The sequence below is a fragment of the Streptomyces sp. NPDC093149 genome (assembly GCF_044754145.1).
GTDB lineage: Bacteria > Actinomycetota > Actinomycetes > Streptomycetales > Streptomycetaceae > Streptomyces.
In genome coordinates this window covers 9083-63757 of record NZ_JBIVON010000017.1, presented here as the reverse complement: position 1 = coordinate 63757, position 54675 = coordinate 9083, and the positions used below count along the sequence as shown (strand labels likewise).

54 protein-coding genes, 2 pseudogenes and 2 riboswitches (1 of these 58 running past the window's edge) are annotated in these 54675 nt (G+C 69.5%); of the genes and pseudogenes, 28 read left to right on the top strand and 28 right to left on the bottom strand.

Annotated features, from left to right (window positions below):
* The 3 genes from ACIQCZ_RS34875 to ACIQCZ_RS34865 all read right to left on the bottom strand — a co-directional run.
* A protein-coding gene (locus ACIQCZ_RS34875; RefSeq protein ID WP_402288694.1) for a sigma-70 family RNA polymerase sigma factor crosses the window boundary here: on the bottom strand, positions 1-200 show its 5' end (the start). Its footprint begins 370 nt before the window's first position; the window shows 200 of its 570 coding nt (coding positions 1-200); its start codon is at positions 198-200; its stop codon lies beyond the left edge, outside the window.
* A 278-nt stretch (positions 201-478) separates the two neighbouring features.
* Positions 479-1927, bottom strand: coding sequence for an amino acid permease (locus ACIQCZ_RS34870; RefSeq protein WP_402288692.1), 1449 nt, complete (start codon positions 1925-1927; stop codon positions 479-481).
* 109 nt (positions 1928-2036) lie between these two features.
* Positions 2037-2498: a universal stress protein gene (locus tag ACIQCZ_RS34865; RefSeq protein WP_402288689.1), complete on the bottom strand. Its 462-nt coding sequence runs from the start codon at positions 2496-2498 to the stop codon at positions 2037-2039.
* 165 nt (positions 2499-2663) lie between these two features.
* Between ACIQCZ_RS34865 and ACIQCZ_RS34860 the strand changes: the two genes are divergently transcribed.
* Positions 2664-3503, top strand: coding sequence for a polysaccharide deacetylase family protein (locus ACIQCZ_RS34860; RefSeq protein WP_402288687.1), 840 nt, complete (start codon positions 2664-2666; stop codon positions 3501-3503).
* 213 nt (positions 3504-3716) lie between these two features.
* Here the strand turns inward: ACIQCZ_RS34860 and ACIQCZ_RS34855 are convergent, their stop codons facing one another.
* From ACIQCZ_RS34855 to ACIQCZ_RS34845, 3 genes are all read right to left on the bottom strand, one after another.
* Positions 3717-4250 carry a hypothetical protein gene (locus ACIQCZ_RS34855; RefSeq protein WP_402288685.1) on the bottom strand — a complete coding sequence of 178 codons (534 nt, stop codon included), beginning with the start codon at positions 4248-4250 and terminating at the stop codon, positions 3717-3719.
* A gap of 181 nt (positions 4251-4431) precedes the next feature.
* Positions 4432-5199 carry a hypothetical protein gene (locus ACIQCZ_RS34850; protein ID WP_402288682.1) on the bottom strand — a complete coding sequence of 256 codons (768 nt, stop codon included), beginning with the start codon at positions 5197-5199 and terminating at the stop codon, positions 4432-4434.
* Positions 5200-5213: 14 nt separating this feature from the next.
* Positions 5214-5345, bottom strand: coding sequence for a hypothetical protein (locus ACIQCZ_RS34845; protein ID WP_351084420.1), 132 nt, complete (start codon positions 5343-5345; stop codon positions 5214-5216).
* A gap of 603 nt (positions 5346-5948) precedes the next feature.
* Here ACIQCZ_RS34845 and ACIQCZ_RS34840 point away from each other — a divergent pair.
* From ACIQCZ_RS34840 to ACIQCZ_RS34830, 3 genes are all read left to right on the top strand, one after another.
* Complete coding sequence (locus ACIQCZ_RS34840) at positions 5949-6137, top strand: hypothetical protein (RefSeq protein WP_402288680.1); 189 nt, start codon at positions 5949-5951, stop codon at positions 6135-6137.
* A 747-nt stretch (positions 6138-6884) separates the two neighbouring features.
* Complete coding sequence (locus ACIQCZ_RS34835) at positions 6885-7703, top strand: SAM-dependent methyltransferase (protein ID WP_402288679.1); 819 nt, start codon at positions 6885-6887, stop codon at positions 7701-7703.
* Positions 7700-9874, top strand: a complete 2175-nt coding sequence (locus tag ACIQCZ_RS34830; protein ID WP_402288677.1) for a putative bifunctional diguanylate cyclase/phosphodiesterase — start codon at positions 7700-7702, stop codon at positions 9872-9874. The genes ACIQCZ_RS34835 and ACIQCZ_RS34830 overlap by 4 nt, the downstream gene beginning before the upstream one ends.
* A gap of 49 nt (positions 9875-9923) precedes the next feature.
* Here the strand turns inward: ACIQCZ_RS34830 and ACIQCZ_RS34825 are convergent, their stop codons facing one another.
* Positions 9924-10814 carry a LysR family transcriptional regulator gene (locus ACIQCZ_RS34825; RefSeq protein ID WP_402288675.1) on the bottom strand — a complete coding sequence of 297 codons (891 nt, stop codon included), beginning with the start codon at positions 10812-10814 and terminating at the stop codon, positions 9924-9926.
* 95 nt (positions 10815-10909) lie between these two features.
* On the opposite strand from ACIQCZ_RS34825, the gene ACIQCZ_RS34820 reads away from it, so the two are divergent.
* The 3 genes from ACIQCZ_RS34820 to ACIQCZ_RS34810 are packed head-to-tail and all read left to right on the top strand — an operon-like array spanning position 10910 to position 14311.
* Positions 10910-11617 (top strand): succinate dehydrogenase, encoded by a 708-nt coding sequence (locus ACIQCZ_RS34820; RefSeq protein ID WP_402288673.1) that lies wholly within the window; start codon positions 10910-10912, stop codon positions 11615-11617.
* A 1-nt stretch (position 11618) separates the two neighbouring features.
* Complete coding sequence (locus tag ACIQCZ_RS34815; protein ID WP_402288671.1) at positions 11619-13568, top strand: fumarate reductase/succinate dehydrogenase flavoprotein subunit; 1950 nt, start codon at positions 11619-11621, stop codon at positions 13566-13568.
* Positions 13565-14311 (top strand): succinate dehydrogenase/fumarate reductase iron-sulfur subunit, encoded by a 747-nt coding sequence (locus ACIQCZ_RS34810; protein WP_072488934.1) that lies wholly within the window; start codon positions 13565-13567, stop codon positions 14309-14311. The genes ACIQCZ_RS34815 and ACIQCZ_RS34810 overlap by 4 nt, the downstream gene beginning before the upstream one ends.
* A 72-nt stretch (positions 14312-14383) precedes the next feature.
* On the opposite strand, the gene ACIQCZ_RS34805 is transcribed toward ACIQCZ_RS34810, so the two are convergent.
* The 3 genes from ACIQCZ_RS34805 to ACIQCZ_RS34795 form a co-directional block, all read right to left on the bottom strand.
* Positions 14384-16147: a glycosyl hydrolase family 18 protein gene (locus ACIQCZ_RS34805; protein ID WP_402288670.1), complete on the bottom strand. Its 1764-nt coding sequence runs from the start codon at positions 16145-16147 to the stop codon at positions 14384-14386.
* A 235-nt stretch (positions 16148-16382) separates the two neighbouring features.
* A complete protein-coding gene (gene uvrA, locus ACIQCZ_RS34800) occupies positions 16383-18809 on the bottom strand; it encodes an excinuclease ABC subunit UvrA (RefSeq protein WP_402288668.1) in 2427 nt (808 codons plus the stop codon).
* Positions 18810-19192: 383 nt separating this feature from the next.
* On the bottom strand, positions 19193-20563 hold the full coding sequence (locus ACIQCZ_RS34795; protein ID WP_402288665.1) for a polysaccharide pyruvyl transferase family protein: 1371 nt from the start codon (positions 20561-20563) through the stop codon (positions 19193-19195).
* 275 nt (positions 20564-20838) lie between these two features.
* On the opposite strand from ACIQCZ_RS34795, the gene ACIQCZ_RS34790 reads away from it, so the two are divergent.
* Positions 20839-21918: a hypothetical protein gene (locus ACIQCZ_RS34790; protein WP_402288663.1), complete on the top strand. Its 1080-nt coding sequence runs from the start codon at positions 20839-20841 to the stop codon at positions 21916-21918.
* Positions 21919-21930: 12 nt separating this feature from the next.
* Complete coding sequence (locus tag ACIQCZ_RS34785) at positions 21931-22419, top strand: hypothetical protein (RefSeq protein ID WP_402288660.1); 489 nt, start codon at positions 21931-21933, stop codon at positions 22417-22419.
* 235 nt (positions 22420-22654) lie between these two features.
* Here ACIQCZ_RS34785 and ACIQCZ_RS34780 read toward each other — a convergent pair whose 3' ends face one another.
* The gene (locus ACIQCZ_RS34780) at positions 22655-22870 is read right to left on the bottom strand and encodes a dodecin (RefSeq protein WP_351084395.1); all 216 of its coding nucleotides are present in this window, start codon (positions 22868-22870) and stop codon (positions 22655-22657) included.
* Positions 22871-23071: 201 nt separating this feature from the next.
* Here ACIQCZ_RS34780 and ACIQCZ_RS34775 point away from each other — a divergent pair, with 201 nt between their 5' ends.
* The 3 genes from ACIQCZ_RS34775 to ACIQCZ_RS34765 all read left to right on the top strand — a co-directional run bounded on the left by ACIQCZ_RS34775 (position 23072) and on the right by ACIQCZ_RS34765 (position 26239).
* Entirely contained in the window at positions 23072-24328 is a 1257-nt protein-coding gene (locus ACIQCZ_RS34775; RefSeq protein WP_402288658.1) for an extracellular solute-binding protein, read from the top strand.
* A gap of 211 nt (positions 24329-24539) precedes the next feature.
* The gene (locus ACIQCZ_RS34770; RefSeq protein WP_402288655.1) at positions 24540-25358 is read left to right on the top strand and encodes a GNAT family N-acetyltransferase; all 819 of its coding nucleotides are present in this window, start codon (positions 24540-24542) and stop codon (positions 25356-25358) included.
* Complete coding sequence (locus tag ACIQCZ_RS34765) at positions 25355-26239, top strand: lysophospholipid acyltransferase family protein (protein ID WP_402288652.1); 885 nt, start codon at positions 25355-25357, stop codon at positions 26237-26239. The genes ACIQCZ_RS34770 and ACIQCZ_RS34765 overlap by 4 nt, the downstream gene beginning before the upstream one ends.
* Here the strand turns inward: ACIQCZ_RS34765 and egtD are convergent.
* The 4 genes from egtD to egtA are packed head-to-tail and all read right to left on the bottom strand — an operon-like array spanning position 26182 to position 30561.
* Positions 26182-27144 carry an L-histidine N(alpha)-methyltransferase gene (gene egtD / locus ACIQCZ_RS34760; protein WP_402288650.1) on the bottom strand — a complete coding sequence of 321 codons (963 nt, stop codon included), beginning with the start codon at positions 27142-27144 and terminating at the stop codon, positions 26182-26184. The genes ACIQCZ_RS34765 and egtD overlap by 58 nt on opposite strands.
* On the bottom strand, positions 27141-27896 hold the full coding sequence (gene egtC, locus ACIQCZ_RS34755; protein WP_402288648.1) for an ergothioneine biosynthesis protein EgtC: 756 nt from the start codon (positions 27894-27896) through the stop codon (positions 27141-27143). Before egtC ends, egtD begins: the two co-directional genes overlap by 4 nt.
* Positions 27896-29248 carry an ergothioneine biosynthesis protein EgtB gene (gene egtB / locus ACIQCZ_RS34750; RefSeq protein ID WP_402288647.1) on the bottom strand — a complete coding sequence of 451 codons (1353 nt, stop codon included), beginning with the start codon at positions 29246-29248 and terminating at the stop codon, positions 27896-27898. The genes egtC and egtB overlap by 1 nt, the downstream gene beginning before the upstream one ends.
* Positions 29245-30561, bottom strand: a complete 1317-nt coding sequence (gene egtA / locus ACIQCZ_RS34745) for an ergothioneine biosynthesis glutamate--cysteine ligase EgtA (RefSeq protein WP_402288645.1) — start codon at positions 30559-30561, stop codon at positions 29245-29247. The genes egtB and egtA overlap by 4 nt, the downstream gene beginning before the upstream one ends.
* Before the next feature lie 150 nt (positions 30562-30711).
* Here egtA and ACIQCZ_RS34740 point away from each other — a divergent pair, with 150 nt between their 5' ends.
* Positions 30712-31548 carry a TIGR02452 family protein gene (locus ACIQCZ_RS34740; protein ID WP_402288644.1) on the top strand — a complete coding sequence of 279 codons (837 nt, stop codon included), beginning with the start codon at positions 30712-30714 and terminating at the stop codon, positions 31546-31548.
* On the opposite strand, the gene ACIQCZ_RS34735 is transcribed toward ACIQCZ_RS34740, so the two are convergent.
* Complete coding sequence (locus ACIQCZ_RS34735) at positions 31533-31991, bottom strand: type II toxin-antitoxin system PemK/MazF family toxin (RefSeq protein ID WP_402288642.1); 459 nt, start codon at positions 31989-31991, stop codon at positions 31533-31535. The two genes, ACIQCZ_RS34740 and ACIQCZ_RS34735, sit on opposite strands and share 16 nt — an antisense overlap.
* Positions 31992-32266: 275 nt before the next feature.
* On the opposite strand from ACIQCZ_RS34735, the gene ACIQCZ_RS34730 reads away from it, so the two are divergent.
* Together ACIQCZ_RS34730 and ACIQCZ_RS34725 are read left to right on the top strand one after the other, a co-directional pair.
* Complete coding sequence (locus tag ACIQCZ_RS34730; RefSeq protein WP_351084375.1) at positions 32267-33289, top strand: LacI family DNA-binding transcriptional regulator; 1023 nt, start codon at positions 32267-32269, stop codon at positions 33287-33289.
* A gap of 227 nt (positions 33290-33516) precedes the next feature.
* Complete coding sequence (locus ACIQCZ_RS34725) at positions 33517-33822, top strand: hypothetical protein (RefSeq protein ID WP_402288640.1); 306 nt, start codon at positions 33517-33519, stop codon at positions 33820-33822.
* 74 nt (positions 33823-33896) lie between these two features.
* Here ACIQCZ_RS34725 and trxA read toward each other — a convergent pair whose 3' ends face one another.
* Complete coding sequence (trxA, locus tag ACIQCZ_RS34720) at positions 33897-34268, bottom strand: thioredoxin (protein WP_402288637.1); 372 nt, start codon at positions 34266-34268, stop codon at positions 33897-33899.
* 115 nt (positions 34269-34383) lie between these two features.
* Here trxA and ACIQCZ_RS34715 point away from each other — a divergent pair, with 115 nt between their 5' ends.
* The gene (locus tag ACIQCZ_RS34715; protein WP_402288635.1) at positions 34384-35826 is read left to right on the top strand and encodes a dihydrolipoyl dehydrogenase family protein; all 1443 of its coding nucleotides are present in this window, start codon (positions 34384-34386) and stop codon (positions 35824-35826) included.
* Between the two features lie 136 nt (positions 35827-35962).
* Here ACIQCZ_RS34715 and ACIQCZ_RS34710 read toward each other — a convergent pair whose 3' ends face one another.
* The 3 genes and pseudogenes from ACIQCZ_RS34710 to ACIQCZ_RS34700 all read right to left on the bottom strand — a co-directional run bounded on the left by ACIQCZ_RS34710 (position 35963) and on the right by ACIQCZ_RS34700 (position 38050).
* Positions 35963-36841: a family 16 glycosylhydrolase gene (locus tag ACIQCZ_RS34710; protein WP_402288632.1), complete on the bottom strand. Its 879-nt coding sequence runs from the start codon at positions 36839-36841 to the stop codon at positions 35963-35965.
* 203 nt (positions 36842-37044) lie between these two features.
* Positions 37045-37279 (bottom strand): annotated as a pseudogene (locus tag ACIQCZ_RS34705) (hypothetical protein); the annotation flags it as partial.
* Positions 37269-37395: riboswitch (cobalamin riboswitch) on the bottom strand. Its footprint overlaps the pseudogene before it by 11 nt.
* Before the next feature lie 25 nt (positions 37396-37420).
* Positions 37421-38050, bottom strand: a complete 630-nt coding sequence (locus tag ACIQCZ_RS34700; protein ID WP_402288630.1) for a histidine phosphatase family protein — start codon at positions 38048-38050, stop codon at positions 37421-37423.
* Positions 38051-38172: 122 nt separating this feature from the next.
* Positions 38173-38266, top strand: a riboswitch (adenosylcobalamin (AdoCbl) riboswitch).
* 45 nt (positions 38267-38311) lie between these two features.
* Here ACIQCZ_RS34700 and ACIQCZ_RS34695 point away from each other — a divergent pair.
* Positions 38312-38527, top strand: coding sequence for a CbtB-domain containing protein (locus ACIQCZ_RS34695; RefSeq protein WP_391743742.1), 216 nt, complete (start codon positions 38312-38314; stop codon positions 38525-38527).
* A gap of 28 nt (positions 38528-38555) precedes the next feature.
* Entirely contained in the window at positions 38556-39329 is a 774-nt protein-coding gene (locus tag ACIQCZ_RS34690; RefSeq protein WP_402288627.1) for a CbtA family protein, read from the top strand.
* 117 nt (positions 39330-39446) lie between these two features.
* On the opposite strand, the gene ACIQCZ_RS34685 is transcribed toward ACIQCZ_RS34690, so the two are convergent.
* Positions 39447-39956, bottom strand: coding sequence for a GNAT family N-acetyltransferase (locus ACIQCZ_RS34685; protein ID WP_402288624.1), 510 nt, complete (start codon positions 39954-39956; stop codon positions 39447-39449).
* Positions 39957-40097: 141 nt separating this feature from the next.
* Here ACIQCZ_RS34685 and ACIQCZ_RS34680 point away from each other — a divergent pair, with 141 nt between their 5' ends.
* The gene (locus ACIQCZ_RS34680; RefSeq protein WP_402288623.1) at positions 40098-40268 is read left to right on the top strand and encodes a hypothetical protein; all 171 of its coding nucleotides are present in this window, start codon (positions 40098-40100) and stop codon (positions 40266-40268) included.
* 119 nt (positions 40269-40387) lie between these two features.
* Here the strand turns inward: ACIQCZ_RS34680 and ACIQCZ_RS34675 are convergent, their stop codons facing one another.
* Together ACIQCZ_RS34675 and ACIQCZ_RS34670 are read right to left on the bottom strand one after the other, a co-directional pair.
* On the bottom strand, positions 40388-40756 hold the full coding sequence (locus tag ACIQCZ_RS34675) for a tetratricopeptide repeat protein (RefSeq protein WP_351085660.1): 369 nt from the start codon (positions 40754-40756) through the stop codon (positions 40388-40390).
* 1341 nt (positions 40757-42097) lie between these two features.
* Positions 42098-42343, bottom strand: a complete 246-nt coding sequence (locus ACIQCZ_RS34670) for a hypothetical protein (protein WP_402288621.1) — start codon at positions 42341-42343, stop codon at positions 42098-42100.
* Between the two features lie 89 nt (positions 42344-42432).
* Here ACIQCZ_RS34670 and ACIQCZ_RS34665 point away from each other — a divergent pair, with 89 nt between their 5' ends.
* Positions 42433-42648, top strand: a complete 216-nt coding sequence (locus tag ACIQCZ_RS34665; RefSeq protein ID WP_402288618.1) for a hypothetical protein — start codon at positions 42433-42435, stop codon at positions 42646-42648.
* Positions 42649-43895: 1247 nt separating this feature from the next.
* Positions 43896-44459, top strand: coding sequence for an RICIN domain-containing protein (locus ACIQCZ_RS34660; protein WP_402288615.1), 564 nt, complete (start codon positions 43896-43898; stop codon positions 44457-44459).
* Positions 44460-44923: 464 nt separating this feature from the next.
* Here ACIQCZ_RS34660 and ACIQCZ_RS34655 read toward each other — a convergent pair.
* Positions 44924-45172 (bottom strand): annotated as a pseudogene (locus tag ACIQCZ_RS34655) (transposase); the annotation flags it as partial.
* A 474-nt stretch (positions 45173-45646) separates the two neighbouring features.
* Between ACIQCZ_RS34655 and ACIQCZ_RS34650 the strand changes: the two are divergent.
* Positions 45647-45889: a DUF6207 family protein gene (locus ACIQCZ_RS34650; protein WP_402288613.1), complete on the top strand. Its 243-nt coding sequence runs from the start codon at positions 45647-45649 to the stop codon at positions 45887-45889.
* Positions 45890-45908: 19 nt separating this feature from the next.
* On the opposite strand, the gene ACIQCZ_RS34645 is transcribed toward ACIQCZ_RS34650, so the two are convergent.
* Positions 45909-46676, bottom strand: a complete 768-nt coding sequence (locus ACIQCZ_RS34645; protein WP_402288610.1) for a Ku protein — start codon at positions 46674-46676, stop codon at positions 45909-45911.
* A gap of 192 nt (positions 46677-46868) precedes the next feature.
* Positions 46869-47033: a hypothetical protein gene (locus ACIQCZ_RS34640; RefSeq protein ID WP_402288608.1), complete on the bottom strand. Its 165-nt coding sequence runs from the start codon at positions 47031-47033 to the stop codon at positions 46869-46871.
* A 176-nt stretch (positions 47034-47209) separates the two neighbouring features.
* On the opposite strand from ACIQCZ_RS34640, the gene ACIQCZ_RS34635 reads away from it, so the two are divergent.
* The 3 genes from ACIQCZ_RS34635 to ACIQCZ_RS34625 are packed head-to-tail and all read left to right on the top strand — an operon-like array spanning position 47210 to position 50186.
* Positions 47210-48286 (top strand): tyrosine-type recombinase/integrase, encoded by a 1077-nt coding sequence (locus ACIQCZ_RS34635; RefSeq protein WP_402288796.1) that lies wholly within the window; start codon positions 47210-47212, stop codon positions 48284-48286.
* Positions 48283-48609 (top strand): helix-turn-helix domain-containing protein, encoded by a 327-nt coding sequence (locus ACIQCZ_RS34630; protein WP_402288606.1) that lies wholly within the window; start codon positions 48283-48285, stop codon positions 48607-48609. The genes ACIQCZ_RS34635 and ACIQCZ_RS34630 overlap by 4 nt, the downstream gene beginning before the upstream one ends.
* Entirely contained in the window at positions 48609-50186 is a 1578-nt protein-coding gene (locus tag ACIQCZ_RS34625; RefSeq protein WP_402288603.1) for a hypothetical protein, read from the top strand. Before ACIQCZ_RS34630 ends, ACIQCZ_RS34625 begins: the two co-directional genes overlap by 1 nt.
* A gap of 52 nt (positions 50187-50238) precedes the next feature.
* Here the strand turns inward: ACIQCZ_RS34625 and ACIQCZ_RS34620 are convergent, their stop codons facing one another.
* Complete coding sequence (locus ACIQCZ_RS34620; RefSeq protein ID WP_402288601.1) at positions 50239-50763, bottom strand: hypothetical protein; 525 nt, start codon at positions 50761-50763, stop codon at positions 50239-50241.
* A 294-nt stretch (positions 50764-51057) separates the two neighbouring features.
* Entirely contained in the window at positions 51058-51423 is a 366-nt protein-coding gene (locus tag ACIQCZ_RS34615; protein WP_356090491.1) for a DUF4440 domain-containing protein, read from the bottom strand.
* A gap of 293 nt (positions 51424-51716) precedes the next feature.
* Between ACIQCZ_RS34615 and ACIQCZ_RS34610 the strand changes: the two genes are divergently transcribed.
* The 3 genes from ACIQCZ_RS34610 to ACIQCZ_RS34600 all read left to right on the top strand — a co-directional run.
* Positions 51717-52340 carry a DUF6313 family protein gene (locus ACIQCZ_RS34610; protein WP_402288599.1) on the top strand — a complete coding sequence of 208 codons (624 nt, stop codon included), beginning with the start codon at positions 51717-51719 and terminating at the stop codon, positions 52338-52340.
* Entirely contained in the window at positions 52337-53017 is a 681-nt protein-coding gene (locus tag ACIQCZ_RS34605; protein WP_402288597.1) for a pentapeptide repeat-containing protein, read from the top strand. Before ACIQCZ_RS34610 ends, ACIQCZ_RS34605 begins: the two co-directional genes overlap by 4 nt.
* 541 nt (positions 53018-53558) lie before the next feature.
* The coding region (locus ACIQCZ_RS34600; RefSeq protein ID WP_402288594.1) for a WD40 repeat domain-containing protein at positions 53559-54675 on the top strand (1117 nt) is incomplete at its 3' end.

The following is a 54675-nucleotide window of genomic DNA, read 5'->3' as shown; positions in this document are numbered from 1 at the left end:
AAGAGCCAGGGCCGCATCGAGTCGTACGGAGCGTCGAAGGCCTCCGGATGCTGCCAGGCCCGCACCAGCGTCTCCTGGAGCAGATCCTCGGCCCGCTGCCGGTCGCCGAAGGTCAGCCCGAGCAGAAAGTGGAACAGGGCGGGGCCGTGTTCCCGCTGGACATCCGCGAGGGCCCGCTCATCGGTCGTCGTGGTGGTCATCGTGAACGCCCTTCCCCGTGGTGGCCCCTGCCGTTTCGCTGCCGATTGGCGTATACGAACGCATCGGGGCTCCGAGGAACAGTCGATGGGCGGCTCCGTGCGACGAGCGGTCGCACAGTGCGGCGAATGGTGCGGTGAACGGTCGGACGGTGGGCGGCCCGATGTTGCGCACGGTGGTCGGCGCGGTGTCGGTGCGGGTGTCGGCGGCTTCGCAGGACGCCGGGCGGCCCATCGCCCCGTCCCCTCGGCGGAGCGGCGAAGGAGCACGGGGCGACGGATCAACCCGTTCCCGTGCCTGTTCCCGCCTCCGGTGTCCTCGCCATCTCGGACTTCCGGTACGAATAGCCGAAGTAGATCACCAGGCCGATCAGGAACCACACCACGAAGCGCACCCACGTCTGCCACTGCAGGAAGGTGATCAGCCAGACCGAGAACACCACGCCGAGGGCCGGCACGAACGGCATGCCGGGGGTGCGGAACGTACGGGGGAGCTCGGGCCGCTTGTAGCGCAGCACGATCACCGCGATGCACACCACCACGAACGCCAGCAGAATGCCGATGTTCGTCAGCTCGGCGGCCTCGCCGATCGGCAGGATCCCGGCGATCACGGCCGAAGCCGCGCCGACGATCCAGGTCACCCGGGTCGGTACGTGCCGGGTCGGATGGGTCTTGGCGAACCACTTGGGCAGCAGCCCGTCGCGGCTCATCGAGAACCACACCCGGGTCACGCCGAGCATGAAGGTGAACATCACGGTGAGGATGCCGATGATGGCGCCCACCGCGATCACATTGGCGAGTCCGCTGAGCCCGACCGACTTGAAGGCCGTGGAGAACCCGGATTCCGGGTCGATGTGCTGGTAGCTCTGCATCCCCGTGAGCACCAGGCACGCCGCCACATAGAGCACCATCGAGATGGCGAGGGAGTACAGGATCGCCTTGGGCATGTGGCGCTGGGCGTCCTTGGACTCCTCGGCGGCCGTCGACATGGCGTCGTACCCGAACACCGCGAAGAACACCGTGGCCGCGCCGGTGAAGGCACCGCCCACGCCGAACGGGAAGAACGGGTGGTAGTTGGCGGTGTTGATGTGGAACACGCCGACGCCGATGACCAGCAGGACGACCAGAACCTTCAGAACGACGACGACCGTTTCGAAGCGGGCGGCGTTCTTGATGCCGAGGGTCAGGAGGTACGCCACGAGCAGGCAGAGCAGTGCGGCGAACAGGTCGACCCGATGGCCCGGCCCGGTGCCCGGCGCGCCCAGCATCCACTTCGGCAGTTCGAGCCCCATCTCCCCGAGCAGAAAGCCGAAGTAGCCCGAGATGCCGATCGCGACCACGGCGACGATCGCGGTGTACTCCAGCAGCAGGTCCCAGCCGATGAACCAGCCCACCAGCTCGCCGAGCACCGCGTATCCGTAGGTGTAGGCGGAACCGGCCTTGGGGATCAGGCCCGCGAACTCCGCGTAACTGAACGCGGCCGCCGCGCTCGCCACACCCGCGATCAGGAAGGAGAGCAGGACCGCGGGTCCCGCGGTGCCGTTCGCCACCGTGCCGGCGAGGGTGAAGATGCCCGCGCCGATGATGCCGCCCACGCCGATCGCCGTGAGCTGCCACAGCCCGAGCGATCTGGTGAGCCGAGTGGTGACATCCCCCGTCGGCCTCGTCTCGTCGATCTGTTCGATCGGTTTGCGGCGCAGTACACCCTCGCCCACCCGGAGCCTGGCCATGAGTCACCTCTTCGCTGACGGCTGTCCCTGACGGGCGCTCATGATGGCCCAGACGGAGGAGGGACGAAAGACGGCGTGCCGTCCGGCGGAGGTGTGGGTTCCGCGACGGTTACGGGACTACCGTGACGGGCCAACGGCCCGCCTTCACCAGCCGGATGGCCACCGATCCGATGAAGCGGTGCCCGGCCGATTCCGACGCTCCCACCACGACGGCATCGGCCTTGAGCTCGTCCGCCGCCGTCACGAGCCCGTTGTAGGGATCACCGCGGAAGGTGTGGAACTCCCAGCGCACATCCCATATGTCCTTCATCCGCGCCGTCGCTTCCCGGATCTCGTTCACCAGCCCCTCCGCGACCTCTCCGGTCGTGTCGGCGACCGGTGCGCCGAGCGCGGCCCCGGCGGGCAGCACGGGCTGGACGTAGACGAGGGCGAGCACGGCTCCCTGCCGACGGGCGAGTCCCGCCGCGTACGCCGCGGCACGCATGGACGAATCGGACCCGTCGAGGCCGGAGACGATCACTTTCGGGCCGTCTGTGCCACGTTCGAACTGGTGGGGCTGCTGGTCAGTCACGGCAGTGAGGCTATCCGCTCCCGGAGCCGGCCCCGGCCCCGCATGCCGCGCGACCCGGGAAGGGGCTGCCGGTTGCTCCGGAGCCGGTCCCTCCATTGGGTACAAAACCCCACACGGCCGGTGTCGTTGTCCGGGGCGCGCTCACCGACGTGCGAGCAGTTAGTCATGAAAAATGATCAGAGGCTGCCGGGGCGCAGAATGCTGCTGAGGCTGGCTGCCGGACTCGGCACGGCCGGTGCCGTGCGTGTGATCGCCGCAGACCCGGCCGGAGCACCGTCCCCGACCTCCGCACCCGTCGCGGGCGCCGCGGGACCCCGGTCCGCCCCCCGTGCACGCCCCTCCGCCTACCGGCTCCGGCCGATGACCGCGGGCGCCCCGCCCCGCTTCCGGCCCGCGGCGCCCCCCGTCCGCACCAGGCCCTTCGAGAAGCTGCCCGAGATCGGGCACGCCATGGTGCTCACCTTCGACGACGGCCCGGATCCGCTCTACACCCCGCACATCCTCGCCACGCTGCGCGAACACGATGTCCGAGCGATGTTCTTCCTCTGTGGGGAGATGGCCCACGACCACCAGGACCTGGTGCGGGCGATCGCCGCCGACGGTCACACCATCGGCAACCACACCTGGACGCATCCCCTGGTCACCGAGCTCTCGCGGGCCGGCATCCGCGACGAGATCGGCCGCACCAGCGAGGTGATCGAGAAGATCACCGGTGGTGCGCCGCTCTGGTTCCGGGCGCCGTACGCGGTGTGGAACCGGAACTCCTTCGAGATCGGCGCCGAGCTGGGGATGGAACCGATGGCGTGGACCGTCGACACGCTGGACTGGACCGAACCGGGTGTCGGCACGATCGTCCGCAGGGTCCGGGAAGGGGCGGCACCCGGCGTCGTCGTGCTGTCGCACGACGCGGGAGGCAATCGTTCGCAGAGCGTGACCGCGCTGCGGCGGTACCTGCCCGAACTGCTCGCCGACGGCTACCGGATCACGGTGCCGCAGCGCCGGTGAGCGCGCGGTCGGCGGGCGGAATCGCCGGCCGCGGCGTCGCGGGGGCCGTCTCCCGCGGGTGCTTCGGGGGACTCGGTCGCGGTGGCCGGCCGTGGAGGGCCCGGTGAGAAGTCCGCGCCGTTCTGCGCCGGCGCCGATCCGGCACGCCCGTCGCCCCGGATCCTGTCGACAGGACCCGGGGCGACGGGCGTATCGGGCCGCACTGCCCCGCTCTCAGTGCGGGCGGCTCTCCCTGCGCAGGCGCACCACATGGATGGCGGCGGTGGCGGCGACCACCGCCACCGCCGTTCCGGCGGCGACCTTCGAGGCGTTCATCCTGGCGACGCCGTCACCGGGTGGGCCCTGCACACCGGCCGGAGCGACCGGAGCGCCGGTGGTGGGCACGCCGGGGGCCGGGCCGACCCTGAGACCGACCCTCGCCGTGGAGTCCGGTGACGTGTTGCAGATGAACGTCACCTCGTAGGCGGCGCCGGGCCGTGCGTCCCGGTCGATGGTGGCCGCGGCGGTTTTGCCTCTGGGGATGGTGACCGTGTCGAACACTCCGGAGCCGGCCGTGGCGGTTGTGGAGCACCCCCGGGCGGCCAGGACGACCTGGCTCCCCGGCGCGATCACCGACGGAGTGACGGTGTATCCGGTCGCGGAGGACGCGCCTGTCGACGTCGCGGCGTACGCGGATGCGGCTGCGGCGGTCGGGACGAGTGCGGCGGCGCCGAGCAGGGCGACGGGTGCGGCACCTATTGCGTGCATGGGTGAATCCTCCGGTCCCCGAGGAGCAGTTGCGGAACGGATTTCCACAGAGCGTCAGAAATGCACCTCGACGGGCCAAACGCTAGAAGTCGCATATTTCTCCGTCGATCCGGGTGCGCCGCTCGGGGCACCGGTTTCGCCCGAGCGGCGCATTGCCCGTATTTCTGCTTTCGGCGGACGGCTATCCGCCTGCCGCCCCGGGGAACAGATCGAGGAACGGTGCCGAGGTGGCCGAGATACCCCGGCCGAAGGGGGAGTCGAAGTCCCAGATCAGGAAGAGCAGAAAGGCGATCAGGACGCTGAAGAGGCCGGCCAGCAGCAGTTCGCGGAAGGTTCTGCGGATCTGCAGCGTGAAGATCAGCCCGATGGTCACCAGTGCCCCGACGATCAGTCCGAACCAGACCACGCCCGGCATGGTCGCACCGGCGCTCTGGCCGCGTCCGCTGCGGGCGTCGTCGACCGCGGCGACCTCGTCGACCAGTGGCTGATATGCCTGCCCCTCGTGGTCGTTCCCCGGCCGGTAGTCGGTGACGTCGGCACGTACCCGGTCGAGGAGCCGGGCCCCCTCGTCGGTGAGGGTGCCGTGGTCCGACATGGACCGCCACTCGTCGTGGAGGACGTGACGGACGTAGGCGTCGACATCGGTGCGGATGCGCGTACGCACCTCGGCCGGGTAGACGGCGGAGCGGGCCTTCACCTCGTGCAGGGCCTGGGCCTCCATGCGTACGTACTCCTGGGCCGCGCTGCGGCCCTCCCAGACGCCCGCGATGGCGAGGCCCAGCACGATCGCGTAGACCACGCCGATCATCATCGTCATGTACTCGATGACGTCAGGCGTCTCGGACGGGTCGTCGTCGTCCGCGAGCCGGCGGTTGCTGAGTACGGCGATGGTCAGGACGACGGCGCTGGCCGCAATCATGGCGAGGGCGAGAACAAGCCATTCCGACATGTTTTCTCCGAAGGTCATCGGGAGCGGGGACGCAGCACGGCGACGGCGAACACCGCAGGGGCCGTGATCATGAGGGTGAGGGTGACCAGGGAGGTGCCGCGGCGCGGGACCTTGCGTGGCGGCTTGCGGTAGGTGGGGAGCGCCACGGGCCGGGGCGCGGGAGGAGTGGAGCGTACGGAGGGCGAGGGCGAGGGTGAAGGCGAGGGTGAGCGTGAGGGCGGAGGGGGCGGTGGCGCAGGCTTCGGTTCCGGAGGCGGTGCGTGGGTTGGCGGTGGCGGTGGCGGTGGCGGTGGCGGTGAGGGTGGGGGCGGCGGTGGGGGCGCCGGTCTGGGTGGTGGGGTCGGCTCGGGCACGGGGCCCGCGTGACAGTGGCCGTCGCCCGATACGGCGACCGCCGAACTCCCGCCGTCCTCCCCGATGGAGGCGTACGCACAGTTGTCCGCCACGGCGGGTGCCGGGGCGGTCAGCAGCCAGAGGAGTGCGACGGCCGCCGCGAGCCGTCCTATGAGTGATCCGTACACGACGGGGAGCATGTTCCGGCCCGCCGCGGCACACGCCGGGGGCGGACCGGATTCCCCTGATGGTGGGGACATGGAGCGCCGGATGTTTGCGGCTCAGGGAAATTCTGGGAACGCGTTGAACCAAGCGGAGCACCAGCCTTGCCCGGGGCCGTGGATGAGCGACTGCGCATCGCAATCGGGCCTGGACGAAGGGGAGTTGTCGCGTACCGCTGGTGGAATGTCTCGCGCATGAGGGCGCCGGAGGTCCTCCTCGCGTTCATGGTGGCGTGCGGTCGGGGCGAGGGGGGCGCGGCGCGGCGCCGGGTCGGCGATGTCCAGGGGCAGCGGGTGAGCGACAGCCGGTTCATGTCCGCGTCGGACGAACGGAAGGCCGCGGTGAACGCCGAGGGGCCGCCGGCACCGAACCCGGTGAACTGAGGGCTGTCCCGTAATCCCCGGCGTGCGCGACGACGGCTACGGCACCTCGCCGCGTTGTCGGAACGTCCACATACATCCAGTATGCGGACATTCCTTCGCCTTGCGATGCGCCGCATCCGACGCCGTGCGCCGATCCACCGCGGATTACGGGACGGCCCTTATAGCAGGGCATTCGGCAGCGAAGGATCCGGAACTCGGAGCCATTGTCGTCGACAAGCGCGGCAGGACGGTCTGTCGCTTCAAGAAGGATGTCGCGCAGTCGATGAATCCGGCCCGCACGGGTTCCCGCCGATGCAAGTGCTCAGTCGTCGCCCATTGGCGATGAATGACGTCAAAGGCGTCACCACCAAGGGATTTGCCGCTTTCAATCGGTCCGGCGGACTTGAACAGCAAGCCATCCACTGCTGTCAGGTCCATACCTTCATGGGCGGGGTGAAGTCGGGGAGGGTGCCAACGGCCAAGACGTCGGCGGCACATGATACGTGGTGCCCCCGACGTCGAACTGCGGGTGCCCCCAACGTCGAACTGCGGGCGCCCCCCGAGTATCCCGAAGTGCCTCTGTGCGGCCGGTTCGTCGCCGAATGTCACACGTAGCGACAGACCGATCGCACATGCCACTGGTGTGTGACCAATAACGGACGGCTAATTTCCGTTTCCGCTCGCTCTCCTGGCGGTCGATCAGTAGCCTCTGGACGACACTGACCATGAACATGGCCGGATCGCCGTGGCGACTTGTTGGAGACATCGATGGAGCGTCCCGCCTGGGCACCGCAAGGCATTGACATCACTGTGCCGAGCGTGTCCCGCATGTACGACTTCTATCTGGGCGGATCGCACAATTTCGAGGTGGACCGGGAAGCGGCTCGCAAGGCGATGGAGTTCCTGCCGGGACTCCCCAAGATCATGCAGGCGAATCGCGCCTTTATGCGCAGGGCCGTGCGTTATGCGGTGAGCGAGGGCATCACCCAGTTCCTGGACATCGGCTCCGGAATACCCAGTTTCGGCAATGTGCACGAAGTCGCGCAGGCGGCCGACCCCGAGGCCCGGGTGGCATATGTCGATCACGACCCCGTCGCGGTCGCGCACAGCCAGGCCGTACTCGAAGGAAACGACCGGGCGGTGATCGCCGCCGCGGATCTGCGCCGCCCGCGGGAGATCGTGAAGAGCCCGGAGATCTCCGAACTGCTGGACCTGAAGCGCCCGGTGGCTCTGCTGCTCGTCGCCGTACTGCACTTCGTCGAGGACTCCGACGACCCGCAGAGCGCGCTCACCGAACTGCGCGAGGCACTGGCCCCCGGCAGCCTCATCGTCATCACCCACGCCTCGTACGAGGGGATTCCGGTCACCCAGGAGGAGGCGGGCGGCGCGGTCGGCGTCTACAAGAACATCCGCAACCCTCTGATCATGCGTTCGCGCGACGAGATCAGCCGGTTCTTCGAGGGGTACGAAATGGTCGAGCCCGGACTCGTGTCGATGCCGAACTGGCGCCCCGACACCCCTCTGGCACCGGAGCACGAGGACCCATTCGCCTTCTCGGGCTTCGCGGGAGTGGGACGCAAGGCGTGAGCATTCCCGCCCAGTCGTCCGGAGCGTCCGACGCGGAGCCCGACGGCCCCGAGGACCGGCTCCGGAGATTCGCCACGATCTGGAGCCGGGCCATCTTCCCGTCGACGGCCACCTCCATGACGCGCCCGGAGTTCGAACAGCATCTGCTGCCGCTGGCCCGCGCGCTCAGCGGCATCCTGCACGCACGGCCCTTCGACGCGGCTCCCGCGAGCGAGGTGGGCGCCGCCCTCGTCGGCGCGCACTGCACGGATCCGGACGCGCTCAGCAGCACGCTCGGCGTGGTCGACTCGTACCTCGTGCTCTACTGCGGCGGCAACGGCGAGGCTCTGCTGTCGACCGAGGACAGCAGAGCCCGCTGCGCCCGGATGCAGCACGCCCTCGCGGCCGGCTTCACCCAGGCGCTGCGCGAGCGGACCCTCGCCGAACAGGAGGCCATCGCCCGCTCGGCACTCACCGCCCGCTCCAATGCCGAGCAGGCCCTGCACGCCACGGAGGCACGCTTCCGCGCCGTCTTCAAGGACGCGGCCGTCGGCATCGGGATCGCCGACCTGGACGGCAATGTCCTGGAGGTCAACGACACCCTGACCCGGATGTTCGGCGGGCTGGAGCACCATGTGCGCAGCCACAAGGTCAACGAGTGGGTCCACCCGGAGGACTCGCCGCAGGTCTGGAAGTACTACAACGAGCTGGTCCGCGGCGAACGCGAGCACTACCGGGTGGAGAAGCCGTACTACCGCAACGACGGCACGGTCCTGTGGACCAATCTGACGGTGTCGCTGCTGCGCGATGCCGAGGGCAGACCGGAGTACCAACTGGCGCTGTTGGAGGACACCACGGAGCGTCGGCTGCTCAACCTGCGGCTGCGGTACGAGGCCACCCACGACGCGCTCACCGGCCTGCCCAACCGGACGCTGTTCTTCGAGCGGCTGGAAAAGGCGCTCTCAACCGACGACGGCAGCCGCTTCGGCCTGTGCTACCTCGACCTCGACGGCTTCAAGGCCATCAACGACAGCCTCGGTCATGCCTCGGGCGACCGGCTGCTGGTCGAGGTCGCCGACCGGCTGCAGAGCTGTGCGACCGCGCCCGGCGAGATGGTGGCACGGCTCGGCGGCGACGAGTTCGTGGCCCTGACCACGGGCCCCGACACCCGGACGGAGGTCGACGAGCTGGCCTGCCGGATCCTCGGCGTGCTCAGCACCCCGATCCGCCTCGAAGGCCGTGAGCTGACCGTCCGCGGCTCCATCGGGGTCGTCGAAGGGCCCGCCGGTGAACGCAGCGCCGCCGAGGTGCTGCGCAGCGCCGACATCACGATGTACCGGGCCAAGTCGGCGGGCGGCAACCGCTTCGAGCTCGCCGACGCCGAGGCGGACGCCCGTGCCATCACCCGGCACGGGTTGACCACCGCCCTGCCGGCGGCCCTGGAGCGCGGTGAGTTCTTCATCGAGTACCAGCCCCTGGTGCACCTGGGCGACGGCTCGGTGCACGGTGCGGAGGCGCTGGTGCGCTGGTGCCACCCGCAGCACGGGGTGCTGGGTCCCGACCGGTTCATCCCGCTCGCCGAGCACACCGGGCTGATCGTGCCGCTCGGCCGCTGGGTGCTGGAGGAATCCGTGCGCCAGGCCAATTTCTGGCAGGAGCGGCACAGCGACGGCGGTCCGCTGCGGATCAACGTCAACCTGTCGCCGACGCAGCTGCACCACCCGAGGCTGGTCGCCGAGACCGTCGACGTACTGGAGCGGTCGGGGCTCGACCCCGGGGCGCTGTGCCTCGAGGTCACCGAGTCCGCGCTCATCGGTGCGGACGACGATCTGCTCAAGCCGCTGCGGCAACTGTCCGAGATGGGCGTCGACATAGCGCTCGACGACTTCGGTACCGGGTACTCGAACCTGGCCAACCTGCGCCGGCTCCCGGTGAGCGTGCTCAAGCTGGACCGCTCCTTCACCCGGGGAATGCAGCAGCATCCGGTGGACCCGGTCGATATGAAGATCGTCGAGGGGATCGTCTCGCTGGCCCACAGCCTGGACCTCGCGGTCACGGTGGAGGGAGTGGAGACCGGGGCCCAGGCGGAGCAGCTGCGGAACCTGGGCTGCGACACGGCACAGGGGTGGTACTACGCCCGTCCCGGAGCGCCCGACCGGATCCACTCACTGCTGCTGGCCGACGCGGTGTGAGGGACGCGGGAGGGTCTCGGCGCGGTTCTCGCCGGCCGGACGGGCCGGATCAGCCCGTCCGGCTGGCGAGCAGCACCTTCTGCAACTCGCGTGCCGCGCGCGGCGGCGCCACATCGCTGCGGTGCGCGAGCGCGATCGTGCGCCGCAGCCCCGGCCGGGCCAGCGGTGTGGTCCGCAGGTCGTGGCCGGCCCGGACGGCGACCATGCTGGGCACCACCGCGATCCCGAGCCCCGCCCGGACGAAGCCGAGCACCGCGTCCATCTCTCCGCCCTCCACCGTGAACGAGGGCTCGAAACCCTCCGCGCGACAGGCCGTGACCGTCAGTTCGCGCAGGTCGTAGCCGTGCCGGAACATCACCAGGGATTCACCCTGGAGGTCGGCGATCCGTACGCTGCCGCCCCGGCCGGGCCGTGGCGCCCGCGCCGACGACACCACGACCAGGTCCTCCTGGAGCAGCTCGACCGTCGTGAGCGCGGGGGAGGCGGCAGGCAGCGGCAGCACGACCAGCGCGAGGTCGAGGGCGCCGCGCGCCAGCTCCCGTACGAGGTCCAGCGAGCCGCCCTCCTCCAGCAGCAGCTGGATCCCCGGGTGCCGGTCGTGGAAGGCGCGCAGCACGTCGGGCAGGAGACCGGTGCAGAGGCTGGGCGTCGCGCCGAGCCGTACCCGGCCCCGGCGCAGCTGCGCCAGCTCCTGCACCTCGTGGCGCGCGGTGTCGGCGTCCGCGAGGATGCGGCGGGCCAGCGGCAGCAGGGCCTCGCCCGCATCGGTGAGGGTGATGTTGCCGCGGGCCCGGCTGAACAGCTCCGCCCCCAGCTCGTTCTCCAGCGCCCTGATCTGCTGGGAGAGGGAGGGCTGGGAGACGTGCACCTCCTCCGCGGCACGGGTGAAGTGACGGGTCTCCGCCACGGCCACGAAATACATCAGCTGCTGGAATTGCATACACGCAGCCTAACGGCGGCGATAGTCAAAGCCTATGAACATGAGCCGCACCATGTCTTGGACTGATGGGGCCCTTCGGCCCTAGCGTCGTGTCCATGGCATTGGCAACACGGACGGACCGACGGCCGTCCATGACGCGTACGCTCTGGGACTCGTCCGTCGGCAAGAAGGCGATCATGGCCGTGAGTGGCCTGATCATGCTCCTCTACTTGGTCGTCCACATGATCGGGAACCTGAAGATCTTCTTCGGGTCCGGCGAGTTCAACCATTACGCGCACTGGCTGCGGACGATGGGGGAGCCCTTCCTGCACTACGAGTGGGCCCTGTGGATCGTCCGCGTCGTGCTCGTGCTCGCCGTGGTGCTGCACGCCGTCTCCGCGTACCAGCTGAGCCGCCGCGACATCAGGGCGCGCCCCGCCAAGTACGTCCACAAGAAGCCGCGCGCCGGCTATGCCACCCGGACCATGCGCTGGGGCGGGATCATCCTCGCCCTGTTCATCGTCTGGCACATCCTCGACCTGACGACGGGCACCGTGCACTCCGGCGGGTTCCAGTCCGGGCACCCGTACCAGAACGTCATCGACACCTTCTCCACCTGGTACGGCAACACGATCTACATCGTCGCCATGCTTGCCCTCGGACTCCATGTGCAGCACGGATTCTGGAGCGCCGCCCAGACCCTCGGCGCGGGCAGGGCGACCCGTGAACGCGCCCTCAAGACCATCGCCAACGTCCTCGCACTGGTGCTGACGGTGGGCTTCATCTCCGTACCCGTCGCCGTCATGACCGGAGTCGTGAGCTGACATGTCCGACTACTCGCACTACGAGACGGGCGCGCCCGTCGTCGACACCAAGGCCCCCGAAGGCCCCGTCGCCGAACGCTGGGACACCCGCCGCTTCCAGGCCAAGCTGGTCAACCCGGCCAACCGCCGCAAGCACACCGTCATCGTCGTCGGCACCGGCCTGGCCGGTGGTTCGGCCGGCGCGACACTGGCCGAACAGGGTTACCACGTCGTCCAGTTCTGCTTCCAGGACTCGCCCCGTCGCGCCCACTCGGTCGCCGCGCAGGGTGGTATCAACGCCGCGAAGAACTACCGCAACGACGGCGACTCGATCCACCGGCTCTTCTACGACACGGTCAAGGGCGGCGACTTCCGGGCCCGCGAGTCCAATGTGCACCGGCTCGCCCAGATCTCCGTGGAGATCATCGACCAGTGCGTCGCCCAGGGCGTCCCCTTCGCCCGCGAGTACGGCGGACTCCTCGACAACCGGTCCTTCGGCGGCGTCCAGGTCTCCCGCACCTTCTACGCGCGCGGCCAGACGGGACAGCAACTCCTCCTCGGCGCCTACCAGGCGCTGTCCCGGCAGATCGCCGCGGGCAACGTCGAACTGCACGCCCGTACCGAGATGCTCGACCTGATCATCGTCGACGGCAAGGCCCGCGGTATCGTCGCCCGCGATCTCGTCACCGGGAAGATCGACACCTACTTCGCCGACGCGGTCGTCCTGGCCAGCGGCGGCTACGGCAACGTCTTCTATCTGTCGACGAACGCCATGAACTCCAACGCCACCGCCGTCTGGCGTGCACACCGCCGCGGCGCCTATTTCGCCAACCCCTGCTTCACCCAGATCCACCCCACCTGCATCCCGCGTACCGGCGACCACCAGTCCAAGCTGACCCTGATGAGCGAGTCGCTGCGCAACGACGGCCGGATCTGGGTACCGAAGGCGAAGGGCGACGACCGCCCCGCCAACGAGATCCCCGAGGACGAGCGCGACTACTACCTGGAGCGCATCTACCCCTCCTTCGGCAACCTCGTCCCCCGCGACATCGCCTCCCGCGCCGCGAAGAACGTCTGCGACGAGGGACGCGGCGTCGGTCCCGGCGGACAGGGCGTCTACCTGGACTTCGCCGAAGCCATCCAGCGGATGGGCCGGGACAAGGTCGAGGAGAAGTACGGCAACCTCTTCGACATGTACGCACGGATCACCGCGGAGAACCCGTACGAGACCCCGATGCGGATCTACCCCGCCGTGCACTACACGATGGGCGGACTCTGGGTCGACTACGACCTCCAGACCACGGTCCCGGGGCTGTTCGCGATCGGGGAGGCCAACTTCTCCGACCACGGCGCCAACCGGCTCGGCGCCTCCGCGCTGATGCAGGGCCTCGCCGACGGCTACTTCGTTCTGCCCTCGACCATCAACGACTACCTGGCCCGCAACCCCCACCACGACGAGGTCGACGCCTCGCACCCCGCCGTCGAGGAGGTCGTCGCCGACACCGAGGACCGGCTGAACCTGCTGCTCTCCGTCGACGGTGACCGCACCCCCGACTCCTTCCACCGCGAGATCGGTGAACTCATGTGGGAGTACTGCGGAATGGCCCGCACCGAGGAGGGGCTGCGCACGGCGCTCGACCGGATCCCGCAGATCCGCGCGGAGTTCTGGCGCCGCATCAAGGTGCCCGGCACCGGCGACGAGTTCAACCAGTCGCTGGAGAAGGCCAACCGCATCGTCGACTACCTGGAACTCGCCGAGCTGATGTGCCTCGACGCCCTGCACCGCGCCGAGTCCTGCGGAGGCCACTTCCGCGAGGAGTCGCAGACCCCGGACGGCGAAGCCGCCCGTCGGGACGAGGAGTTCTCCTACGCCGCCGCCTGGGAGTTCTCCGGCACCGGCGAGGCACCCGTCCTGCACAAGGAAGACCTCGTCTTCGAGTACGTCCACCCCACCCAGCGGAGCTACGCATGAAGCTCACCCTGCGCGTCTGGCGCCAGAAGAACGCCGACGCCCCCGGCGCCATGTCCACCTACGAGGTGGACGGCATCTCGCAGGACATGTCGTTCCTGGAAATGCTCGACACCCTCAACGAGGAACTCATCCTCGCCGGCGACGACCCCGTCGCCTTCGACCACGACTGCCGCGAGGGCATCTGCGGCGCCTGCAGCCTCGTCATCAACGGCGACGCCCACGGCCCCGAACGCACCACCACGTGCCAGCTCCACATGCGGTCCTTCGAGGACGGCGACACGATCGACATCGAACCGTGGCGCGCCTCGGCCTTCCCGGTCGTCAAGGACCTGGTGGTGGACCGCTCGGCCTTCGACCGGATCATCCAGGCGGGCGGGTACATCTCCGCCCCGACCGGCACCGCCCCCGAGGCGCACGCCACACCGGTGCCCAAGCCGGACGCCGACTTTGCCTTCGAGCACGCCGAGTGCATCGGCTGCGGTGCCTGTGTCGCGGCCTGCCCCAACGGCTCGGCCATGCTCTTCACCTCGGCGAAGATCAACCACCTCAATGTCCTGCCGCAGGGCGCTCCCGAGCGCGAGACCCGGGTCCTCGACATGGTCGGGCAGATGGACAGCGAGGGCTTCGGGGGCTGCACCCTCACCGGGGAATGCGCCACGGCCTGTCCGAAGGGCATTCCGCTGCCGTCGATCTCGGCCATGAACAAGGAATGGCTGCGGGCGACCCGCAAGGTGCGCCGCTGAGAGAACGGCAGAGTTCCCGGCCCCGGAGGCCGCCCACCTCCGGGGCCGGGAAGTCTCGGCTGCCGCGCCGGGTCAGGACGTCACGGCGAGGTCGTCACCGTAGACCGTGCCCTGCCCGTACCAGCCGTGCAGATAGACGGTCACCGCCCCGCTCGACCCCGTGGTGAACGTCACCGACTGCTTGGCGTAGCCGCTCGACGAGCCCCAGGTGCTCGCCGAGGCGTCTCCCCGCACACCGAGGTAACCGTAGGAGCCCTGCACCCAACCACTCAGCGTGTACGTGGTGCGGGGGGACAGGGTGAGCGTCTGTGCGCACTCGCCCGTCTGCGACGAGGTGGCCGCCGCCGCGAGCGCGTGCGAACCGCCGTGCACCGGGGTGGAGACGACCGAGCCACCGGACTCACAGGTCCAAGGACTCAGCGAACCCGTCTCGAAGTCGCCGTTCGCCAGGGCGCCCGTGCCGCCGCCCGGACCCGACACCGTCAGGGTGAAGGCCGCCGCACGGCTGAGTGCGCCCGCCGTACCGGTCACATCGATCCTGTACGTGCCGGGCGCCGCGGACGCAGAAGCGCTGACCGTCAGCTTCGATGTACCCCCCGCGGTGACCGAGGCCGGGCTGAGCGTCGCCGTCACACCGGCGGGAGCTCCGCTCGCCGTCAGCGCCACGGTCTTCGCGTTGCCGGAGGTGACCGCGGTGTTCACGGTCGCGGTCGTGGAGCCACCGGGGGCGACCGTGGCCGAACCGGGCGCGACGGCCACCGAGTAGTCGTCCGTCACCGGACCCGCGCCGCTCGTGAACGGCGCGAAGATGTGCGAGAAGTACCAGGTGTCCTGGGCGATCCCGGAACAGGTGTCACTGCCCCCGGTGCCGGGGCAGCCTCCGTTGTCGCGCTGGAGCGCCCAGAACGACAGGGTGCTGACGCCCTTGGCGACGGCCCAGTTGTAGACCGAGGTCGCGTCGGCCGTGGTGAAGGTCTCGGCGGGACCGTAGTCGTCGATGCCGGGCATCTCGATGATGCCGGTCATGGCCCACAGCTGGGCGTCGGTCTTCGACGGGTAGAGGCCGGCCAACTGGCCCTTCAGACCGGTGATCGCCGTCTGGGTGTCCTGCGCCATGTTGTGCGAGGCGCCGTCGTAGTAGTCGAACGTCATCAGGTTCACCACGTCGACCCTGGTGCCGTTGGACACGGCGTTCTCCAGCACCGCCAGACCGCTGTCCGCGAGTCCGCTCGTGGTGGTGGGCAAGGTGTAGGAGATCTGCACCGAGCGGCCGTTGGCGGCGGCCCAGTCCTGGACCTTCTTGATCGCCTTGTTGCGGCGGTCGACACCGGCGCTGTTCTCCAGCGAGTTGTCCTCGATGTCCATGTCGAGGCGGGACACGTCGTAGGTCGTGATGACCTTCTCGTACGCGGCGGCGATCGAGTCGACACTGGAGCAGCTGTCGGCGATCTCGGTGCCGCCGTTGTCGGCTGTGTATCCGCCGAACGACGGGATCACATCGCCGCCGCGCGACCGCATGGTGGTGAAGTCGGCGCCGAACTCGGACTGGGCAATGGGGGTGCTCGAATCGCCGTTCCAGTAGGGGGTGCAGGAACCGCGGGCCTCCGTCTGGATGAAGGCCATGGTCAGGTACCTGGCACCGGACGCCTGCGAGAGCGCGGCCGGGCTGTCGCCGTTCCACGCCTCGAAGTACGGGGCGAAGACATGCGCGGGCAGGGGGGTGGCGGCGGTCGTGGCGGCCTCGGCGCCGATGCCTGATCCGAGGACCAGACCGACGGAGGCGATGGTCGTCGCCAGGACACTCAGGACTGCGCCGAGTGTTCTTGGACGTCTCATGGGGTGCTCCCAGCGGGGTGAGACAACGGGCGGATCGCACGGCTCGGCCGCGCCCGGTCGAGGGCGCGGCCCGTTCCTGTGATTCCCGGCCGGGGTTCACATGCCGCACGGCATGGAGCGGCCGTGAGGCAAGCCCATAATTGGTCTGGACCAGCCTTCGGTCAATGCTCTTTGCCTTTTCATTTCCCATTGCTTGCCTGATGCGGCAACTCACCAGCGCATAAGGGGAGTTGAGTCATCGGATCGGGCGGAGCGAGGCCCTGAGGTACGCTGCGGTGCGGCTGCCCTCCGCGTGTGCGACCTCTGTGGGCGATCCCGCCGCCACGATCCGGCCGCCCCGGTCGCCGCCTCCGGGACCGAGGTCGATCACCCGGTCGGCGCCCGCCACCACCGTCATGTCGTGCTCGACGACCACGACGGTGTTGCCCGCGTCCACCAGTCCGTGCAACTGCCGCATCAGCACCTCGACATCGGCGGGATGCAGACCCGTCGTCGGCTCGTCCAGCAGATACAGGGTGTGGCCCCGGCGCGTGCGCTGGAGCTCGGCGGCCAGCTTGATCCGCTGAGCCTCGCCGCCCGACAGCTCCGTGGCCGGCTGACCGAGCCGCAGATAGCCGAGCCCGACATCGAGCAGCGTCCGCAGACTGCGCTCGGCGGCGGGCGTCCCGGCGAAGAAGCCGGCCGCCGACTCCACCGTCAGATCCAGGACCTGCGCGATGTCCAGGCCGCGCAGGGTGACCTCCAGGGTCTGTGGGTTGTACCGCGCACCGTGACAGTCCGGGCAGGGCGCGTACGTACTGGGCAGGAAGAGCAGCTCGACGGAGACGAAACCCTCGCCCTGGCAGGTCTCGCACCGCCCGCCCGGCACATTGAAGGAGAACCGCCCCGCCTTGTATCCGCGCTCGCGCGCCGTGTCCGTCTCGGTGAACAGCTTCCGCACGACATCGAAGAGCCCGGTGTACGTGGCGAGATTGGAACGGGGGGTACGGCCGATCGGCTTCTGGTCGACCTGCACGAGGCGGTCCACCGCCTCCAGCCCCTCCGCCGACGCGCACCAGGGCGGGGGAAGCTCCGCGGGCGGACCCGAGGTGGCGGACGCCTGCCGGTCGGCGAGCACACCGGCCAGGACCTGACCGACCAGGGTCGACTTCCCCGACCCCGAGACACCGGTGACGGCGGTGAACACCCCCAGCGGGAACTCGGCGTCCACCCCGCGCACATTGTGGCGGTCGACGCCATTCAGCTTCAGCCACCCCGACGGTGTGCGCACCTGCCGCACCGGTGCGGGACCTTCGTCGAAGAGGAAGCGCCGGGTCGCCGACTCCGTCACCTCCGCGAGCCCGGCCGGCGGGCCGCTGTGCAATACCCTGCCCCCGTGCTCACCGGCCAGCGGCCCCACGTCGACCAGCCAGTCCGCCCGGCGCACCACGTCCATCTGATGCTCCACCACGAAGACCGAGTTCCCGGCCTCCTTCAGCCGGCCCAGCACCCCCAGCAACGACTCGGTGTCCGCCGGGTGCAGACCGGCCGACGGCTCGTCCAGCACATACACGACACCGAACAGGCCGGAGCGCAGCTGGGTGGCGAGGCGCAGCCGCTGCAGCTCGCCGGAGGACAGCGTCGGAGCCGTGCGGTCGAGGCTGAGATAGCCGAGGCCGAGCTCGGTGACCGTCTCGATCCGGGCGAGCAGATCCGCCGTCAGGACCCGCGCCGTGTCGCTCCCGCCCGCCGTGCGCAGCACCTCGGCGAGAGAGGTGAGCGCAAGCGCGGCCAGTTCGGCGATCGAACGGCCGGCGAAGGTGACGGCCATCGCCTCCGGGCGCAGCCGGCCGCCACCGCAGACCGGGCAGGGGGCACTGGTCAGGAAGCGCTCGGCCTTGGCGCGCAGCGTGCGGCTCTTGGAATCCGCGAAGGTGTGCAGCACATAGCGGCGGGCGCTCATGTACGTGCCCTGGTAGGGGCGTTGGATGCGTCCCGCGTCCCGCACCGGATGGACGGTCACCACCGGCTGCTCATCGGTGAACAGGATCCACTCCCGGTCCGCGGCGTCCAGCTCGCGCCACGGGCGGTCGACGTCGTAGCCGAGCGCGTCCAGCACATCGCGCAGGTTCTTGCCCTGCCAGGCCCCCGGCCAGGCGGCGATCGCGCCGTCCCGGATCGACAGCGAGGGGTCGGGGACCAGCAGTTCCTCGGTGGTGCGGTGGATGCGGCCGAGTCCGTGGCACTCGGGGCATGCCCCGGCAGCGGTGTTCGGCGAGAAGGAGTCGGAGTCCAGCCGTTCGGCACCGGGCGGGTAGCTTCCGGCGCGCGAGAACAACATGCGCAGGGAGTTGGAGAGCGTGGTGACCGTCCCGACCGAGGAACGGGCACCGGGCGCCGAACGGCGCTGCTCCAGGGAGACGGCGGGCGGCAGTCCGGTGATCTCGCCGACCGCGGGAGCACCGACCTGATGGATCAGCCGACGGGCGTACGGGGCGACGGACTCGAAGTAGCGGCGCTGGGCCTCCGCGTAGATCGTGCCGAACGCGAGGGAGGACTTCCCGGAGCCCGAGACGCCGGTGAACACGGTGAGGGTGTCGCGCGGGATGTCGACCGAGACGTCCTGGAGATTGTGCTCGCGGGCGCCGCGCACCCGGACGTACGGATCGTGGGGGGTGGACATGGGCGCGTGGACTCCGTACGGATCGGGGCGGAGGCGGCAGTCTGGGGACAAACACTCCGATTCTAGTGCCGTGACCGGCAGTGTTTGCCCCGTGAGGAGTGTCGTCCAGCGCGTGCGATGGCAAGGCGGCCGGAAGTCCTTGTAGCGGAGCTACCAGGACTTTTGGCCAACGCCGCGAGCGTGCGTGCTGGACGGCGCGACGGGGCAGAGCTTGCCGGGAGGGGCACCAGGCGCCGGAAGCGGTCCGGGGGTGGCTGAGGCCGCCGGGCACGGGCCCGCAGAAGCCGGAGGCCGGCCCTGTACGGACCGGCCTCGGACGACGGACACACCCCGCCCCTTACGTCGTCCGCCGACGGATCGGGGGCGGACAGGGGCGAAGGACCTCAGCGGGACGGACGCAGCGCGCGCTTGATGGGCCGCCCGACGACACTGCGGGCCCGCTGGTACGTGGAGCGCTGGACCGGCACTGAGGAGTTCTTCGAGAGCTTCCGCTTGAGCTGGTTGTTCTGCTCGGTGAGATCCGTCAGCTGGGACTGGAGCCAGCCCAGGCGCGCGCTCATCGTGGAGGCGTCGGCGCCGACCCACGGGCGGATGCCCGGCGGGAAGGCCAGCCCACTCATCCGCTCCTCGAAGGCCGCACCGCCGTCCCCGTGGGTGAAGGTGTTCTCCAGGCCGTTCTTGTCCAGGAAGTTCATGAACCGGTCGAACCGCTCCTGGTGGCCGCGTGTCAGCGGCCCGAAGTCGGCCTCGGCGTAGAGTTCGGCGGGGTCGAGGTCGGAGGGGGCCTTGGCGAGCATCCGGTGCGGGATGTCGAAGTAGCGGCACAGCTCCAGCGTCCTGGAGTCGCCGCAGAGCACGGTGGCGGGCGTGCCGGCCAGCAGCGCCGCGATGTTGCCGTGGATCCGGGAGCCGAAGGAGAAGTCGAAGCCCCGGAGGTCATCCATCCAGGCGGCTGGGTCGACGTAGACGCGGACCTTGTCCTCCCGGTACATGGGATGGTCGGGATGGGTGGGGATGTCGGCCAGCGTGGCGTTCTGATGGGACATGTCGCGCCAGTGGAGCTGACGTGCTTCGGAGAGGTTCTGGCCGATGAACCGGAGATGGGGATAGTGGACGTGGGTGCGGTTGATGATCCGCCCGAGCTTGTGCTTCCGCACGGCGTCGTGGGATCCGTTGACGGAGATCCGCGAGTCGGGCCCGAGCGCCCGGCCGCTCTTCCGGATGTCGAGCCTGGTGCCGTTGAGGAACATCGAGGGGCAGCCGATCACGTCCACGTCACGGAAGCCCATGTCGCGCAGATACCGCTCGGTGAACTCCCCGCGCACACCGATCGAGGCGCTGCGGTCGAGCACGGCGGAGACGAACGCGTAGACCGTGGACTGCATGGGACGCAGCCGGTCCGCGGAGTAGTTGGTGCCGGTCTGGGCACCCACGCCCGGCACGACGACCGGGATCTTGAGCTTCGAGATGAGCTGGGTCAGACGCTCCAGCTGGCGCTCGAAGGACGGCCGGAAGGCGTTGGCGAGCGGGATGACGAAGACGTCGTACTCGCTGTTGATGCGGTCGGCGTCGGCGACCCGGGTGGTGATGCCGTTCGACACCACTTCCGAACGCGGCGTCTCCAGAATCTTGTGGGCGGCATCGCTGAAGATCAGGTTGCCCGAGTTGGTGGCGAACACGTCCTCGTGGAGAGCGCGCTCGACAGGGACGACGTCGTAGGGGCTCTTCCCTGAACGCAGGAGTATTCGCTTCACATGATTAACGTTGGATGCCACAAAGCTGAATATAGCTTTACGAATGCTTTTGGTTCCATGTGCATCCTGTACAACCTTTTACGATCTACGCGGAACGTGAGTACATGATCACACATCCGCGCACGAACGGGTGTGCGGGTTGCGGTGCGACTCCTCGGAATCGTCCCGCAGGGCGTCGGCGAAGCCCTTCTGACGCCCTCTTGAGTGCCGGGCGGCCCCGCCGTACGCTGCGTTCCGCCCGTGGGCGCGCCTACCGGGGAGGTGGAAGCGTCGTCATGGCCGACGCACTGTCCGAGGACGACATCCTCGAAGCCGTCGCCCGGCACGTCGGCCGGCCGGGACAGGGGCCGCAACTGCGGCGGACCGGCGCCGACATCACCCGGCTCCCGATGCTCGACCTGTGCATCGTCCGCTGCATGGAGGCCCGCACCACGCGGCCGGAGTCCAGGCCCGGCACGTACGACACGTCGGAGCGGGCCGAGTACGAAGGCGATCTGCGCGACCATCCGGTCGATCCACCGAAGGACCCGGAGGTGTCGCGGACGGTGGAACTCGTGCTCCGCGGTTCGGTGAGAACGGTTCCCTGTGGCTGCGACGGCGGACGGCAGCCCTGCTCGCGCTGCCGGGCCGGGGGAAGGCTGCGCTGCGACGTCGGTCCGGTGTGCCCGGCCTGCGAGGGCGTCGAGCCGTGCACCTGGTGCGACGGCACCGGCGAACGCCGCAAGGACCGAGCGCCGTCCGAGTCGGCACGGGAGAAGTCCGCTGCCGGTCGGACCGCCTGTGTGAAGTGCCGCAAGCCCCGCACCGCTTGTCCGGAATGTCGGGGATGGGGTGCCAAGAGGTGTCCGAAGTGCGATGACACGGGCTTCCGGGTCTGCCCGGTCTGCTCGGGTGAGAGGTCGACGGCGCACGACCCCTGCGACGGCACGGGCCTGGTCACCCTCTGGACCGGGGGATCGGTCGGACAGGCACCCGACCGGTCCTCGTTGAGACTGCCGGCGCCGGCGCCGCCGCTGCGCTTCCGGCAGCAGGCCGGCCGCGCCGGCGCGTGGCAGCGGGTCACTCTGGGCTCGGCCGGTGCCCCGCTGCCCGACGGCCTGGACCCTGCTCATCTCACGGCGGTCGAGTCGGCTCTGACGTCGCGCCGGGGTGAGGTGGCCAGGCGCGTCGACATCGGCTGGCTGCAATCGGCCGCGGTCACCATTCCCGACGATCCCGACCACGTCTTCTATGTCTTCCCCGGACGCGACGGGCCGGAAGTCGTCCCGATCTGGTCGAGGCGCCGGTCCCTGCGGGTCGCCGCCGTGGTGGCCGGTGTGGTCGTGCTGGTGCTGCTGATGGTGGCGTTGGTCTGATTTGCTGGGGGCGTGAGCAGCGACCACCGGCCCCTGGCCGTATTCGACCTGGACGGCACGCTCGCCGACAGCGGCCATCGGCAGCACTATCTGGAGGGTCCCCGACGCGACTGGGACAGGTTCTTCTCCGCCGCGGTCGACGACCCGCCGCTGCCCGAAGGCGTCCGGCTGGCGCTGAGCAGCGCCAAGGAGTGCGAGATCAGGTATCTCACCGGTCGGCCCGAGCGGTGCCGTCGCGACACCGTGGCATGGCTGGCGGAACAGGGCCTGCCCGAGGGGCGGTTGTACATGCGCCGCAACGACGACCGCAGGCCCGCCCGGCACACCAAGCTGGAGATCCTGCGACGGCTGGGCCGGGAACGCGGGGTGCGGATGCTGGTCGACGACGACGAACTCGTCTGCGACGCCGCGGAGCGGGCCGGATTCGCCGTGGTGCGGGCCCGTTGGGCGCAGGTGTCGCCCGCCCTCAAGGACGCGCAGGAGCGCGAGGGCCGAACCTGAATCCGGCGTGACCGGCTGTGGTGGACGCGGGGTGCTGGTGCCGCGCGCGGCGCCAGGGCGCGCAGGGCCAGTGCCTGCGTGGTGGGTGGCTGAAACCGGTTGCCTGAGCGGGGTGTACGGCGTGACCGGAAACTCTCGGGGGGCGTGCGGTGCCGCGTGCCGAACCCCGTCCTGCGGAACCGGCCGGAGGCGAGCCGGCGCGGTTGTGGTGCCCTCGTGATGCCGTCGTGCCCGATCAGCTCGGTTCGTCGAGTCGGAAGCCCACTTTCAGGCCCACCTGGTAGTGCTCGATTCGGCCATCCTTGATCTCTCCGCGAACCTGCGTGATCTCGAACCAGTCGAGATTGTGCAACGTTTCCGAAGCTCTGGCGATGCCCCTGCGGATGGCGTCGTCGACGCCTTCATGGGAGGTTCCCACGATCTCGGTGACCCGATAGGTGTGATTCGACATGCTATGTCTCCTCTCCTCCTTACCACGGTGCCCCACCCGGACCGGGTGCGCGAGGGGTCGGTATGCGGAATGTGTGATGAACGGGCCTTGACCAAACCAATGGTCCATACCAAAATCCAGCCACGCCCGTGCGAGCGCCGCCCGCAGTCCCCCACACCGGGTCCTGGATCTTGTCGTGCCGTTTCGCAGAAGGTGAACCTGGTGAAGAACCGCATACTCGTCGGAGCCGTCGCGCTCGTTTCCACCTTTGCGCTGGGCGGATGCGGCTTCGTCTCGGGCTCGGAGGCGTCCGGCAGCGAGAAGGTCACGATCTGGCTGATGAAGGACAGTGTGTCCGCCGACTTCCTGGAACGCTTCACCGAGGCGTACCGCGACGAACACCCCTCCATCGAACTGGAGTTCAAGATCCAGAGCTGGAGCGGCATCGGCCCGAAGGTCATCGCCGCGCTCAAGGGCAAGGACACCCCGGACGTCATCGAGGTCGGCAACACCCAGGTCTCCCAGTACGCGGAGAGCGGCGGACTGAGCGATCTCACGCTCGAGTCCGTGCGTGACCTCGGCAGCGACGAATGGCTGCCGGGCCTCGCCGACCCGGGCAGCATCGAGGGCGTCCAGTACGGCATTCCCTGGTACGCGGCCAATCGAGTGGTGATCTACAACAAGGATCTCTTCGAGCAGGCGGGAATCACCAGCCCGCCGAAGACCCGCGACGAGTGGATCGCGGACAGCGCCCAGCTGAACCGGAACGGCAACCAGGGCATCTACCTCGCGGGCCAGAACTGGTACGTCCTCGCCGGATTCATCTGGGACGAGGGCGGCGAACTGGCCGAGGAGAGGGGCGGCAGCTGGGAAGGCACCCTGGACAGCCCCGGCGCGCTCAGGGGCATGAGCTTCTACAAACAACTCCAGGCGCTCGGTGACGGCCCCAAGAACGCGGACGAGGAAAGGCCCCCGCAGGCCAAGGTCTTCGCCGAGGGCGACGTCGCGCAGATCATCTCGGTGCCCGGCGCCGCCGCGCAGATCGAGCAGCTGAACCCTGAACTCAAGGGAAAGCTGGGCTACTTCCCGATCCCGGGCAAGACCACGAAATCTCCCGGCTCCGTCTTCACCGGCGGATCCGATCTGATCGTGCCGGAGAAGGCGGGCCGGCGCGCCGCGGGCATCGATGTGATCAAGGCGCTCGCCGGCCAGAAGTGGCAGGAAGAACTCGCGAAGGCCATGAGCTACGTGCCCAACAAGCCCGGTCTCGCACGCGTCATCGTGGGACAGGAGGGCACCGCGGCGATGGCCCGGGGAGCCACGAAGGGACGTGCGACCCCCAACGCGCCGCAGTGGGCCGATGTCGAGGCCGTCAATCCGATCAAGCCGTACATGACAGCGGTCCTGGAGGGCGGCGACCCGCAGGCGGAGGCGAAGGCCGCGTCTGAGAAGATCACCGAACGGCTCGCGGGCGGCTGACGCGCGCGGCTCCGGTCCGCGGCGGGAACCCGGTCCCCGGCGGGAACCCGGTTCCCGGCCGGGCACACCTGGGATTCAGCCTTCGCACATCCCGGCTCTCCCATGCGGTCACGTCGAATCCAGCCGGTCACGGAAGAAGTAAGGGGCCGGGCCTTCGCAGCAGCGCGACGGCCCGGCGGCCGCCCTTGCCGATCCGTCCCCGGAGACCGTCATGAACGCGCTGCCCGTCGCCTCCCTCCCCGCCGCCTCCGTCGTTCCCGCGCAGCCCGTCCCTCCCGCCCCGGCGCGCTACCGGGTGTCCCTCGCCGTGGACCAGGACGAGGTGCGCGCCGCCCAGCGCCTGCGCCACCAGGTCTTCGCCGGCGAGCTCGGCGCCAGGCTGGACGGAGCGGAACCCGGCCTGGACAGCGACGCGTTCGACGCGTACTGCGACCATCTGCTGGTACGGGAGGAGACCACCGGCGACGTCGTCGCCACCTACCGTCTGCTGCCGCCCGACCGGGCACGGATCGCCGGGCGCCTGTACGCGGAGAGCGAGTTCGACCTCGGACGGCTCGGCACCATCCGCGACGACCTGGTGGAGGTCGGCCGGTCCTGCGTCCACCCCGCCCACCGGGACGGCGCCGTCATCGCGCTGATCTGGGCCGGACTCGCCCGCTACATGGAACGCACCGGGCACAACTGGCTGGCCGGCTGCTGCTCGATCCCTCTCGCCGACGGCGGCGTCGCGGCGGCCGGGGCGTGGGAGACCGTACGGACGAAGCACCTGGCACCCGAGGACCACTGGGTCACTCCGCACCGCCTCTGGCAGTACACCGCGGCCGGAGCAGAAGAAGGGGGAGCGGTACCCACCGGACTCGCCACGCTCCCGCCGCTGCTCCGAGGCTATCTGCGACTGGGCGCATGGGTCTGCGGTGCACCCGCGTACGACCCCGACTTCAACGTCGCAGACCTTTACGTGCTGCTGTCGTTGCGCCGTACCGACCCCCGCTATCTGCGCCACTTCCTCGCCCTCGCCCCGCTGCGATGAACCCCTGGCTGCCCACCGCACCCTGCACCCCACTCGCCTGCGCCGGTCACGACGGCCGCGTGCGGGGCCGCCCGGCGGCCGTGGCCCTGCTGCTCGCCGGGTGCGCGTTCGTCCTCGCCGGGGCGCTGGGTGCCCCGTTCGCGCTGATACTCGGCGCGACACGGCGGGAGAGGCTGATCCGGCGCTGGGCGTACGGGGTCGTGCGGGCATTCGGAGTGCGCGTGCGGGTCGTCGGCGCACCCGAGGCGGTCGCCCCGGGCGCGCTCGTCGTCGCGAACCACATCTCGTGGCTGGACATCCCGCTCGTCGCGGCCGTGTTCCCCGGCCGGATGCTGGCCAAGCGCGAGATACGCGACTGGCCGCTGCTCGGCCGACTCGCCGCCGCCGGCGGCACGCTCTTCGTCGAACGCGACCGGTTCCGCGCGCTGCCCGCGACGGTGGGCCGCATCGCGGCGGCGCTGCGCGGTGGTTCACGGGTGGTCGTCTTCCCGGAGGGCACCACCTGGTGCGGGCGCGGCGGCGGCAGGTTCGGCCCCGCCGTGTTCCAGGCGGCGATCGACGCGGACGCCACCGTCCGGCCGGTACGCATCAGCTATCGCACCGCGCCGCCGCACGGCTCGGCCGCCCGGCCGCCCGGTCACGACGGCTCCGCACCGGCGGAGCACAACGCCCCGGCCGGTGCGGCCGGCTTCGTCGGCGACGATCCGCTGACCGCCTCACTGTGGCGAGTGGTGACGGCGGCGGGGCTGACCGCCGAGATCCGCGTCCTGCCGCCGATCGCGGCGGGTGACGGGCCGGACCGCCGCGCCCTGGCCCGGCTCGCTCAGACCGCCGTCGCCAACGACAGCGCGAACCGGTCCGCGGAATCCGTCCACCACTGATCCATCCTCAGACCGGCCGCGGCGAGTTCGGCCCGCACACCCTCCTTGCGGAACTTGGCCGACACCTCCGTACGCAACTCCTCACCGGCCGCGAAGGACACCACCAGATCCAGGTCCGGGATCTTCACCGTGAGCGCCTCACGGGCCCGCAGGCGCATCTCGATCCATTCCCGTTCCGGATCCCACAGCGCCACGTGGTCGAAGCCGGACGGATCGAAGTCCGCGCCCAACTCCCGGTTCACCACCCTCAGTACGTTCTTGTTGAACTCGGCAGTCACCCCGGCCGCGTCGTCGTACGCGGCGACCAGTACCTCCTCGTCCTTCACCAGATCCGTGCCGAGCAGCAGCGCGTCGCCCGGGGACAGCAGCGACCGCACCGATTTCAGGAACACCGACCGCTCGGCGGGCAGAAGATTGCCGATCGTGCCCCCCAGGAACGCGATCAGCCGCGGCCCCGGGGTGTCCGGCAACGCGAGACCGCCCGTGAAGTCGGCGATCAGGGCGTGCACCGAGAGTCCGGGCCGCTGCGCGAGCAGGGCCTCGGAGGCCCCGCGCAGCGCGCTCTCGCTCACATCGACCGGCACGTAGCTGCGCAGCTCGGGCAACGCGTCCAACAGGTGCCGGGTCTTCTCCGACGATCCGGACCCCAGCTCGATCAGGGTCCGCGCCCCGGATGCCCCGGCGATCTCCTCGGCCCGGCCGATCAGGATCTCGCGCTCGGCGCGGGTCGGGTAGTACTCGGGAAGCCGGGTGATCTCCTCGAACAGTTCACTGCCGTGCGCGTCGTAGAACCACTTGGGCGGCAGCGTCTTCGGCTGCCGGGTCAGGCCGTGCAGGACATCGGCGCGCAGCGCCGCGTCCGTGGCGTCCACCGGCAGGGTGCGGGTCAGCAGAAAGGGACTCACTCGGCGGGCTCCTTGAGCGGGGTCAGCAGGACTTCGGCGCGGGTCGCGGTCAGCAACGTCCGGTCGGGGACGGCGCGCCAGTGCGGATCGTCGTCGTACGGCTCCGAGGCGACGACCGTGCGCAGGCCGGGCTCGGCGAGGTACCACAGGGTGTCGCCCCAGGCCGTCGCCACGATCGCCGTGCCATCGGTGAGCAGCAGATTCAGTCGTGCTTCCGGCGCCGCCGCCGCCACGTCGAGCACGGTGTCGGCCACCGCCTGCGCCAGTTCGTCGCCGTCGGCGAGGCGGTGCCGTACGAGGGCCCAGACCAGGGCCGAGTCGCAGCGGGCCGTGAGCGTGAGCAGTTCGGCCGGGGGCAGCGCTGCGGCGAGCGGCGCCATCGAGCCGGGCCAGCCCTTCACCGCACCGTTGTGGCTGAACAGCAACCGCCCGTCGGCGAACGGCGCGGCGGCCGCCTCGCCGTCGGCGCCCGCCTCGGTGGCGTCGCGCACCGCGGCGAGCAGCGCCGAACTGCGCACCACTCTGGCCAGGTCGGCGAATGTCTGATCGCCCCAGACCGGCCCCTCGCGCCGGTAGCGTCCGGGCACCGGATCGCCGTCCGCGTACCAGCCGACGCCGAAACCGTCGGCGTTGACGGTCCCGTACCGTTGGTGCCTCGGGGCCCAGGACTGGCGTACAAGGCTGTGAGGGGGGCGTGTCAGCAGTTCACCGAGAGCGACCGGAGGCCCCAGGTAGGCGATATGACGGCACATCAGAGGTCCCTCGCGGTACGGAAGCCGGAGAAGATCTGACGCCGCACCGGCAGGTCCCAGTTACGGAACGTGCCCCGGCACGCCACCGGGTCCACGGCGAACGAACCCCCGCGCAGCACCTTGTGGGCCGGACCGAAGAACACCTCGGAGTACTCGCGGTACGGGAACGCCGAGAATCCCGGGTAGGGAAGGAAGTCGCTGGACGTCCATTCCCACACGTCACCGATCAACTGCCCCACGCCCAGCGGTGACCGGCCGGCCGCGTACGCCCCGGCGGCGGCGGGCCGCAGATGGCGCTGGCCCAGGTTGGCCCGCTCGGGGGTCGGGTCCTCGTCGCCCCACGGATAGCGCAGCGAACGCCCCGACACCGGGTCATGGCGCGCCGCCTTCTCCCACTCCGCCTCCGAGGGCAGCCGGCGCCCCGCCCACCGGGCGTACGCGTCCGCCTCGTACCAGCTGACGTGGAGCACCGGTTCGTTCCCGGGCACAGCCTCGGTGACTCCGAAGCGACGGCGCAGCCACTGGCCGGCGTCCCGGTGCCAGAACAACGGACCGATCAGTTCGTGCTCACGCACCATCGCCCACCCCTCGGGGGCCCACCAGCGTTCCTCGGTGTAGCCGCCGTCCTCGATGAACCGCTGGTACGCGCCGCAGGTGACCGGCGTCGTGTCGATGAAGAAGCCCGGTACGTCGCGCACATGGGAGGGACGCTCGTTGTCCAGCGCCCAGGGTTCGGTGGACGTGCCCATGGTGAACGGACCACCGGGGACCAGGACTTCGGTGGCAAGCTCCGTCGCGTCGGTGGGGGCGGGAGGCAGTGGTGCGGTCAGGACGGCGGGACCCGATCTCAGCTGATGGGTGATCAACATCGTTTCGTCATGCTGCTGTTCGTGCTGCGCGATCATTCCGAAGGCGAAACCGGACCGCACCAGCGGACGATCACCGTGCAGCGCGGTGCCGTCGAGGACGTCCAGTGCGCGTCCGCGCACCTCCGCGGCGTAGGCACGGGCCTCCGCGGGCGGCAGCAGCGGCAGCGAGGGACGGGTCGCCCGGGGGTGCTCGAAGGCGTCGTACAGCCCGTCGATCTCCGGACGCATCGCCTCCCTTCCGGCCACCGCGCGCAGCAGCCATAGTTCCTCCTGATTGCCGATGTGCGCGAGGTCCCACACCAGGGGGGACATCAACGGCGAGTGCTGGGAGGCCAGTTCATGGTCGTCAACGCTGTCGGTGAGTAGCGCGGTGCGTTCGCGCGCGGTGAGCAGTGCGGTGAGTGCACGCTGCCGGAGCGCCTCGGTGTCCGCCTCGTCCGGTCCGGTGGGGCCGGAGGGAGCGGGTGTGGGGGAGTCGGTCATGAGAGGAACCCCTCGACGTGGTGGCCCGAGCCGCCCGCCTCACCCGGCGCGAGCGGATTTCGGAGATCGTCCGCGGGACATCGGCCCCGGGCGACGTAGCGGTCGTTGAAGTCCGCCACCGCCTCCTGCACCGCCGTGCTCGCGCCCATCCGGGGCAGTGCCTCCAGCGCGAGCCGGAAACAGACGGTGGCCGCCGCCCGCAGTTCGGGATCGGTCAGGCCGTCGCGGGCGGCGCCCGTCCAGAGCGGATTGCGCGGCGCGGGCCACGGCCCCGCCGTCTCGGCCAGCGGTTTGACGGTGCGGTACACGGTCTCGGCGGCCTCCGGGTCGTCGAACAGAGCGGTGGTGACGGCGAGCGGCACCAGCCACCCGTCCACGCCGTGCTGCGCGTCGATCATGCGCAGTTCCAGATGTCCGCGCGGGCGAACGGGCGGGAACAGCGTGCTGATGTGGTAGTCGAGGTCGTCGCGCACAGGCGGTCTCGGCACGCCGGTACGGATCCACTGCCGGAAGGTCAGACCCTCCGGTACGGCCCACGGTCCCTCGTCCTGTCGGATGCACATCACCGGTGTGTCCAGGACGTGCGCGGCCCAGGCGTCGCGGGGCGGCAGATGACCGGACGGTGCCAGCGGCCGCCATGGGTCGAGGTCGGCCCAGAGCGACTGCCGGGTGGACCGCCACGGCGTCGTCCGCCCGCACCGGAGAGGAGAGTTCGCGAACACCGCGACCAGCACCGCGCCCAGCAGATGACACAGCTGCCAGCGCCGCGCGTAGCCGAGCGGACCGGGTTCCTCCTCTCCCGCGTCCAGGCAGACCTGGACGGACGCGGTGGTGCACATCATGGCGCGACCGGCCGGTCCCGACCGGTCGAACGAGATCTCCATGGCGTCGTAGCGCGGCTCGTGCAGCAGACGGCGCGGGGGATGCCACGGATCGAGGCCGAGCCCCACCGGTACGAGATCCACCCGGTCCAGGGCGTCACGCACGGTGGCGAGATCGGCTGCGGTGGCGTCGATGCACGCCATCAGGGAGTCGGCGGGGCGCGAGCTGAGTTCCAGCTGGCCGCCGGGCTCGAAGGTGAGCGCCGCGCTCAGGGGCAGGGCCCGGAGGATCGCGGCAGCCGCGTCGAGACGGTGGTGGGGGACGGGGACGCGGGGCAGATCTCGGTGGTGAATGAGCCATTCGAGTTCGACGCCGACCGTCCGGGGCGGTCCGGTCTTGAAACAGATGCAGCGCAGTAAGTCCTCCGTCTCGCCCTCGACGAGGGGCGGGGCCTGGCCGGGCGGACCGTGGCCGGGTGTGTCGGATGACATGCCGGGGCCTCCTTGTTCTCGGTTCGTCCGTCCCAGCCAAACCCTTACGAGGGGATCGCACAAGAGTGCCCCTGTGCGTCATAAATTCGGTTGCATCCATGCCGCCGGAGCGCCGAGCATGCCCCGTATGCACCACACGGGGGAGTACCGATGAGCGCGCGGCTGCGCGGCATCGCGCGAGAGACCGAGGCCATCGTGGCGGCCGGCCGCTACCGTACGCAGGAGGGGCGTGAGGTGAGCATCGAGCGCGCGCTGACCGCCGCGCTCTCGGGGACCAGGCTGTACGGGCCCGAGCCGGTGCCGGTCGCGGCGCTCGACTCCGACCGCACCCCGGTCGTCGAGGTCACCGATGAGAGCAGCCTGTGCGCGGCGCGCCGGATGACCGCCGAAGGGCCGGGCAAGGTCGCTGTCCTGAACTACGCCTCCGCTCGCAATCCCGGAGGCGGATACCTCAACGGCGCGCAGGCCCAGGAGGAGGCCCTGTGCCGCGGTTCGGCCCTGTACGCCACGCTGCTGCGCGCCCCCGAGTACTACGCCCACCACCGCGCCGAGCGCAGCGCCTTCTACACCGACCGGGTGATTCATTCCCCCGGTGTGCCGGTGTTCCGCGACGATCGGGGCCGACTGCTCGACACCCCGTACACCGCGGGCTTCCTCACCTCCCCGGCGCCCAACGCCGGGGTCATCCGCAGCCGCACCCCCGAGGAGGCCCACCGCATCCCCGCCGCGCTCGCCTCCCGGGCCGAACGGGTGCTGGAGGTCGCGGCCGTGCGCGGGTACCGCAGACTGGTGCTGGGCGCCTGGGGGTGCGGTGTGTTCCGCAACGATCCGGCGCAGGTGGCCGGTGCGTTCAGAGCGTTGCTCCTCGACGGCGGCCGGTTCGACGGGCACTTCGAGCAGATCGTCTTCGGCATCCTCGACCGCAGCCCCGAATCCGCCACCCGGTCCGCCTTCACGCGGACGTTCGGCGGTCAGTGCCAGCCGTAGCGCTCCCGCAGGCGGTCGGCGACCAGATCGAACCGGTTCCGGTCCAGCGCACACGCCTCACGCCGCATCCCGTCCTCGTGCACCCGCAGCACCCGGTCCAGATCGGCCCAGGACGGGCGGCCCGAGCTGTCCCACGGTCCGGCCCCGAGCGCCACCCACTCGCGGTCCCGGTCGTGCTGCTTGCTCGACAGCTGTACGGCGAGCACAGTGCCCGCCGCCTCGCGGGCCACGACCAGCACGGGGCGGTCCTTGCCGCGCCCGTCGTTCTCCTCGAACGGGACCCATGTCCAGACGATCTCGCCGGGGTCGGGATCGCCGTCCCGGTCGGGGGCGTACGAGGTGCGGACCGGGCCCACCTCGTGCGGCTCGGCCTCACACGTCGCCGTCGGGCCGGGGAACTCGGCCGTACCGTCGGTGCTGTCGTCACGGTGCTGAAGGGTCATGCCCCCACCGTAGGACCCGCACGGCCCGATCCCCGGAGCGGGTCCGGGGTGCGGACGCCGGGCCCGGACCGCCGTGATCGGCGGAAGCCCCGCCCGCGCCGACGCACCGTCACCACCGCCGCGCTGATCGCCCGTCACCGGGAAGCACCGCCCGTGCGCCGAGGGCCGGCGGGCCGGTCCGGCAGGACTCCGCCCCGCTCCGCCCCGTCGTCAAGAGGTCATCCGTGCCCCGGGGCGCACCCATGGGGCACGCGTCTGGAAGACTGCCCGACGCCATGAGCCAGTTACCGAAGCAGCCCACCGAAGGCCCCGTTCCGACCAGTGCCGATGTGGCACGGCTCGCCGGGGTCTCGCGGGCCACCGTGTCGTACGTCCTGAACAACAACGCGACCGTACGGATCAGCGAGACCACCCGCCGCCGGGTCAGGGCGGCGGCCACCGAGCTCGGCTACGTACCGCACGCGGCGGCCCGCAGCCTGCGCGCCGGGCACACCCGCATGGTGCTGCTGCCCACCGTGAACCTCCCCGCCGGGCCGCTCCAGCAGCACTTCTTCCACGAGCTGGAATCAGGGCTGCGGCGCCTGGACTACACCGTGGTGCAGTACGGCAGTACGAGTCTGGACGCCGACGACGCGCCCCGCGTCTGGGCCGAACTCCGCCCCGTCGCCGTCATCGTGCCCGGCACGATCGCCCTGACCCCGCAAGGCATAGCGGTGCTCAGGCGATCGGGGGCCAAGGCCGTCATCACGCTCGGCCCGCGGCCGGTGGACGGTGCGCACGCGCTGGTCATGGACCAGCGGGAGGTCGGCGTCCGGGCGATCGGACATCTGCTGGAGCGCGGCAGGCGTCGCATCGGCGTGGTCATGCCGGAGGAATCCGGCCTCGGCCTGTTCGCCGAACCCCGGCTGGCCGGGGCCCGACAGGCGGCACGGAGCCACGGAGCCCGTATCGAACCGCTGCCGCTGCGGTACGAGGAGGAGTCCGCCGCCCGACTGGCCGCCCGCTGGCGCACCCTGGGTCTCGACGCCGTGTTCGCGTACAACGACGAGTACGCGATGCTTCTGATGCGGGCCCTTCAGGACACGGGTGTCGAGGTGCCCCGCGAGGCGGCCGTGGTCGGTGCCGAGGACCTGATGCTCGGCAGACTGCTGAGGCCCCGGCTCAGCACCGTGCGGATGGAGCTGGCCACGGCGGAGCCGCTCGCGGACCTCGTGGACCGCCTCGTGCGGCACCCCGGCGGCGCCCCTGCGCGTTACGACCTGTTGCGGGCCGGAGCCGTCCACCGCGAGTCCAGCTGAGGAGCCGGATCCGCACGGAGCGGCAACGTGCGCACCACGCGCTGCTTGCCTGAGGGCTGTCCCGTGATCCCCGGCGGGCATGCGACGGCAGCTACGGCACCTCGCCGCGTTGTCGGAACGTCCACATACATCCAGTATGCGGACGCCTCTCCGCCTTGCGATGCACCGCATCCGACGCCGCGTGCTGATCCACCGCGGATTACGGGGCATCCCTTAGCGTCAGAACCATGAGCCATCCGCAGAGTTACGAGATCCTGCTGGTCCCCGAATTCGCCGAGGACACCACCGACGCCGTCGAGCCCGGCGGCGCCATCCGTTCGGCGGTCGTGGCGGCGACCGGAGAGACAGGGGCATCGGGCTACCCCCGGTATGCGGGCGAAGGCATCGTGGCGGACATCGACACGACGACCCACACCGTCGAGGCCCTGCTGGTCGACGGTGCCGAGCTGGACCTCGGCCTCTCGGTCCGGATCAAGGAGCAGGGCGCCGGGAAGAACGACCGGGACGACGCCGAGATCGACGCGGACGGCTGACCGGGCCGCTTCCGGCCGTGGAAAGGGGCCCGGCAGTCGACCGGGCCCCTCACCCGCGCTTCTGCGCGCGGAGCCTACTTCTGCTCCTTCTGCTGCTTCTCGATGGACTTGCGGACCTCGTCCATGTCCAGTTTCCTGGCCTGCCCGATGACGTCCTCCAGCGCGGCCTCCGGCAACGCGCCGGGCTGTGCGAACACGGCCACATTGTCCCGGACGATCATCAGCGTGGGAATGGAACGGATCTCGAAGGCCGCCGCAAGCTCCTGCTGCGCCTCCGTGTCGACCTTGGCGAAGACCAGGTCGTCGTGGCGCTCCGAAGCCGCGTCATAGACCGGCGCGAACTGCCGGCACGGGCCGCACCAGGAAGCCCAGAAGTCGATCAGGACGAAGTCGTTGTCACTGACGACCTGATCGAAGTTTTCCTTGGTGAGCTCTACGGTGCTCATGCTCTGTTACCTCTTCCTGTACCGGCTCGGACCTGTCCGGCACAACGGTGCTCGGACCTGCGCTATTCCGCCTGCCCATGTGGCCACCGCGCACACCCGCGATCAGACTGTCCTCATGACAGATGCTTCCCTCAATACCGAGTACGACGTCGTGGTGATCGGAGCGGGTCCGGTGGGTGAGAACGTCGCCGACCGGGCGCGGGCCGCCGGACTGAGCACGGCGGTCGTCGAGACGGAACTCGTCGGCGGCGAGTGCTCGTACTGGGCCTGCATGCCGAGCAAGGCCCTGTTGCGCCCGGTCGTCGCCCGCGCGGACGCCCGCCGTGTCCCGGGCCTCAGCGACGCCGTGCAGGGACCGCTGGAGACGGCGGCGGTCCTCGCCCACCGCGACGACCAGGCCTCGCACTGGAAGGACGACGGGCAGGTCGCCTGGCTGGAGGGCACCGGAGCGGACTTCTACCGCGGCCGGGGCCGGCTCACCGGCGAGAAAGCCGTCTCCGTCACCGCCCCCGACGGCACGGAGCACCGGCTCACCGCCCGGCAGGCCGTCGCCGTCTGCACGGGCAGCCGTGCCGTCGTACCCGCCCTGCCGGGCGTCGACGGGGCGCGTCCCTGGACCAGCCGGGAGGCGACGAGCGCCAAGAAGGTGCCCGGCCGCCTCGTGATCGTCGGAGGAGGCGTGGTCGGGACCGAGATGGCCACGGTCTACCAGGCCCTCGGTGCCCGCGTGACGATGCTGATCCGCGGCAAGGGACTCCTGCCGAAGATGGAACCCTTCGCGGGAGAGCTGGTGGCGCGGGCGCTGGGGGAGGCGGGCGCCGACATCCGTACCGGGGTCACCGCCACCTCGGTACGGCGTACGGCCCCGGACGGGCCGGTCTTCGTGGAGGTGGACGACGGTGAACGCATCGAGGCCGACGAGATCCTCTTCGCCACCGGCCGCGCTCCGCGCACCGATGACCTCGGCCTCGAAACGGTGGGCCTGACACCCGGCTCGTGGCTCACCGTCGACGACAGCTGCCGTGTCGACGGCACCAGCTGGCTCTACGCGGTCGGCGACGTCAACCACCGTGCGCTCCTCACGCACCAGGGCAAGTACCAGGCACGCATCGCGGGCGCCGCGATCGCCGCCCGTGCGGCGGGCGACCCGCTGCTGGAGACCGACCGCTGGAGCGCCCACACCGCCACCGCCGACCACGCGGCCGTCCCCCAGGTCGTCTTCACCGACCCCGAGGCGGCCTCGGTCGGTCTCACCCTCGCCGAGGCCGAGCGGGCCGGACACCGCGTACGCGCCGTCGACCACGACCTCGCCGCCGTGGCGGGCTCCGGCCTGTACGCGGACGGCTACCGGGGGCGCGCCCGCATGATCGTGGACCTCGACCGGGAGATCCTGCTGGGTGTCACCTTCGTCGGACCCGGCATCGGTGAACTGCTGCACTCGGCGACGGTCGCGGTCGCGGGCGAGGTCCCCATCGCCCGGCTGTGGCACGCCGTCCCCTCCTATCCGACGATCAGTGAGATCTGGCTGCGCCTGCTGGAGACGTACCGGGACGCGTGAGCTCCGGCCCGCACACGGGTGGCACGCCGACGTACGCGCCGCGCGGTGGCGGCACGTACGTCGGCCGGGGCACGTCCCTGGCGGTCGCCCCGCCGTCGGCGCGGCCGGGAACCACCGGCGGGGCGAGCCGGGGCGGTCAGACCGGCGGCCGGAGATCGCTGGTGGTGACCCGTACGTGGTCGACGACGAGTTGCTGCGGGAACGAGGTGCCGCCGTCGGGGTCGCCCGGCCAGTAGCCGCCGACCGCGAGGTTGAGGATCAGGAAGAAGGGCTTGTCGAACACCCAGGTGTTGCCGCCGAGATCGGCGGGTGTGCGCCGCTGGTAGACGTTGCCGTCCACCGACCAGGTCACCGAGCCGGGGGCCCAGTCGACGGCGAAGGTGTGGAAGTCGTCGGCGAACGCCTGCCCGCCGGGCAGGGTGTACGCGGCGCCGATCCCGCCGGAGCCGGAGTAGCCGGGACCGTGCAGGGTCCCATGGACCGTGGACGGTTCGAAGCCGACGTTCTCCATGACGTCGATCTCGCCCGAAGCGGGCCAGCCGACCTGGCCGATGTCGTCGCCCAGCATCCAGAAGGCGGGCCACATGCCCTGTCCGCGCGGGACCTTCATCCGGGCTTCGACATGCCCGTACTTCTGCGTGAACCGGCCCGATGTGTTCAGCCGTGCCGAGGTGTATTCACACGTGCCGTACCAGCACTGGTAGTTCTTCGGATTCTCCCGGCGTGCGGTGATGACCAGATGGCCCTGGCCGTCGAGTGCCGCGTTGTCGTTCCCGGCCGTGTAGTACTGCCGTTCATGGTTGTTGACGTTGTCGCCGGTCTCGATCTGCCACTTCGCACCGTCGACGGCGGAACCCGCGGGGCCGTCGAAGTCGTCGGTGAACGACCCGGCCGCGGTGGCGGCCCGCGGTCCGGGGACGGATGCCCCGGCCGCGGGGCCGGAGGAGGCCGAGACGAGGGCGAGTGCGGAGAGGGCGGACACCAGCAGGCGTCGGGTGAGGTGGGGGGACTTCATGGGGGGTCCTTCCCGTGCGGTTCGCGAGAGTGTCATGTCTATGACAACCCTCGGTGTGGGGAACGGGGGAGAAGGCTTCGTTCGTATGCGATTTAAGAAGTGAACCAAGAGCCTGTCAAGGCTTTGGTACGGACCACACTTCTTGCACGGAGGCGTACGGTGCGCGGCCCGGGACGGGCGCCCGTCCCGGGCCGCGCGGCGGATCAGTGGGCGGTTTCGGCCACCGTCGCCCGTACCTCGACGGCCGCCGAGACCAGGTTCTCCAGCGAGGCGCGCACTTCGGGCCGGCCCCGCGTCTTCAGGCCGCAGCCGGGATTGACCCATAGCCGTTCGGCCGCGGAATCGCTTCGAGTCCCTTACGGAGCGGAGCGACCGCCTCGGCCGTGCTCGGCACCCGCGGGTGTGGATGTCGCACACGCCGGGAGCGGCCTTTCTCGGACATGACGGCGGTCGTTCCCACTCATCGCTGCGGGGCAGTCCCGGATTCCCACCGGGTTCCCTCTCGCGACGCGTCTGTCCGGCGGACAAGGCGAACCGGCTGTGCCATCGGACGATGCACTGACCGCGGCCCCCGGCACCTCAGTTGTCCGGGCGCGTGGTGGCGGACCGAGGAAGCCGGCTTTGCGGAGCGGGGGACAGCGGCCGACCGCAGCGCAGGTTCCACCGTCCCGAGCGGCCGCTGAGCCCGGTCAAGGTGAGCGGGGCGACATCCAGCCGCCAGAACGCCTCCGCCGGCAGAGCGAGCGCCCGTACGACCATCGCCCGCACCACGGCGGGCTCGACGACCGCCAGTACGGGGCCGCCCTCCTCGCCGTCCCCGGGCTCAAGTGCCGCCAGCAGGCCGCCGATCCTGGCGCAGAACTCCAGCAACGATTCGCCGCCGTGCGGAGCCGCCGACGGATCGGTCATCCAACGCGACACCGCTTCCGGCTCGCTGCCGCTCACCTCGGCCAGTCCCCGTCCGCTCCAGCGGCCCATGTCCCAGCCACGGAGCGCGGGTTCGGGTCCGGCGCGCAACCCCAGCGCGTCGGCGGTCCCGGCACACCGTTCGGACGGCCCGCGCAGATACCGGTCGGCCGGTGGCACCGCCGCGGCGGCGGCACGTGCCCGCCGGGCCCCCGCCGCGTCCAGCGGGGCATCGTCGTCGATGCGGGCCTCGCGCAGCGCGGAGTTGAGCGCCGGTGAGATCAACATCAGCTGTACCGTCATGGCCCGGTCAACTCCCTGAACTGTGGCCTCTCGCGTGCTCCCACCTTGGCACGCGGGCGTTGCGGTCCCGCCGACGGCACCGTGGCCCTGTTCGCTCCCAGGGGGTATCGTCCGACGAACATGACGAAGGTGTGACGGAAGTCCGGTGAGAATCCGGCACGGTCGCGCCACTGTGTACCCGTATCCGTACGGGAAGTCAGACCCGCCACCTTCGTCCCAGGCACCACGATCGGGACGCGTGTTCCCTCAGGAGGTTCTGCCATGGCACAGAGTGCTGTCCCCGCCACCGCCGTACCGGCGATCACCCCCATCTCCCTGAAGTCCATTGCCCCTTGGGCGGTCTTCTTCGGCATCCTCATGCTCGTACTGCTGTACTTCGTCGGCGCGGAACAGGGCGCCACCGCGGTCATCTCCGGCGAGGGCGTCCACGAGTGGGTCCACGACGGTCGCCACCTCCTCGGTTTCCCCTGCCACTGACGCGCCGTCCGATCCAGGGGAAGACCTCATGAACTCCATATCTGTCAGAGCCCTGCTCGTCCGCGGCATGCTGGCCGGCCTCGCCGCGGGCGCGCTCGCACTGGTCGTCGCCTACTTGCTCGGCGAGTCCCGGGTGGACGCGGCCATCGCCCTCGAGGAGTCGCACGGCCATGACCACGGCGGCGGTGAGGAACTCGTCAGCCGCACCGTGCAGTCCACCGCGGGTCTTGCCACCGGTGTACTCGTCTTCGGTGTGGCGATCGGCGGGATCGCCGCCCTCGTCTTCTGCTACGCCCTCGGCCGGATCGGCCGATTCGGCCCACGGGCCACGGCCGCCCTGATCGCGGGTGCCGCCCTGCTGGCGGTGTACGTCGTGCCGTTCCTGAAGTACCCGGCCAACCCGCCGGCCGTCGGCAACCCCGACACCATCGGCCGCCGCACGGCCCTGTTCTTCCTGATGGTCGCCCTCAGCGTGCTGCTGGCGGTCGCCGCCGTCATCCTCGGCAAGCGGCTGGCTCACCGCCTGGGCAACTGGAACGCGACGGTCATCGCATCGGCCGCCTATGCGGTCGTGATCGGGGTCGCCTACGCGTTCCTGCCCTCGTTCAACGAGGTCGGAAGGGATTTCCCGGCCACCCTGCTCTGGGAGTTCCGGCTGGCCACCCTCGCGGTACAGGCCACCCTCTGGGTGACCTTCGGTCTCGTCTTCGGCCACCTGACGGAACGGCTTCTCGTGCCGAGGGCCGACACCGTCGCGACGGGAGACGGTACGGCGAACCGGGTCGCCGCCACCGCCGGCTGACCGGCGTACCACTCACCACCAGCGGGACGGCGGAACCCGCCGGGAGCCTCCCGGCGGGTTCCGGGTTCCGCCCTCCCGCCCGACGTGGCCGTACCCGGGAAACGGACGGACGCGTCCTCACTGCTCCACGCCCTGCCGGCCCCAATCGATCCGGTAGTACTTCAGCCGCGCGTCCTCCTTCTCCAGGCGCATGCCGACGGCTGTCATGACGTGCTGCGACGCGAGGTTGTCCAGGTCGGTGTCACCGTGCACACAGATCACTCCCTGCTCGCGGGCGAACCGCAGCAGCGCGCGCAGCGCCTCGGAGGCGTAGCCCTTTCCCTGAGCCGAGGGAACGAGGCCGTAGCCGATCGTGACGTGCCCGTTCTCGTCCGGGGCGCCATGGAATCCCATCCCGCCGATCACAAGGGAGTCCTCACGGCGACATATCTCGTACGAGCCGAAGGGGCTCGGATCCCCCGTCGTCGCGCAGGCGTCGAGGAAACGCTCGGCCGCGGCCATCTCGCCGGCGGGCGGGTATCCCGGCGCCCAGCGGGCACCCTCGCCCGGCGTGCCGGACATCACCTGCAAGGCGTCGGAGGCGTTCATCAGACGGAGCAGGAGGCGGGGAGTCTCAAGGCAGGTCATGACCGAGTGAACTATCACGCGGGGCGGGTGCACGGCATCAGGATTGTCCGGGAGGGATGTCCACCGGGCAGCGGAACGGCGTCCTGCGCGGTCTTGCGGATCCGGGCGAGCTGGGCGCAGCGATGTCAGGGACGGCGGCTGATGTCCGTCGCCCGCCCCTCGATCTCCGGCGACGCGAGCATGTCGCGGTGGGCCCGCGACGCCGTGCACGCCGCGGTCTTCGCCCCGGACATGTCCGGCACGTCCGCCGACACGGACGACGCGTGGGTCACCGCGTCCGAGGGTCGGGTGCCGGCCACCGGGCCCGGCTGAACGCACTGCTGCGACAGCCGCCCGACCCGGAAATCGCGCAGGTCGAGGGCGCCCTTCTGACGGAATGGCTGAACCGTCCGTCGAACGCCCTCAACGACCGCTGGGACCCCGCACGACCGTCAGGCGCCGGTCCTCCGGTCACCGTCGAAGTCGAAGTCCCCGGAGAACGCCGCCGCCATCCGCAGATGACCGGTCGCCTCCGCGCTCCGACCCTGGCGCTCGAGCGTGCGGCCCAGCATCAGCCGGGCGTACGGCTCCACCGGGTCGCGCTCCAGGACCGCCCGCAGCTCCGTCTCGGCCCTGCCGAGCCGCGCCGAGTGGTAGTAGGTCCGGGCCAGCAGCAGACGCGGGGAGACCTGCTCCGGCGCCTCCTCGACCAGCCCTTCCAGAATCCGGGCCGCAGTCATGTACTCCTTCGCCTCGAAGAACATCTGCGCACGGTCCCAACGCTCGGCGGCCGTACCGAACTCGAAATAGGTGTCGCTCACTTGACTCCTCCTTCACGGACCGTCGCCGGACCCGCCCTGCTGCTGACCGCGCCATGCGCTCGGTCACGCTTCACTGACCCGAACATAGCGCATTGGTTGAATATTCCACTAAATTATCGGCGTGGGTCACGGGCGCCCCCGGGCCCGCGCGGGAATAGGTTGAGCGCCATGAACAACATCCTGCCCTGAGCTGTGACAGGTCAGGGGGGGTTGCCCCACCTGACCTGCAACGCAGCATGCAGGTTCGAGTGGTTCGTCGCATCTTCGCGCAGCACGTTGCAGCGATCTGCGTGATCATTTTCCCATCGGTTTCCCAGTTTCCCGCCTGGCCGAGGGGGGAGAGTCTGGACGAAATCGCCACAGGGGCCGGAGACCAGTGCTGCTCTCCGGCCCCTGCTGTCTGTCCTCCCCAGCGTCACTGGAGACCCGCCGTGTGCGACTGGGATCTCACGCCGCGAACAGGGGGCCCGAGGGGACGCGATGACGGGGTCGTGGCATCCAGCCGTCTGTTCTGGCGCGCGCAGTGCCGGCGAGCGGCAGGGAGGGAAATGCTGACATCCGCGGTGCCTCAACTGGCTTCCGGCGTATCGCCGCCGGGTGCTCCGGCGCGGCGACGAATGGTGACGGCGTTGCGGCCGCCGACGCCCGATGCGTTCTTCGGCTTCCGCGCGATGAAGTCGGAGGCTTCGCCCAGGACGAAGCCGCCACCACCTCAGAGGTGATGACGGCTTGGGGATGATGGGTGGAACAGGCGCGGTATACCCCGTGCTCGCCCCCGGCGGTGACATCGGTCCTAGTTCTGCCATGCCTCGCATGGACTGCTAATCGCGCCTGCCTATGGGGCACTTGGCGCATGCTGAGCAATTTCCGCCTTGGCGCTTCACGAGTTCCCTCATAGTGTGCTGCTCGGCAGAGTTATGCAGTACCCAAGGCGGCACCATGCATACGATCTTGTCGTCGATCTCGCCTCGGAAGCCGTAGAAGTCTGGCCCGAGATCCAAAACGAGCATCTCGTGCACGGAATCACTGAAGCCATCCTCAGGTTGTTCGCATTCCGCCTGCCGGCTTTGCTGCGGGTCAGAAGTCATAGATGCCGCCGCATAGATCCCGTATGTGGGGGCCATATGCCGTGGCTGCTGACCGAATGCCGCAGTGCATATCTGCGATCTGTAAGCATATCGAGTGGATTCGGTTCTCGGTGCATGTAAATTCCTCGCGAGTGGCTTATCCTCGTGCCGTTCACCTGTCGAGTGGCGTCTAATCCGTCTGTCAAAGCTTTCTCGGAGAGCCTATCGACTCGTATCTGACTAGTCAATCGAGTCCTTCCCGCTCGGTGCGGGCCTACGTGAGGTGGGTCGGCTCGTGGTTCCCGGGAGTGCAGATCTCCCACAGTGGCTCGCGCAGGTGCCAGGCACGGTGCAGGGCCTCGGCCTCGTGGGTCGGGCCGATGGCGTGGCGCTCGCGCCACGCCTCGCAGGTTCCGCTGTCCGGCCACCGGTCGGGCAGCCATGCGGCATAGGCGGTGATCAGGCGAATGTCCAGGTGGATTCGGGCCGTTGTGAGGGACGGTCCCCAGCGGACTGTCACTGCCGTGTCGGTCGCGGTCTATCCAGAAGACGGGATGGCCGCGCTCAACGGGCTGCGTCCGAACCGCGATGGAGAAGGTACCCGGCGTCTTGTTGAGGCCGCCTGAGCTGCGCTTTTGGGCGCACGCGCCACTCACTTATGCGCGGGCCGATTTCCCGGATTGGGACCTCAACCGGGCACTGCGGGCGCTGCGGCCCACGCGCGTGGACATCACCGTCGACCGCGTCCACCTCGTCAATCAGTACCAGCACCCCGACCGGGGCTACTACACGTGGGATGTCGTCGAAGAGGTTCGGCTCGGCTGACTGGCCGGTGACATGGCTTGCATTTTGGCCACCTTCCCCGAAGGCAACTGCTGAGCAACAGCACCGGAGCAGTTTCGCGGTACTTTGCACCACCGTTCGGTCACGGATTCTGATATCTTTCACCGGTCACTCGTGAGGAGTTCTCACATATGAATGGCCAGCATGTCCAGTGGGGCTTGGGTAACGTCTTGCACAGCTGCGCAGCTGAAGGCGCGCGGCCTTGGCGGACAGGGCTGGGGGACACGTGCTGAGCGACGAGGAAGCCTTCAATGCTGTGCTGAAGCTGGTCAAGGAGCGAGGCGAAACCCTCCCCGCGTCGCCGCCCTCTGTTGCTGAGATCACCTGGCACTGCCTGCTCGAAGGCGAGATCGTGCGTTGCATTGAGAACCGCACGGAGAAGGAGCGTTTCCACACCGGCTCTCTGGACCTCTCGGACAAGCCGGTGTTCGACACCACCATTGCTGCCCACCGTGTTCCGCCACCGCGGGACCCTTCCCAGCAGAAAACCGGAACAAGGCGCCTGGGGCAAGACGGAGAATGTCAGCGAGACTTGGTACTTTTCAGCTCGAACTGGCACCGCGTGACTTTGCACGGTAGATGGCCAAGGTTTCCGCGCTGCTTGGTTTGCCTGAGCACCTCGCCTGGCCAGTGCCTGACGGTGCCCGGAGCCCCGGTGGCTTTGTTTACGAGAACCGACAGCCAGACCGGTCGGGACATGACGAGGAGCGCCCGGCCGTGTAGGCCGGGCCCCCTGCGCGCCCTGGTTTTCCTCGGTCGGCTCGCCTGGGCGAGCCTGTGTTGCCCGGGCCAGGAATCGAACAGCGGCCCTCGGATGACATAGCTGAACCAGCAGGGCCACACGAAGTACGAGCAGATCATGGTGCAGAGCTTCACGATGACGATCGACCAGCCCGAGTAGCCCGACCAGGCACGCCCCGGCCCCGCCGGTCCTCCGGCGGGGCTCAGTGGTGTCTGGCCCCGACGGAGTGACGCGCGTCCACGGCGACCTGGTCCCCTGGCGAACGTGCCGGCACCAAGTGGGGGCGCGTTCGGCCGCGTTGCTTCGGTGAGTCGAGGCAACATAGATCAGCTTCGTCACCTCGCGCGTCTTGGAATCATTCTTTCAGGTGTTTGTTCGCCGCCCCTGCCAAGCCTGGAGGGTGTCTTGCGTAACATCAACGTGATCTTGATCAGTTGGGGTGCGAAGTTCTGCCTGCCCTGCCCCGGACTAGTCCTGTAGGAGAGCCATGTTCACCACTCGATGGATCCGCGCCGTTGCTTGCACAGCCGCCGCTGTAGCGATCGTGGGGACCGCAGCGACGGGTCAGGCCGCTGCTGCCTCCAACCGGACCGATCAGCGGCTGATCAACAAGATGGACGGCAGCCGGCTGACGCTTAACGGCGACTCGACCGCTGAGAACACGGCCGCCATCACTCTGCGCGACCCGGCCTGGAACTACCAGAGCCGGGTGTGGGACGAGGTCAACGGCGACTGGGAAAACGGCATGTTCACCGTGACGTTCAAGAACAGGGCGGCGAACAAGTGCCTCCAGCCCTCCAGCGCGTCCCCCGTTCGCGGCACCACGGTCGTGGTCCGTACCTGTGACGGGTCCGATCTTCAGCGTTGGGTGATGCGGCCGGAGTACGACAACAACTCCCGTTGGTGGCTGTGGGAGCCGAAGGTGAACACCAACCTGGCGCTCGCCCTCAACCGCTACAACGACGGCAGCTGGGACACGCTCCACCTGGACACCGCGTACCCCAGCGACGACCGGATGTGGCGTCTGAACGCCGGTGACTCCTCCTGGTAGATCACCGTCCTGTCGCGGGCTCGGCACTGATTAACGCTGAGGCGAATTCAGGCCTGGTTGACGTCGGCCTTCCGATCCAGTTTGTGTCTGGAAGGCCGACGGTCAGGAGGGTTCTTCGCGCACGCTCTCTGACGGCAGGTCAGCGCGGCGCCAGCCTGGGGGCATCAGTCGCATGGGCGGTGACCGTTCCTCCCCGGAGGCCTTGAAGTCCGGCCAACCGCGCGGGCCCGGCGCCACCCATGATCGATCTCACCGCCAACCACGGTTCCATCAGTACCGAGGCCGAGCACCGGGTCTGCGCTGGCGAATCCGCTGACGAGCCAGGTCCAGGCCGTGGGAGAGTTGTGACGTCCGGGCCGGGTTCGCCCGGCTGGCCCGGACCTGGGTGGTGGCCGTGACCGTGAGAACGATCAATCCTGCTGGGCTTCGCGGGGCTCCGGCTGGCCCTTCCGCCGGGACTGCCGCTGGGTGATGCGCCTGGTCATGATGGTGATCGCGGCCCAGGTGATCAGCGATTCCGAGTCTTGGATGAGGCGTTCGTAGTCCCGGGCGTGCCGGCGGGCGTGCATGATCCAGGCGTGGGACCTCTCGACCGCCCAGCGCCGGGGAAGGACGACGAACCCCTTCGCGTCCTTGGGCCGGCTGACGGTCTTGACCGTGAGGTTCAGATACTTCTTCGCCCAGGTCACGAGCTGTCCGGCATAGGCCGAGTCGGTGGATCCTGGACTGGCTGCTGACCTTCCCCGGCGACGGTTGGCAGGAACGCTGTACTTGGCCCCGGTGACACCCCGCCGCGCGCCGCTTCCTGTTCTGGAACACGTTTCCTCCGTTGCTGTTCGGTGCAGTCGTGGGAACGACCGCACCGAACAGCCGGTATCGCGCAATGTGGCCAAACCACCCCTTGAGGCGAATCCGCCGGCTGCCCCGTCGACCGGAGCAGGGGTGACGCCGAGGTGAGCCCAGAAGCCGCCAGTAGTTGATCTTGGGGTTCGTCTGTCGCCGGCCGTCACCCCGAACAGCGAGCAGCTGGCCAGCCGTACGGACCGGAGCTTCCATCGAGAAAGATCCATCCAGCCGGGGGGCGGAATCGGTCGGTTGCGCCCCCCCACCTGCCTCTGGAGTACTCGTACGGGTGGAACTGCAACCAGCAGCGAACTGCCTGCTGCCGTTGGAGCGTGGGCCCAGTCATGGAACAGATTGACCCTTTTCACGTCTCGGAACCGGGCCTGCTGGTCGTTGACCTCACCGCGGCGGACGAAGAGACCGTCCAGGCCGCGATCGATGCGCTCGGTCGGCGCTGGGCAACGTCGGGCGGTGGCCGGGTTCACCGTGTCCCTGGCGAGCCTGGGGTGACGGCGAGACTGTATGCAGATATCCGCCGCCCTGGTATCCGCCGCCCTGGGTCCGAGGGCGCTGCGGCGCCGGACTGAGTTCCGGGCCGCTACGTGCTCAATCCCGTCGCTTCGCACGGGCGGCCTGGACGCTCTCCTCCAGCGCCGCCAATAGATCCACCGGTGCGGCCGGCACTCCAGGCCTGGCCAGTTCGCCGCCGCTGAGTTTCGCCGTGACCAGCTGCTCCAGGGCGTGCCCGTACCGATCCTGCAGCTCGCTCTCCTCGATGCCGGGCAGTGATCCGATCAACGTCTCAGCGAGTTCGAGTTCGCGGTCTGTGATGGGCGAGGACGGGGCGAGATCACCGGGGTCACGCAGCTCGTCGGCCCAGAGCAGGGTCTGGACAACGAGCACTCCGTGCCGTGGACGCAGCAGTGCCAGGCGTTCCCGGCTCCTGATGGTGATCTTGGAAACGGCCACGAATCCGGTTCGGGCGAGGGCTTCGACGAGCAGGGCGTACGGTCGGTCGGCCCCGGGGCCGTTTGGCCCCGCGAAGTACGGCTTGTCGTAGCTGATGGGGTCGATGTCCTGGCCCGGGACGAAGCCGAGTACCTCGATGACACGCTTGGTCGGCAGCGGAAGGCGGGCCAGATCCTCATCCGTCAGCGGCACCACATTGCCGTCGGGCATCGCGAAGCCCCGTCCGACTTCCTCGTACGGGATTTCCCGGCCCTCGACCCGGCAGAAGCGCCGGTGCTCGACCCGGCCGGAGTCGGCGGTATGAATCTCGTGGAGCCGCACCCGGTGCTCTTCGGTGGCGGCGAACAGCTGGACGGGCAGCGCGACCATCCCGAACCGGATGACGCCGGACCATGTAGCCCTCATGCTCCCAGCGTCGACGGCTGACGGCCGAGACGCATCCCCGAACCGCGCACCTGGCCTCGGCCGAATCCGGCGCCTCACGGAGGCGCGGGCCCTCGCCGTTCGAGCGCCCATGTGGAGACGCAAGGCGGGGCCCTACGGTCCCGATGCCGCCCGGGGCGCGGGAAGTACGCTCCTCGGGCGGCACTGTCGGTGTCACGGGCGCCGGCGCAGCAGAGCGGCGGCAAGCCCGGGAAGGGCACGCACGACGGCGACGACATCAGACCGACGGGCGCGGCAGATGGCGACGACGCAGACGACGGCGGCGCACACAGGGACGAGAGCGAGTCCGAGAGCCAGGGTGATCGTGGTGGCGTCCATGTGTGCGACATCCCGCGAGTTCCCCTGAGCCCCGCTGAGTCTTTGTCCCTGTGGCCAGGGCGTTCTTCCTCCTTCGTGTGCTCTGCGGCCTTGTGACGTAACTTCGGGATTCCTGAAGCGTTCTCATCTCGTCCGACCGATTCGCAGTCGGGTCGAAGGCGAGGAGGCTCGGGTTGGTGGCGCTGGCAGTCGTACGGGACCTACGTGAGCACTGGGCGCCCGCGTCGGCGGAGGATCTGGAGCGATTTGAGACCGACGCGCTGTCCGGGTTCGTTCTCGCGCGGGCCTCGGCTGGCCTGGCGGACGGCACCATCCGCGGGGACGTCGGGCACCTGGACCAGATCAGGACGTGGTTCGGCCGACCCCTGTGGGACATGGAGCCCGCTGACGCGGACACGTACTTCGGGAGGGTCCTGCGGAATTCGCCCAGCGGCACCCGGCTGGCCCGGTCGCAGGCGCTGACGACGTACTTCATGTTCCTGGAGCTGCGGCACAAGGTCGAGATCCACCGGATGACCGGCCGGGTTGTCGAGTGCCCGATCGACGAGATGAACCGGCCGCGCGGGGCGAAGGACGCCCAGTTGCGTATCCCGCCGACCGAGCCGGAGATCGGGACGCTGTTCACCGGCTGGGGCGGCGAGCTGGCCACCTGCCGCAAGTTCGCCCCTGCCGCCAGGAACTACACCGCCTCGAAGCTGCTGTCCCAGGTCGGCCTGCGGGTGAGCGAGGCATGCAAACTCGACCTGGACGACATCAAGTGGAACCTGGGCCGCTTCGGCAAGCTCCACGTCCGCCACGGCAAGGGCGCCCGCGGCTCAGGCCCGCGCGAGCGGATGGTCCCGCTGATCAACGGTGCCGACAGGACACTGCGGTGGTTCATCGAGGACGTCTGGGGTCAGTTCGACGACGACCACACCCGCCCTGGTGCCCCGCTGTTTCCCTCCGAGCGCAAGAACGCCGACGGCTCCTCACGTCGGGTCGGCGACGACGCCCTGCGCTGCGGGCTCAAGGACGCCGCGAAAGTACATCTGCCGGGGTGGTCCGAGAAACTGACGCCGCATGTCCTGCGGCATTTCTGCGCGTCCCAACTCTATGGAAACGGGCTGGGCCTGCTCGCAATTCAAGAGGTTCTGGGGCATTCCTGGATTGCCACAACGATGCGATACGTCCACGTCCAGCAGACCCGGGTCGAGGACGCCTGGGTCGCCGGGACCGAGCGGGCCGCGAAGCGGCTGGAAGGGCTGATCCGATGAGGTGGAACCTGCGGCTGACGGCCGCGAACAAGGGTATCTGGAAGGCATCCGAGCTCCAACGGAGCCTGGCCGAGCACGGCCTGGTGATCTCGGCCGGGAAGATGTCCGGACTGTGGTCCGGCCAGCCCGTCTCACTTAAGCTGGAGGATCTGGACGTCATTTGCGTCGCCCTCGGCTGCGAGATCAGCGATCTACTGATCCCCGAGCCGGAGAAAGTCCGACGCCCCGGCGAGGAGACCGGCCAGCAGGCCGCCGTTGCGGGTGGCCCGGCCCCGGTGGTGGTGCCGCGTCGCTGTGACGGCCGGTCTCTGCCACCGATGTGATGGCCTACGTTCTGCCGGCGGGCAAGTGCAAACCGCCAGCCAGTTGCCCGACCTGCTTCGGCTGGGGCGTGCTGCCCGGCCGCGCCTGCGGCGCCTGCGCGAGCTTTCGCCGCAACGAGGAGCCCGCCGACTGCAGCGGCTGCCGACGAATCGTGCGGTTGAAGAAGGGGTACTGCCGTCTGTGCTGGCATCAGGCAAGCCAGGACGCCAAGGGCCAAGTCACCGTCTTGGAGCCCTACTTGGAGAAGGTGCAGCATCATCAACTGTTTTTCACCAACCTCCACCGTCCGCGTCAGCCCGGCCCTCCCAGAGGCAAGCAGGGACGACGCCGGGGTCGCCCGCGCCACCCCGACCCGACCCCCGCCCACCGGCCGGTCTCCGGTTGGCTCCAGCCGCCGCTGTTCGAGGCCCGCCGAGATTTCACCCGGTTCAATCGCCAGGAACATGCCCGGCTCGACAACCCGTGGCTGGCCTGGGCCCGGCATACCGCACATCGTCTCGGCGAAGCGCACGGCTGGCTTCGCCGTGTCCGCCTCGACGTCGGCCGAGCCCTGGTCATCGTCCTGTCCGGCCATGTCAACGGCGAAGTCGTGCGGCACTCCGAGATCTTCCCGGCCCTGCGATCCCGCGGGCTCAGCGTCCAACGCACAGTGGAAGTACTCGCCGACATCGGCGTTTTCCAAGACGACCGGACGCCGTCGTTCGAACAGTGGCTGGAGCACAAGCTCGACGGCATCGCCCCCGGAATCCGCCGCGACGTGGAGCACTGGGCCCGCCTCCTGCACGACGGTGGCCCCAGGTCCCAGCCACGCGACGAGGCCACGGTCTGGGGCTACCTCAACCGCATCCGTCCCGTCCTGCTGGAGTGGTCAGCCCAGCACGACCACCTGCGCGAGGTGACACGCGACGACGTCCTTACTCAGCTCGGTGCCCTCCACGGCAGTCAGCGACGGCACACGCTCATCGTGCTGCGGTCGCTGTTCGGCCGGACGAAGAAGAGCGGCACCATCTTCAAGAATCCGACCAGCCGCATCCGCGTCGGCCAGCACGAATACGGCATCCTCCAGCCTCTGGAGCCCGAGCACGTCAACGCTTCCATTGACGCGGTCGCCAAGCCAGCCGACCGTCTGATTTTCGTGCTCGCCGCAGTACATGCCGCACGATCCGGTGCGATCCGGCGCCTCCAGCTGGGCGACCTCGACATCGGCAACCGCAAACTCGTGATCGACGGCCGTGTCCGGCCTCTGGATGAACTGACACTGCATGTCGCCCGCGAGTGGCTGGACTACCGGCGCCGCCGCTGGCCAGACACATCCAACCCGCACCTGCTGATCAACAAGTTCACCGCCTTGGGCACCGCCCCGGTCAGCGGTGTGTCCCTGACCGCACCGCTTCGCGGCCAGGCCGCCACCCTGGAACAACTCCGTGTTGACCGACAGCTTGAGGAAGCACTCGCCCATGGCCCCGACCCGCTCCACCTCGCCGAGGTCTTCGGCCTGGACGAGAAGACCGCGATCCGCTACGCGAACTCCGCACGGGCGCTGCTGGACCAGGCCGCTGAACAGCCACTTCACTGAAGTCTGCTTGACCGATCCACGCCTTCGCCGAGGGTGAGCACGCCGGGCAGAGTCAGCATCCGGGGCCGATCGGCGGAGACGATGTCAGGGCGAGGGCAGCGCTCCGCAGCTGGGCCGCCCACGTCTGCTGGTCAAGCCCCAACGTGTACTCAATGCAGCAATCGCATTGCGGGATCAGCGCCACGAACGATTGCTCCGCCGCGGTCTCGACCTCCGTCTCCCACCAGTCATCCGTCGCCAGATCAGCGGGAGTTATCTCTCCATCGATGAGTCTCGCCGCCATCCGGCGCAGAGCGTGGCGCCGTGCCAGGCCTCGATCCGGCAACCCGATCCCGGACTCGGCAAGTGCCTGCTCGAACGCGTCGCGAATATCGCGGGCATCCGCGTTGCGAGGCCAACCGGCGAGCTCGCACAGCGTCGGGGTGTCCAGCCCAGCCGCGAGCGCCTCAGCAGCGATCATCGGCAGATCCTCCGGGCGTATCTCATCCGCCTGATAACGGCACGCCACCTCACCCAGAGACGTGAGGCCACTCTGCATAGAGGTTTCCGGTTCCGGTGTCGTTCCTTCTGCTCTCATGACTCCTACGGTGTCAGCACCGTTCCCAGGGAAGGCACCCAGGGGCGGGCCCACTCGGCACCCACCCCGCGTGTTCGCCTGAACCCGAAGGCCGAACCCACGAGAACACGACAATCCATCCTCGGGTTCCCGCGAAAAGCCCTTCAGTTTCCGTGAACTCGCGGGCCTCAGGGGGTGCCGGTAAGAACCGTGTCACCGGCCGCAAACGATCACGTAGCCCCGCCAAGGCCAGCTCACACACAACGGTTCCAGCCCGCTGGTCCTGCCGCCCTCACGGGCGGCAGGACAATCTACTCAGGCGGCCAAAGTGCCCTGATGGAAGTACATCCGCCAGCCCGTGTCCGTCAGGCGCCACAACGAGCTCCTCCGAGCCCGACGGCCCTCGTGGTCGGTGAAGAACGTCAGATGGACGAGCCCCGGAGCAAGGACGACTCCGGTCATCTCGCTGACCTTGACCGGAGACTCCGGAGTCACTGACCTGTCACCAGTCACGGAGAGCACCGAGTCCATGTTCCACCAGCGTCCAGAAGCCCCGATCTCGGTGAACTCCGGATCCAGAAGCTCCAGAACACGGGACGAGGAAGCACGCACCTCGGGATCGAGTAGGCGCATCTCCCCATCGATAGCTGCTTGCACGGCCCGCTCGTTCTCATCCGTCATGCCCGGACCCTACGGGCGCCGCTTCGCGGATCACAGTGAATTGTTGATCTGCTGCCCCGACAGCCAGGCCACGCCGTCATACGTTGCGTGAACAAAGCCACTGTGATGAAGGTCGGCGTTCACCTGTCCGGGAGACGACGTGGCACCTACCGTGGGTGATTGTGTCCTCCGCAACTGCGCCTCCGCCTGACGGGCCCCCGCCGCCGCCGCGGCGGCGGCAGCGGCTACGGGCTCGCTGGGCCGACCGGCATGCTCTGCCCCGGTTCGGGTTCTGGCTGCTCAGCCGCGGCGCCGTGGTGCTGGCGGTATGCGGCGTGCTGTACGTGCTGAACGGGTTCTTGACCGGCTGGGCGAACGCCTACGACGTAATGCTCGGCATCACCTCGCCCGCCGGCGTCCGTCCCCAGTGGTGCGCCTGGCCACTGTCCCTGATCGGCTGGGCTGTGATGCCCGCCATCGTTGGAGCCGCCGCGGGCTACGTCATCACCGAGCAGATCAACGCCCACCACGCGCGCGACCTGAGCGACGTACTCAGCGAACTACGCAGTCTGGCAGCACCCCCCCAGCCCGCCACCGGCCTCCGGAGACGGCTCGTGATCACCCTGCATGACGTGCACAAACAGGGCAGCGAGGCCGTCAAGACCGCAGTCCTGGCGTTCGGCGCCCGTCACCCCTTCAACAACCGGGACCCTGGACCGGACTGGGACCAGGCAGAGCAGCACTTCACCCTCCTGATCGAAACCATCATGGGAGCGGTACCCCCACAGAACAGTGCAGCAGCCACCGTGCGGCGGGCAGAGAACGAGGCCATCCACTTCCTTCTGTCAGTCAGCAACCTGCCCGACTACCGCTGTCCCATCTGTGTCAGGCGCCAGGCCCCAACTGTGAGCCCCCGGCCTACGCTGGAGACGACATGACGGACTACGAACGCGCCGAGCACGCAGGCCGCCTGCGTGGACTGCTCTACCTCGCCTGTCCCGACGCCCCGGCCTTGGCTATCGAGTCCACCGCCGAGGCCATCATCCGGCACTCCAAGGAAACCCCCAGCGAACCAGTCCCTGAGGCCGCTGACCTCAGCCAGCCCCGGGAACACCCTTCCGGTGCGGGTCAGCTGAACCTGCGCCACGCGATCCTGACCGGGGCGATCCTGACCGGCGCGGACCTGACCGGCGCGGACCTGACCGACGCAAACCTGCGCCGCGCGGGCCTGAGCTTCGCGGACCTGACCCGCGCGGACCTGACCGGCGCGGACCTGAGCGGCGCGGACCTGAGCGGCGCGAACCTGAGCTTCGCGGACCTGACCGCCGCGAACCTGACCGGCGCGAACCTGAGCTTCGCGAACCTGACCGGCGCGAACCTGCGCCGCGCGGGCCTGAGCTTCGCGAACCTGACCGAAGCGGACCTGACCGGCGCGATGCTTACGGGTGCCAGAGGCATGCGTCTTCCAGTAAGGGCAATCTGGGACCTGGAAACGATGTGGCCTGCCAACCTGGCATCGGATGTTGCCGAGCACTCCGACGAGGTGAGTCCGGGCGTCTACCAGGTACGCGGCGGTGGTGGGAAGAGCCCGGCCAGCAGCGCCGTCGGGATATGACTGGCTGGCATTCCCCGACCCGCGAAGTCAGTGCGAGTAGCTCCGCCGTTTGCGGCTGGTGACACCGTTCTTACCGGCACCCCATGAGAGGTCTCCAGTGTTCGGGCGCACGGAACCGAGGTGCGCAGTGGTGGGAAGAGGGAGACCCCCGGCCGTTGGGCGCGGGGGTCTGGATGTCTGGCGGCAGATCATCAGCCGGAGCGGCTGCATTCAAGATGCGACGGGGGAGAGCTAGGCGCGCAACTCCGCCAGGATTCGAGTGTGTGGAATGCCCGTCAGTGGGAGCTCCGGGGCGGAACTCACGACTTAGAACTTGCGCGAATAGGTGCGGGTCGGGGGATCGGTCAGGGCCGTGCCGCAGTCCAGCAGTTGTTACTCACCGTGATCGTTCTCGGGTGGATGTGGGGTCTGCATAGACGTGTACTTTGCCCGGGCGTCAGGTCGGGATTGCTCGTTGGGCGTGCGCAGAAGTACGCAATTTCGTTCCTGGTGTGTGCTTGGGGGTGGGTTGGTGTCGGTGGGGGCGGTTACCGTGCCGGACATGTCTGACGATCTCCAAAGCAGTGGCCCGTACCGTGAAGGTGTCGTGGCGGGCGGGCAGTTGACCGATGTGGGGTGGCTGGTGAACACCGATCCGGGGCGGGTCCTGTCCGCGTTGGACGGTGCGGTGGGTCGAGAGGAGGCGCTGGCGGCGGCGGTGTACCGGGCATCGGCGCATCTGCACCGGGCCGTCGGCGCGGGGGTGCGGCGGCAGTTGCTGGCGTTGGACGCGGCCCGGTATGGCGATCGCGGGTTGGCGGAGCGGATTACGGCGGTGCCGGTGGAGGGGGAGCCTGCGGCGCGGTGGGGGGTGGACTGGGCCACGGGTGGCATGGCTGTCCCGCGGCTCCGGCACATGTTCACTGGCCACACCGACGAGGTGAACGCGGTGGCGACGGTGGTGGTCGACGGCCGACCGATTGCTGTCACCGGCAGCACCGATGCCACGGTACGGGTGTGGGACCTGACCACCGGCAGGCCCATCGGCGAACCCTTGGAAGGCCACACCGGCCCGGTGTGGGCGCTGGAGGCGGCGGTGGTGGACGGGCGACCGATTGCTGTCACCGGCGGCTATGACCGCACGGTGCGGGTATGGGACCTGGCCACCGGCCGGCCCATCGGTGAGCCCCTGACCGGCCACACCGGCGGGGTGGGGGCGGTGGCGACGGCGGTGGTGGGCGGTCGCCCGGTCGCCCTCACCAGCAGCGACGATGGGACGGTGCGGGTATGGGACCTGGCCACGGGCCGGCCCGTCGGCGAGCCCCTGACCGGCCACACCGACGGGGTGGGGGCGGTGACAACGGCGGTGGTGGAAGGCCGACCGGTCGCTGTCACCGGCGACTGGGACGGCACGGTGCGGGTACGGGACCTGGCCACCGGCCAGCCCGTCGGCGAACCCCTGACCGGCCACACCGACGCAGTGAACGCGGTGACGACGGTGATGGTTGACGGCCGACCGATTGCTGTCACCGGCAGCGACGATGAGACGGTACGGGTGTGGGACCTGACCACCGGCCAGCCCATCGGCGAACCCCTGACCGGCCACACCGACGCAGTGAACGCGGTGACGACGGTGATGGTTGACGGCCGACCGATTGCTGTCACCGGCAGCGACGATG

Coding starts and splice junctions, on each gene's coding strand:
- ACIQCZ_RS34870 (WP_402288692.1), bottom strand. CDS start 1,927: ATGGCCAGGCTCCGGGTGGGCGAGGGTGTACTGCGCCGCAAACCGATC.
- ACIQCZ_RS34860 (WP_402288687.1), top strand. CDS start 2,664: ATGAAAAATGATCAGAGGCTGCCGGGGCGCAGAATGCTGCTGAGGCTG.
- ACIQCZ_RS34855 (WP_402288685.1), bottom strand. CDS start 4,250: ATGCACGCAATAGGTGCCGCACCCGTCGCCCTGCTCGGCGCCGCCGCA.
- ACIQCZ_RS34850 (WP_402288682.1), bottom strand. CDS start 5,199: ATGTCGGAATGGCTTGTTCTCGCCCTCGCCATGATTGCGGCCAGCGCC.
- ACIQCZ_RS34840 (WP_402288680.1), top strand. CDS start 5,949: ATGAGGGCGCCGGAGGTCCTCCTCGCGTTCATGGTGGCGTGCGGTCGG.
- ACIQCZ_RS34835 (WP_402288679.1), top strand. CDS start 6,885: ATGGAGCGTCCCGCCTGGGCACCGCAAGGCATTGACATCACTGTGCCG.
- ACIQCZ_RS34825 (WP_402288675.1), bottom strand. CDS start 10,814: ATGCAATTCCAGCAGCTGATGTATTTCGTGGCCGTGGCGGAGACCCGT.
- ACIQCZ_RS34820 (WP_402288673.1), top strand. CDS start 10,910: ATGGCATTGGCAACACGGACGGACCGACGGCCGTCCATGACGCGTACG.
- ACIQCZ_RS34815 (WP_402288671.1), top strand. CDS start 11,619: ATGTCCGACTACTCGCACTACGAGACGGGCGCGCCCGTCGTCGACACC.
- ACIQCZ_RS34810 (WP_072488934.1), top strand. CDS start 13,565: ATGAAGCTCACCCTGCGCGTCTGGCGCCAGAAGAACGCCGACGCCCCC.
- ACIQCZ_RS34805 (WP_402288670.1), bottom strand. CDS start 16,147: ATGAGACGTCCAAGAACACTCGGCGCAGTCCTGAGTGTCCTGGCGACG.
- uvrA (WP_402288668.1), bottom strand. CDS start 18,809: ATGTCCACCCCCCACGATCCGTACGTCCGGGTGCGCGGCGCCCGCGAG.
- ACIQCZ_RS34790 (WP_402288663.1), top strand. CDS start 20,839: ATGGCCGACGCACTGTCCGAGGACGACATCCTCGAAGCCGTCGCCCGG.
- ACIQCZ_RS34780 (WP_351084395.1), bottom strand. CDS start 22,870: ATGTCGAATCACACCTATCGGGTCACCGAGATCGTGGGAACCTCCCAT.
- ACIQCZ_RS34770 (WP_402288655.1), top strand. CDS start 24,540: ATGAACGCGCTGCCCGTCGCCTCCCTCCCCGCCGCCTCCGTCGTTCCC.
- ACIQCZ_RS34765 (WP_402288652.1), top strand. CDS start 25,355: ATGAACCCCTGGCTGCCCACCGCACCCTGCACCCCACTCGCCTGCGCC.
- egtC (WP_402288648.1), bottom strand. CDS start 27,896: ATGTGCCGTCATATCGCCTACCTGGGGCCTCCGGTCGCTCTCGGTGAA.
- egtB (WP_402288647.1), bottom strand. CDS start 29,248: ATGACCGACTCCCCCACACCCGCTCCCTCCGGCCCCACCGGACCGGAC.
- egtA (WP_402288645.1), bottom strand. CDS start 30,561: ATGTCATCCGACACACCCGGCCACGGTCCGCCCGGCCAGGCCCCGCCC.
- ACIQCZ_RS34740 (WP_402288644.1), top strand. CDS start 30,712: ATGAGCGCGCGGCTGCGCGGCATCGCGCGAGAGACCGAGGCCATCGTG.
- ACIQCZ_RS34735 (WP_402288642.1), bottom strand. CDS start 31,991: ATGACCCTTCAGCACCGTGACGACAGCACCGACGGTACGGCCGAGTTC.
- ACIQCZ_RS34730 (WP_351084375.1), top strand. CDS start 32,267: ATGAGCCAGTTACCGAAGCAGCCCACCGAAGGCCCCGTTCCGACCAGT.
- ACIQCZ_RS34725 (WP_402288640.1), top strand. CDS start 33,517: ATGAGCCATCCGCAGAGTTACGAGATCCTGCTGGTCCCCGAATTCGCC.
- trxA (WP_402288637.1), bottom strand. CDS start 34,268: ATGAGCACCGTAGAGCTCACCAAGGAAAACTTCGATCAGGTCGTCAGT.
- ACIQCZ_RS34715 (WP_402288635.1), top strand. CDS start 34,384: ATGACAGATGCTTCCCTCAATACCGAGTACGACGTCGTGGTGATCGGA.
- ACIQCZ_RS34710 (WP_402288632.1), bottom strand. CDS start 36,841: ATGAAGTCCCCCCACCTCACCCGACGCCTGCTGGTGTCCGCCCTCTCC.
- ACIQCZ_RS34700 (WP_402288630.1), bottom strand. CDS start 38,050: ATGACGGTACAGCTGATGTTGATCTCACCGGCGCTCAACTCCGCGCTG.
- ACIQCZ_RS34695 (WP_391743742.1), top strand. CDS start 38,312: ATGGCACAGAGTGCTGTCCCCGCCACCGCCGTACCGGCGATCACCCCC.
- ACIQCZ_RS34690 (WP_402288627.1), top strand. CDS start 38,556: ATGAACTCCATATCTGTCAGAGCCCTGCTCGTCCGCGGCATGCTGGCC.
- ACIQCZ_RS34685 (WP_402288624.1), bottom strand. CDS start 39,956: ATGACCTGCCTTGAGACTCCCCGCCTCCTGCTCCGTCTGATGAACGCC.
- ACIQCZ_RS34680 (WP_402288623.1), top strand. CDS start 40,098: ATGTCCGTCGCCCGCCCCTCGATCTCCGGCGACGCGAGCATGTCGCGG.
- ACIQCZ_RS34660 (WP_402288615.1), top strand. CDS start 43,896: ATGTTCACCACTCGATGGATCCGCGCCGTTGCTTGCACAGCCGCCGCT.
- ACIQCZ_RS34650 (WP_402288613.1), top strand. CDS start 45,647: ATGGAACAGATTGACCCTTTTCACGTCTCGGAACCGGGCCTGCTGGTC.
- ACIQCZ_RS34645 (WP_402288610.1), bottom strand. CDS start 46,676: ATGAGGGCTACATGGTCCGGCGTCATCCGGTTCGGGATGGTCGCGCTG.
- ACIQCZ_RS34640 (WP_402288608.1), bottom strand. CDS start 47,033: ATGGACGCCACCACGATCACCCTGGCTCTCGGACTCGCTCTCGTCCCT.
- ACIQCZ_RS34630 (WP_402288606.1), top strand. CDS start 48,283: ATGAGGTGGAACCTGCGGCTGACGGCCGCGAACAAGGGTATCTGGAAG.
- ACIQCZ_RS34625 (WP_402288603.1), top strand. CDS start 48,609: ATGGCCTACGTTCTGCCGGCGGGCAAGTGCAAACCGCCAGCCAGTTGC.
- ACIQCZ_RS34620 (WP_402288601.1), bottom strand. CDS start 50,763: ATGAGAGCAGAAGGAACGACACCGGAACCGGAAACCTCTATGCAGAGT.
- ACIQCZ_RS34615 (WP_356090491.1), bottom strand. CDS start 51,423: ATGACGGATGAGAACGAGCGGGCCGTGCAAGCAGCTATCGATGGGGAG.
- ACIQCZ_RS34605 (WP_402288597.1), top strand. CDS start 52,337: ATGACGGACTACGAACGCGCCGAGCACGCAGGCCGCCTGCGTGGACTG.